The sequence below is a fragment of the Dendronalium sp. ChiSLP03b genome (genome assembly GCF_034531165.2).
Taxonomy (GTDB): domain Bacteria; phylum Cyanobacteriota; class Cyanobacteriia; order Cyanobacteriales; family Nostocaceae; genus Dendronalium; species Dendronalium minutum.
On record NZ_JAVRBR020000044.1, the window covers coordinates 1 to 42,220 of the forward strand.

The 42,220-nt window shown below is 41.3% G+C and carries 32 protein-coding genes, 1 tRNA gene and 2 pseudogenes; 19 read left to right on the top strand and 16 right to left on the bottom strand.

The genetic code is table 11. The features are described 5' to 3' along the window. From RMY31_RS10985 to RMY31_RS11030, 10 genes and pseudogenes are all read left to right on the top strand, one after another. A pseudogene (locus RMY31_RS10985) lies at positions 1–141 on the top strand (photosystem II D2 protein (photosystem q(a) protein)); the annotation flags it as partial. Positions 142–722: 581 nt separating this feature from the next. Beyond that, the gene (locus RMY31_RS10990; RefSeq protein ID WP_322657651.1) at positions 723–1,004 is read left to right on the top strand and encodes a 4a-hydroxytetrahydrobiopterin dehydratase; all 282 of its coding nucleotides are present in this window, start codon (positions 723–725) and stop codon (positions 1,002–1,004) included. 368 nt (positions 1,005–1,372) lie between these two features. Next, positions 1,373–3,145 carry an iron uptake porin gene (locus RMY31_RS10995; protein WP_322657652.1) on the top strand — a complete coding sequence of 591 codons (1,773 nt, stop codon included), beginning with the start codon at positions 1,373–1,375 and terminating at the stop codon, positions 3,143–3,145. Positions 3,146–3,477: 332 nt separating this feature from the next. Next, positions 3,478–3,702 (top strand): hypothetical protein, encoded by a 225-nt coding sequence (locus RMY31_RS11000; RefSeq protein ID WP_409877836.1) that lies wholly within the window; start codon positions 3,478–3,480, stop codon positions 3,700–3,702. Between the two features lie 94 nt (positions 3,703–3,796). After that, positions 3,797–4,234: an Rrf2 family transcriptional regulator gene (locus RMY31_RS11005; protein ID WP_322657653.1), complete on the top strand. Its 438-nt coding sequence runs from the start codon at positions 3,797–3,799 to the stop codon at positions 4,232–4,234. 100 nt (positions 4,235–4,334) lie between these two features. Then, positions 4,335–5,297, top strand: a complete 963-nt coding sequence (cysK, locus tag RMY31_RS11010; RefSeq protein ID WP_322657654.1) for a cysteine synthase A — start codon at positions 4,335–4,337, stop codon at positions 5,295–5,297. Between the two features lie 16 nt (positions 5,298–5,313). Beyond that, positions 5,314–6,021 carry a J domain-containing protein gene (locus RMY31_RS11015; RefSeq protein WP_322657655.1) on the top strand — a complete coding sequence of 236 codons (708 nt, stop codon included), beginning with the start codon at positions 5,314–5,316 and terminating at the stop codon, positions 6,019–6,021. 244 nt (positions 6,022–6,265) lie between these two features. Continuing rightward, a complete protein-coding gene (gene gatB, locus RMY31_RS11020; RefSeq protein ID WP_322657758.1) occupies positions 6,266–7,741 on the top strand; it encodes an Asp-tRNA(Asn)/Glu-tRNA(Gln) amidotransferase subunit GatB in 1,476 nt (491 codons plus the stop codon). Positions 7,742–9,168: 1,427 nt separating this feature from the next. Beyond that, the gene (locus tag RMY31_RS11025) at positions 9,169–10,257 is read left to right on the top strand and encodes a response regulator (protein ID WP_322657656.1); all 1,089 of its coding nucleotides are present in this window, start codon (positions 9,169–9,171) and stop codon (positions 10,255–10,257) included. Positions 10,258–10,357: 100 nt separating this feature from the next. Further along, a pseudogene (locus tag RMY31_RS11030) lies at positions 10,358–10,689 on the top strand (PleD family two-component system response regulator). Here RMY31_RS11030 and RMY31_RS11035 read toward each other — a convergent pair. Next, a complete protein-coding gene (locus tag RMY31_RS11035; RefSeq protein WP_322657657.1) occupies positions 10,648–11,247 on the bottom strand; it encodes a hypothetical protein in 600 nt (199 codons plus the stop codon). The pseudogene RMY31_RS11030 and the gene RMY31_RS11035 overlap by 42 nt on opposite strands. Before the next feature lie 131 nt (positions 11,248–11,378). Further along, a complete protein-coding gene (locus tag RMY31_RS11040) occupies positions 11,379–12,575 on the bottom strand; it encodes an FAD-dependent oxidoreductase (protein ID WP_322657658.1) in 1,197 nt (398 codons plus the stop codon). Positions 12,576–12,781: 206 nt separating this feature from the next. Here RMY31_RS11040 and RMY31_RS11045 point away from each other — a divergent pair, with 206 nt between their 5' ends. After that, positions 12,782–13,051, top strand: coding sequence for a hypothetical protein (locus RMY31_RS11045; RefSeq protein WP_322657659.1), 270 nt, complete (start codon positions 12,782–12,784; stop codon positions 13,049–13,051). Positions 13,052–13,116: 65 nt separating this feature from the next. Here the strand turns inward: RMY31_RS11045 and cobA are convergent, their stop codons facing one another. The 3 genes from cobA to RMY31_RS11060 all read right to left on the bottom strand — a co-directional run bounded on the left by cobA (position 13,117) and on the right by RMY31_RS11060 (position 15,292). Beyond that, positions 13,117–13,896: a uroporphyrinogen-III C-methyltransferase gene (gene cobA, locus RMY31_RS11050; protein ID WP_322657660.1), complete on the bottom strand. Its 780-nt coding sequence runs from the start codon at positions 13,894–13,896 to the stop codon at positions 13,117–13,119. Continuing rightward, entirely contained in the window at positions 13,893–14,651 is a 759-nt protein-coding gene (locus RMY31_RS11055) for a sirohydrochlorin chelatase (RefSeq protein WP_322657661.1), read from the bottom strand. The genes cobA and RMY31_RS11055 overlap by 4 nt, the downstream gene beginning before the upstream one ends. A gap of 260 nt (positions 14,652–14,911) precedes the next feature. Then, a complete protein-coding gene (locus RMY31_RS11060) occupies positions 14,912–15,292 on the bottom strand; it encodes a DUF4359 domain-containing protein (RefSeq protein WP_322657662.1) in 381 nt (126 codons plus the stop codon). 124 nt (positions 15,293–15,416) lie between these two features. On the opposite strand from RMY31_RS11060, the gene RMY31_RS11065 reads away from it, so the two are divergent. Next, a tRNA-His gene (locus RMY31_RS11065) sits at positions 15,417–15,489 on the top strand. Between the two features lie 173 nt (positions 15,490–15,662). On the opposite strand, the gene RMY31_RS11070 is transcribed toward RMY31_RS11065, so the two are convergent. Both RMY31_RS11070 and RMY31_RS11075 read right to left on the bottom strand, forming a co-directional pair. Continuing rightward, entirely contained in the window at positions 15,663–20,825 is a 5,163-nt protein-coding gene (locus tag RMY31_RS11070) for an eIF2A-related protein (protein ID WP_322657663.1), read from the bottom strand. Positions 20,826–21,588: 763 nt separating this feature from the next. Next, entirely contained in the window at positions 21,589–21,909 is a 321-nt protein-coding gene (locus RMY31_RS11075; protein WP_322657664.1) for a multidrug efflux SMR transporter, read from the bottom strand. A gap of 497 nt (positions 21,910–22,406) precedes the next feature. Here RMY31_RS11075 and RMY31_RS11080 point away from each other — a divergent pair, with 497 nt between their 5' ends. Continuing rightward, a complete protein-coding gene (locus RMY31_RS11080) occupies positions 22,407–22,856 on the top strand; it encodes an Hsp20/alpha crystallin family protein (protein ID WP_322657665.1) in 450 nt (149 codons plus the stop codon). 256 nt (positions 22,857–23,112) lie between these two features. Here RMY31_RS11080 and RMY31_RS11085 read toward each other — a convergent pair whose 3' ends face one another. From RMY31_RS11085 to RMY31_RS11095, 3 genes are all read right to left on the bottom strand, one after another. Beyond that, on the bottom strand, positions 23,113–23,412 hold the full coding sequence (locus tag RMY31_RS11085; protein ID WP_322657666.1) for a 2Fe-2S iron-sulfur cluster-binding protein: 300 nt from the start codon (positions 23,410–23,412) through the stop codon (positions 23,113–23,115). Positions 23,413–23,571: 159 nt separating this feature from the next. Next, a complete protein-coding gene (locus RMY31_RS11090; protein ID WP_322657667.1) occupies positions 23,572–23,934 on the bottom strand; it encodes a SemiSWEET transporter in 363 nt (120 codons plus the stop codon). Positions 23,935–24,467: 533 nt separating this feature from the next. Further along, on the bottom strand, positions 24,468–25,322 hold the full coding sequence (locus tag RMY31_RS11095; RefSeq protein WP_322657668.1) for a uroporphyrinogen-III synthase: 855 nt from the start codon (positions 25,320–25,322) through the stop codon (positions 24,468–24,470). A gap of 410 nt (positions 25,323–25,732) precedes the next feature. Here RMY31_RS11095 and RMY31_RS11100 point away from each other — a divergent pair, with 410 nt between their 5' ends. Continuing rightward, positions 25,733–26,416, top strand: coding sequence for an HAD family phosphatase (locus RMY31_RS11100; protein ID WP_322657669.1), 684 nt, complete (start codon positions 25,733–25,735; stop codon positions 26,414–26,416). A gap of 95 nt (positions 26,417–26,511) precedes the next feature. Here RMY31_RS11100 and RMY31_RS11105 read toward each other — a convergent pair whose 3' ends face one another. Beyond that, complete coding sequence (locus RMY31_RS11105; protein WP_322657670.1) at positions 26,512–27,801, bottom strand: dihydroorotase; 1,290 nt, start codon at positions 27,799–27,801, stop codon at positions 26,512–26,514. Between RMY31_RS11105 and RMY31_RS11110 the strand changes: the two genes are divergently transcribed. Next, positions 27,784–28,026 (top strand): hypothetical protein, encoded by a 243-nt coding sequence (locus tag RMY31_RS11110; protein WP_409877837.1) that lies wholly within the window; start codon positions 27,784–27,786, stop codon positions 28,024–28,026. The genes RMY31_RS11105 and RMY31_RS11110 overlap by 18 nt on opposite strands. A 25-nt stretch (positions 28,027–28,051) precedes the next feature. Here the strand turns inward: RMY31_RS11110 and RMY31_RS11115 are convergent, their stop codons facing one another. From RMY31_RS11115 to RMY31_RS11125, 3 genes are all read right to left on the bottom strand, one after another. Next, positions 28,052–29,404, bottom strand: a complete 1,353-nt coding sequence (locus RMY31_RS11115; RefSeq protein WP_322657671.1) for a histidine phosphatase family protein — start codon at positions 29,402–29,404, stop codon at positions 28,052–28,054. Positions 29,405–29,552: 148 nt separating this feature from the next. Then, positions 29,553–29,912 (bottom strand): hypothetical protein, encoded by a 360-nt coding sequence (locus RMY31_RS11120; protein WP_322657672.1) that lies wholly within the window; start codon positions 29,910–29,912, stop codon positions 29,553–29,555. A gap of 618 nt (positions 29,913–30,530) precedes the next feature. Then, positions 30,531–31,922 carry a cytochrome P450 gene (locus RMY31_RS11125; RefSeq protein WP_322657673.1) on the bottom strand — a complete coding sequence of 464 codons (1,392 nt, stop codon included), beginning with the start codon at positions 31,920–31,922 and terminating at the stop codon, positions 30,531–30,533. 234 nt (positions 31,923–32,156) lie between these two features. Here RMY31_RS11125 and RMY31_RS11130 point away from each other — a divergent pair, with 234 nt between their 5' ends. Continuing rightward, entirely contained in the window at positions 32,157–32,789 is a 633-nt protein-coding gene (locus RMY31_RS11130; RefSeq protein ID WP_322657674.1) for a ParA family protein, read from the top strand. Then, positions 32,789–33,361, top strand: coding sequence for a hypothetical protein (locus RMY31_RS11135; protein ID WP_409877838.1), 573 nt, complete (start codon positions 32,789–32,791; stop codon positions 33,359–33,361). The genes RMY31_RS11130 and RMY31_RS11135 overlap by 1 nt, the downstream gene beginning before the upstream one ends. 281 nt (positions 33,362–33,642) lie before the next feature. Here RMY31_RS11135 and RMY31_RS11140 read toward each other — a convergent pair whose 3' ends face one another. Continuing rightward, complete coding sequence (locus RMY31_RS11140; RefSeq protein WP_322657677.1) at positions 33,643–34,659, bottom strand: acyltransferase family protein; 1,017 nt, start codon at positions 34,657–34,659, stop codon at positions 33,643–33,645. 392 nt (positions 34,660–35,051) lie between these two features. On the opposite strand from RMY31_RS11140, the gene RMY31_RS11145 reads away from it, so the two are divergent. Further along, positions 35,052–36,356, top strand: coding sequence for a P-loop NTPase fold protein (locus tag RMY31_RS11145; RefSeq protein WP_322657678.1), 1,305 nt, complete (start codon positions 35,052–35,054; stop codon positions 36,354–36,356). Beyond that, positions 36,353–40,954 carry a hypothetical protein gene (locus RMY31_RS11150; protein WP_409877839.1) on the top strand — a complete coding sequence of 1,534 codons (4,602 nt, stop codon included), beginning with the start codon at positions 36,353–36,355 and terminating at the stop codon, positions 40,952–40,954. Before RMY31_RS11145 ends, RMY31_RS11150 begins: the two co-directional genes overlap by 4 nt. A 43-nt stretch (positions 40,955–40,997) precedes the next feature. Here RMY31_RS11150 and RMY31_RS11155 read toward each other — a convergent pair whose 3' ends face one another. Further along, the gene (locus RMY31_RS11155; protein WP_322657759.1) at positions 40,998–41,885 is read right to left on the bottom strand and encodes an alpha/beta hydrolase; all 888 of its coding nucleotides are present in this window, start codon (positions 41,883–41,885) and stop codon (positions 40,998–41,000) included. Between the last annotated feature and the right edge of the window lie 335 nt (positions 41,886–42,220).

Consider the following 42,220-nt stretch of genomic DNA (forward strand, 5'->3'; position numbering starts at 1 on the left):
GAAGACCCAGAATTTGAAACCTTCTATACCAAAAACATTTTGCTGAACGAGGGTATCCGCGCTTGGATGGCTCCTCAAGACCAGCCTCACGAACAATTTGTATTCCCTGAAGAGGTACTACCACGTGGTAACGCTCTCTAAGTTTGATGACTTTGAAAAGATAATACCGTGTAGTAAAGCCCTCTAAGGCATGATGGATGTTAATTCATCATCTACTATTCTCCAGTTATCCTCCGCGTTTTGGCGGAGGATTTTCTATTTTTAGTTAATAACTCTAAAATACTAAATAAAGTTGTGTTATATTGGTTAAAGGTGAAAAACCCAGAGCATTTTGCTCTGCCCTTTTGAGACTAAGACCGCTTAGGCAATAAGGAGGTGATGCCCATGATTGAAAGTAGTAAATGCGTGGGTCATCAGGTTGTAGTTAGCCGGCTGTGTGCCGGGGCTGTTCTCTAAAGGTTAGCCTTAGTTATCGTTGAGATACTGAGTTAGCTCAAATATCTAGGCTGAACATCGGAGTTCCTTCCGGCAGTCTGGTTACAACCTGAAGACCCAACTAGACCGCTCTAGTTTTGATCGACCGATCAAAACTAGAGCGGATAGTTTTTATGGGTAACTTTTGAACAAAGCAGGGGAAAAGCTTCGCTTTGCTCTAAAGGATAAGGGTAAAAGGAATTAAGCAAAGTTCTTTCCCAGTCCTCACTTTCCAAGGATTTTTTAATATGGCGCAACGATTGACTGATGCGGAAATTCAAGAACAGGCAGGTGGTCTTTCAGATTGGACAGTTGAAGAATCTAAGTTGCAGACTACTCGCACATTTAAAGACTTTATTGCAGCAATTGAATTTGTCAATAAATTGGTAGAACCTGCTGAGTCAGCAGGACATCATCCAGATATAGAGATTTCTTATAACAAAGTGAAAATTTCACTTACTACCCATGACGCAGGTGGGTTGACACAAAAGGATTTTGATGTCGCAGCAGTGCTTTCCCAAATCAACTAAACGATATTACTGTACCAAACCCTAGGAACTATGTTTCAGAACCTGGGAAATGGGGACTAATGAGTATGTGAAACCTTACTAGCGCCTCATATATATTAGGCGATTAGATGTGACAGTTAATTAGGCGATCGCTTTGATGTTGCCATCTGGTTTAAATGCTTTATAATGATATGCTATAAAGCTATGTTTTTGCATAAGATAATCCCATCAATTTTTAACATTAAGTTAATCGGTTATTAGCTTTGCAAAAACTAAAATTGTAGTAGTGGCAACTATGCCTCATCAATAGATTTCATTCAGATGTCGTATTTTTGAGAGTAGTGCAGCGAAAACAATTATCTATACAAGGTGTGAGGAGAAAAGGAAAAATGTCTAATCTATTGTGGAAAGCCCTAGTGGTTAGCCCAGCAGTTTTGGGAGCAACGTTGTTAGTTTCGACAACAGCAATTGCCGCTCCAAATGCCACTACAGAAGTATCAACCGTAGTGCCAACTGTTGAAAATCCAGCTGTAACAGAAGTTGCTCAAACACCAGAAATCTTAGCTCAAGCAACTCCAACAGCTAACGATACCAAAGTCCTAGATCAAGTCAACCGCTACAGCAACGAAGGCAACCAAAATACTTCTATATCCCAAGTAACATCAGTTTCCCAGTTTTCCGATGTTCAACCAACCGATTGGGCATTCCAAGCATTGCAGTCCTTGGTTGAACGTTATGGTTGTATTGCTGGTTATCCGAATGGTACTTATCGCGGTAACCGCGCTTTGACCCGTTACGAATTTGCTGCTGGTTTAAACGCCTGTTTGGATCGGGTTAACGAATTGATTGCCACAGCAACAGCTGACTTGGTAACCAAGCAAGATTTAGCAACTTTACAACGGTTGCAAGAAGAATTTTCCGCAGAACTGGCAACCCTACGCGGTCGCGTAGATTCCTTAGAAGCTCGCACTGCTGAATTGGAAGCAAATCAGTTCTCCACTACTACCAAACTAGTTGGTGAAGCTGTTTTTGCAGTCACTGATGCTTTTGGCGATAACACAGGTGATGCCAACAATACAGTCTTCCAAGACAGAGTTCGTCTAGGTTTGCAAACCAGTTTCACTGGTAGAGATGTGTTGACCACTCGGTTGTCAGCGGGTAATGCAACACCATTTGATATCAGAGATGCCGCCAATGGTACTATCCCGAGTTCTGAAGGTTTTCAAACTTTTCAAGTCGATAGTACTGGTAATAACAGCGTCGAGATAGACAAATTGACCTATGAAGCACCCATAGGCCCAGCCCAAGTTTACCTTGCTGCTGCTGGCGGACGGCACAGTCATTATGCTGCTGTGAACAACCCTTACTTCTTTGACAAAACTGACGGTGGTAATGGTGCTTTGTCCAGCTTTTCTTCTGAGAACCCCATCTATCGGATTGGTGGTGGCGCAGGTCTAGCGCTGAATATACCCTTTGGTCAAGGTGGCGGTATCCTGAAACCAAGTTCAATCACTGTTGGTTACTTGGCATCAGAAGCGAACGATCCTGGCATAAGTACAGGACTGTTCAACGGTGACTATGCTGCCCTCGGTCAGTTGAACTTTAGTGTTGGCGATCGCGTAGCTTTAGCTGCAACCTACGTCCACGGATATAATGGTGCAGGTAGTGCTTTGTTCGGTTCAGGTCTGGGTCTAACCAGTGTTGATGAAGGTACTGGTGTCGCCACTCCACTCGGAGTAGTAGGTACCGCACAAGCTAACGTTCTAGATGCTCCAGCTTCCAGCAACTCTTACGGTCTATCAGCAGCATTCAGATTCAGCGAAAAAATTTCACTCAGCGGCTTTGTATCTTACCACGATGTCACCCAGTCTGGTGTAGGTAATGATTTTGAGGCTTGGTCTTACGGTGCTGGTGTAGCCTTAGCTGATATTGGTAAGCAAGGTAACGTATTAGGTGTCTTCGCTGGTGCAGTACCCTATGCTTTGAACCGCCCAGGTTTTGGCGGTGGCGATGTACCTTACCAAATTGAAGGCTTCTACAAATATCGCGTGTCGGATAACGTTTCCATCACCCCTGGCGTTATCTACTTGACTTCTCCTGGTCAAAACAGTGATAACGATGATGCAATTATTGGTACGCTCAGAACAACTTTTACCTTCTAAAGCGTTGCAAAAGCGTTAAAAATTAACTGATAATTTTCAGCTTTATTTCACCCCACCATCAGGTGGGTTTTTTAATTTGGATAGAGGCAATAAACAAACCCCAGTGATGAACCGGAGTATAATAGAAAAAGTTAGGAGTTAGAAGTTAAGAGTTAGGAGGGGCAGAAGACCTTGCGCCCGTACAACAGTTAGGAGTGATGAGTTAAGAATTAAAAGCTTCTAACTTTTAGGATGAGTAACTTTTTCTCAACGAGTTTTTTCATAGAGTTTACAGTATAAAATTGCACACATCTTAAAATCCTAATTTTTAACTTCTAACTTTTAAACGGCAATTGCTATCCTGCGGGTACTCCTTTGGAGAACTCGTTCGGCAAGCCGTTCTCGTACCCCTGCGGGGAAGCAAGCTAGCAAGAGCGGCGACCGAGAAGAGTAAAGTAGCCGCGCAAAGCGCTTCTCCAAGTCGGCATAGCCGACGACAGTCGCTACCCTACGGGAATGCTAAGAGCGAACAATTCGGGAAACCCTTGACGCTCGATGACTCGCTAACGCTGCGCTAACGGCAGTTCCTCATGGGGGAAACCCCCAAGACCGGACTACCTCACCACAGCACTGCGTCCTCTTAGACTCATAAGTTTTAACTTATTACTGCCTATGGAAATATCATGTAAATCTGAATACGCCATTCTTGCCTTACTAGAGATGGCAACTCATTATGAAAGCGGCGAACCGATGCAAATTCGACAAATTGCCGCACAACAAAATATACCCGATCGCTATCTAGAACAGCTACTAGCGACATTGAGGCGCGGGGGTATACTAAAAAGTCAACGTGGATCGAAAGGTGGTTATTTTTTGGCGCGGGAACCTAGGAAAATCAACCTCTTACAAGTTTTAGAATGTTTGGAAGGATCAGATGTGCGGACATGTGAAGAAGAAGTCGATCGCAAAACTTTAGACAGTTCTGTTGTAGATGAAATCTGGCAAGAAGCTTGTCAAACAGCTAATTCAGTGTTGCAAAAATACACGCTTCAGGATCTGTGTGAAAAACGAGATTCCCGGGAACAGTTAGATATCATGTACTACATTTAGTCCCAAGTCCAGGCTCAATAGTCAACAGTATGGAGTTTTTGACCATCGATCGTTGACTCTTAATTCTTGACTAAATAACTCTAATAACTAAGGAATAATTATGCGGATTGCTCGTAACATTACAGAACTTATTGGTCGTACTCCCCTAGTGCAGCTGAACCGCATCCCCCAAGAGGAAGGGTGTGTGGCTCAGATTGTCGTGAAACTGGAAAGTATGAACCCATCGGCATCAGTTAAGGATCGGATTGGGATGAGTATGATTAATGCCGCAGAACAAGAGGGGCTAATTGCTCCTAAAAAGACAGTATTAGTAGAACCCACCTCTGGAAATACGGGAATTGCCCTAGCAATGGCAGCAGCCGCTAAGGGCTATCGTTTAATTTTGACAATGCCAGAGACAATGAGTGGGGAACGACGGGCGATGTTGCGAGCCTATGGAGCTGAACTAGAACTCACACCGGGAATTGAAGGTATGAGTGGGGCAATTCGACGGGCGCAAGAGATAGTGGACAGTACGCCAGGAGCCTATATGTTGCAGCAGTTTCGCAATCCAGCTAATGCTAAAGTCCATCGGGAAACAACGGCAGAAGAAATTTGGGAAGATACTGATGGGCAGGTTGATATAATTGTGGCAGGGGTCGGTACAGGTGGTACGATCACAGGTGTAGCAGAAGTAATCAAAGCACGCAAGCCGAGCTTTCAGGCGATCGCGGTTGAACCGGCCAATAGCCCAGTTTTATCTGGGGGACGACCTGGACCGCACAAAATCCAGGGAATTGGCGCTGGATTTATTCCTCAAGTGCTAAAGGTAAAATTGATAGATGAAGTGATAAGCGTCACCGATGAAGAAGCGATCGCTTACGGTCGGCGTTTGGCAAGAGAAGAAGGGCTGCTATCTGGTATTTCTAGTGGAGCAGCTTTATGTGCCGCCATTCGTGTTGCCCAACGCAAAGAAAACGAGGGACGCTTAATTGTAATGATTCAACCCAGTTTTGGAGAGAGGTATTTGAGTACACCATTGTTCCAAGACTTGGAAACAAAGGTAGCCGCTAGCATCAGCTAACGATAAATTTGGATGAATGGTCGATTCTAAGCAAGATTTTAATCACTACGACACACTCAAAGTCAGTCCCCATGCTAGCCAAGCGGAGATCAAACAAGCTTATCGCCGCTTGGTGAAGTTATTTCACCCTGACAGCAATCAGGATACAGCGGATAAAGAGCAGATTATCCAGATTAATGCAGCATACGAGGTTTTGGGCGACAGTCAAAATCGGCTCAATTACGATCGACAACGGCGGGATGACTCTCGAAAATTAAATAGCGATCGCCGTCAACAGCGTACGGCATCTGTTCAAAAGCATTACCAAGCAACACGGCAAACAGGACGGGATGCAGATGAGCAAATTGAGGAATGGCTGCGCCAAGTTTATCAACCAGTCAATCGCTTGCTTTGTGGCATTCTCTATTCCCTAGAGGAACAAATAGAGCAATTGGCTGCCGATCCCTTTGACGATGAATTATTAGAAGAATTTCAGGAATACTTACAAGCTTGTCGAGATGACCTCAAGCAGGCACAAGTTACTTTTCGTTCTCTGCCGAATCCTCCTAGTCTCGCTAGAACAGCTGCCCACCTCTACTACAGCCTCAGTCAAGTAGGAGATGGATTAGAAGAGTTAGCTTACTTCCCCTTGAACTACGATGAACGTTATTTGCATACAGGGCAAGAAATGTTTCGCATAGCTACAAGATTACACTGCGAGGCGCAAGCTTCGGTTAAGAATTAGTTGTCAGAAGTTATTTTCCTTGTCTTCAAGTCCCCACGTCCCCCTTCAGGTGACGCTCTCTACGAGACGCTGCGCGAACGCAAGCTCGCTAACGTTACGAAGATCGGAAGTTTGGACTCGACGGGAACCGCTAACTAAGATTCGAACTTCCTCACCGCGTCTCCTCATCTCCCCTTGCTCTCCTTTGAGATGAGCAGAACCGCTACAATAGTACCCTAAAGAAGGATTATGCGAAAATAGAGATATTATGACTGCTACTACCGTAAAAACTGAGTATGAAGCGATTATTGGTCTAGAAACCCATTGTCAGCTGAGTACCAATACTAAAATTTTCTCTACCAGTTCTACAGCATTTGGTGCTGACCCCAATACTAATATTGACCCAGTATGTATGGGTTTACCTGGAGTTTTACCTGTACTCAACCAAAAAGTACTGGAGTATGCCGTCAAAGCTGGTTTGGCACTGAATTGCCAAATCGCGAAATATAGCAAATTTGACCGGAAACAGTATTTTTATCCTGACCTACCCAAAAACTACCAAATTTCTCAATATGACTTGCCGATCGCTGAACATGGCTGGTTAGAAATTGAGTTAGTAGATGCTGAAGGTAATCCCATTCGCAAACGCATTGGCATCACCCGTTTGCACATGGAAGAGGATGCAGGCAAACTCGTACACGCAGGCAGCGATCGCCTATCGGGTTCTACCTATTCTTTGGTAGACTACAACCGCGCAGGTGTGCCGTTGGTCGAAATTGTCTCGGAACCCGATTTGCGTTCTGGACAAGAAGCTGCTGAATATGCCGAAGAACTACGCCGCATTGTCCGCTATCTCGGTGTGAGTGATGGCAACATGCAAGAAGGGTCTCTGCGTTGTGATGTCAACATCTCCGTGCGTCCAATAGGACAAAAGGAGTTTGGCACCAAGGTAGAAATTAAAAACATGAACTCGTTTAGCGCCATCCAACGAGCAATTGAGTACGAAATTGAACGGCAAATTGCAGCCATAGAAGCAGGCGATCGTATTGTCCAAGAAACTCGTCTGTGGGAAGAAGGCGCTCAACGCACAAGTAGTATGCGGGTTAAGGAAGGTTCTAGCGATTATCGCTACTTCCCAGAACCAGATTTAGCACCAATTGAGGTGTCAAATCAACAATTAGAGCAGTGGCGCAGCGAACTGCCGGAATTACCAGCCCAAAAACGCCATCATTATGAAAGCGAGTTGGGGCTTTCAGCTTATGATGCGCGAGTATTGACAGAAGATCGTCCAGTAGCCGAGTATTTTGAAGGAGCGATCGCAGCAGGAGCCAATCCAAAAGCAGCTGCCAACTGGATTACTCAAGATATTGCAGCATACCTCAACAAGCAAAAACTCAGTATCACTGAAATTGCTCTGACTCCCACCAATTTAGCTGATATCATTACTCGGATTGAAAAGGGCAAAATTAGTAACGCCCAAGCTAAAGAAAAGCTGCCAGATTTACTGACAGGTATTTCTCCTGAGAAAGCTTTTGCTGGCCAGGAGTTAATTAGCGATCCCAGTGTACTGGAACCGATTATTGATGAAGCGATCGCTGCCAACCCCAAAGAACTAGAAAAATATCGTAATGGCAACACTAACCTTAAAGGTTTCTTTGTGGGACAGGTTTTGAAAAAGACTAACAAACGTGCCGATCCTAAACTGACCAATGAATTGGTAGAGAAGAAACTGAATGCTTAGTTGTGGTTGGAGCATTTGCAGTTGCTTCATCGTCATTAGATAACTCTTATTAGGATGTCAAAAAGTGAAAGGCAAAAGACAGAATCTTTTGCCTTTTTATTTTCTGTTTTTGACTTATGAATTCTAAAATTCTTAATTTGACCAAAATGCGTGAATACTGTATTTACAACTGTGTCATTAGGTAAATTATCTATCCTAGTGATACCAGTATTACGCAGCGATAAAGTCAAATATCAAACCATAGTCCTTGTTTCAATAGTATATAGCCGAATAGGAAGATTTAGAGATTGACAAAAGCTTTGTTTTGAAAATGCGATCGCACTATGTTTATTCTGCTTCTCATCTTGGGAGAAGACTGGCTAACGCTTCGCAATCGTGCCTGCTCTCTGAATCCTGCCATAAATAAGTAGAGTAAAACATGTTTACTGTACATTTTTGCAGTCTCCGGATAACCAAAAAAATAGATAATTATAATAAATTTATGAAATACAAAATAATTATTTTTATATTTCCTTTACCTATGCGTGATAAATTTCGGATATTTTTTCCGGCTTTTTATGAGAAATTCTAGTAATCTGAATATATGTGAGTAAATTAGTTGCTATCTATCATTTAGTTGAAGATAGCTATTTTCTGACCTATGCTATACTTCTTGAATTTTACGGTAAATTCTTGGATGTGGTACTCAAAATAGTGCAGGGTGATTAGTTCTCACCACACAACACCAAAACCATTTTTCAGTGCTTATGAAGAATTTCTTGCTGCTGAGTTGGTCGTTATTGCATTTCACTACACACCTTCTTGGTTTAAATTATCAGCTGACTCACCCTTAGTAAAAATTAGCCATTCTGAGTTCGTAAACAATAATTTCACCCAAGTCTGACACAGAAAATCTCTACAACCTTCCACTTAGACAAAACCTGAAAGCTGATAATTCCTTAGTTTAAAAATATACAAATTTATTCAAATGAGGCTTCACTCAACAAGGTGTATGCAGAGCTTACATTCTAAATCCTCATTGGCTATAATTTCAGGTTGCAAAACACGGATACTAGCTCTACTTTTGCTACTGATGGGCTAGAGCCAATGTCTGGTTATAAAACTTGAGTTACGGTTAGATTAGCCAGATTAGCGAAAGATACAGAAAATCCAGCTGAATTTTGAAATACTATTTTCTGATAAGCAGTTGGACTATTTTGCCATTGGCAAGGGTATAGCGGGGTCTACCACAGCAAATTGTAGTTCGATGAACAATAGCTTAGCAGATATTGGGAAATTAGGAGTTAGGGGTGAAGAATCTCTGTACTAACTCAAATGTGACAGCTATATTTATCTGAACACTACTTTTTAAGATATCGCAAGTGAATTCCACAAAGGTATTCACCAATTTAGGTTGCGAATATTAATTTTATCTGAAATTTATACCAATGAAGACACTTCCTATTAGTAGATATAGATTTTTCCAAAAACTCCAGCCTTTATCCCTGTTAAAAAAAATCACTGGTAAATCTGTTACTGGTTGTTTGCAAGTATTTAGCACTTCAGGTTCTTGGTCAATATATATAGAAGAGGGTAAGCTGATTTATGCCTGCTACTCAGAAAAAATGTTTGAGCCGCTTTACAGAAACTTGCAACGCTTGAGTCAGCAAATTTCTACTCTTCCTTGCGGAATTCACGAGCAGTTGCAGGCAATATTTGAAACTGGTATTGAGAATCAGGCAATACCTAATCCAGATTATCTAGCTATTTGCTGGTTAGTTAGTCAAAAATATATTAGCCCTTTGCAAGCAGCGATGCTGATTGAGCAGTTGGCGCTAGAAGTCCTGGAGTCTTTTCTAGACTTAGAAGAGGGGAGTTATGAATTTATTGGGGAAAGCTTTCTGGATGATATGCCAAAGTTCTGTCATCTGAATTTGCGTTTACTAGTCGAACAATGTCAAAAAGGCTCACCGTATACAGAGAATTTTCAGTCATCAGTTCATCGAGAACAGCGAGTGCAATTTTCTCAGCAAACTCAACCCAAAACTGAACTGCCACAGTCGAGAATACATAGTAATCAAGCAGCAGAATACTCTAATCACTTTGTACCCCGGCAAATTAAAACTGCTGACAGTAGCTATCAGCAAAGTTCTCGAACTTCTGTTGATAAGAAAACTTACACAATTTTCTGTATTAATGACAGCCCGACTATATTGAATGTCATCAAGAATTTTTTAGATGAGCAGATATTTTCGGTGATCGGAGTGACAGATTCTTTTAAAGTGTTAATGGAAATTCTCCGTACCAAACCAGACATAATTTTATTAGATGTAGATATGCCCAATTTAGATGGGTATGAACTATGCTCTTTGTTACGTAAACATGCATATTTTAAAAATACACCTGTAATTATGGTGGCAAGAAAAACTAGTCTGATAGATAAAGCCAAAGCTAAATTAGTCAGAGCTTCTGGCTATTTAAATAAGCCTTTTACACAAGGAGATTTACTAAAAATTCTCTTTCAGCACATTGTGTAATTTACATAACAGATAAAATAAATAAATCAAAACAAATTATTTCGGAGATTCAGGATAGAGTATTACACGGTTGGGCACAATTCTGATTATATAAAATTCTATTAATAAATTAGAGTTAATTAGTAATTACCTAGGAAATAAGGTTATAAGATTATTACAGCCGCTACTGCTAGAGAAGCTTTAGAAGAAAAACCAGATGCGATCGTCATTGATGTAGTAATGCCAGGAATGAGTGGCTTTGAGTTGTGTTACTTTCTCAAAAATTATCCAATTTATAAAAAAGTACCAATAGTAATTTGTAGCACTAAAAATCAGGAAAATCACTATTTATGGGCAAGAAAACAAGGTGCTGATGCCTGTATAAATAAGCCATATACTCCGGAAGAGCTACTAAGTGCTATTCAGTCGGTTGAGGTATTCAAGCACCTTTGACTGAACCTCGTTGAGGAATCCTTCTTGAGTCTTTTGAGTATCAAGTTCTTTAACAAACTCAATTTCTGAAAGAATCTCCTGGCATTGGTCTATGGTTGCTCCATTTATCCCATACAAAATTCCGATTGGATATTCATGAATGCAATACTGAAGCCAGCGAATTTGAATACTCAGTAAGACCTTATGCAATCCAGCATTACTTGGATCGAGCAAGTAGCATTCTTTAAGTAGTTCATAGTCAGTTTTAAAGTTAATTTGCTCGTGGAGATGCTTCACTTTGTAGAAATTTTGGGCTGTGCGAGCAAGCCACAGAACTGACCAAGGATCGTGCTTCTCATAACCACTGAGGAGAGCAGGAAACACAACTCCTTCGTAAAGTTCATAGCGAATTTTATAGTCATATTCGTATTCTTCAGCTTCTAGAAATTCACGAGTCCATTTTTCTTTTTCTGCAATGGAAGCAAACGAAGCAATAAACTGCTGAAGAGGTTGTTTTGCCTCAGAGTGAAGACCAACGGTTTTAAAATGTAAGTACTGTTTATAGTATTCAAGTTCCATATTCTTAAGTTTGTAAGAATAACAAAACTACTTGATATAGCTTAGTTTATTTGGACAAGTTTGACACCAATTATGCAACTGGACAACACCCAGACAATGCGATCGCACTTATGCCAAATTTAGTAAATATGTCACACAGTTAACTGGACTTTTTTTATGCCTTGGCGCATTTCATGTTGTCGTTTTAACCAAGACTGTTGAATTTGCTTACGAAGCAGGGGAGCAAGTTGAGCCAAAAGCGATCGCAGCAGTGGATTTTTTCGTAGTAGTTCGCCTTGTGCGGCTTCTGCTAACTGGAGTTTTTGGGCGCGGATAATTTCTGGTTCGCGTTCCGCTTGAATTTGCGCTAATGCCCTGTCAATTTGCTGGTGTTCGGCTGATGCTTGTAACAACGGTACTAGATGATTAGCAGCAACGATCGCATCGCGCAATGCTACATTGATTCCTTGGGCGCGGACGGGAGACATTGGGTGTGCAGCGTCACCCAGAAGCATTACCCCTGGTGCGTGCCAGCGCGGACAACAACCAACTATAACAGAAAGCCGAATGGGAGACTCGATGGTGTCTGCATAATTACGGAAATGCTCTGCTAGCCAAGAGGGCGAGTGTGATGCCAAAATTTCTCCCCAGTCTGCTTGCTTGGAGTCAGTTTTTTCGTTTGCGGACATCACCCAAGCCAGGTGTAGTTTTCCTTCTTCTACTCCATGAAAGATGCTAAAGACGCGATCGCCATGCAAAATAGTACGAAACACATTATCTGCTGCAAATTTGGGGCTGGCGGCAAGCTTAAACCAGAGAATATCTATATCTTTGGGCTGACGTACCAATTCTAATTTTGCACGTTGTCGCACAACTGAGTTGCGACCATCTGCCCCAATCGTGAGGTTAGCAGAAAGTTTTTGCCCATCGCTTAGTACTACACCAGTCACACGTTGGTTACTCCAACATAAATCTTTGATAGGAACGCCTTGGATGAATTCAAACCCATCATTGGTTTGAGCTTGCGAAATCAGTGCTTTGAGTAGCGGTGGTTGTGAAACTAGCGTACAGGGTCGCTTTGACCCCATTGGCTCCTCAACGCGAAACAATTGCTTTTCTCCTAGAATGAATTCCCACGCGTTCAGTTGTCGATGGGGAATATGCTCCAACAATGCAGATAATCCCATTTGTTCCAGGGCATCTAACCCACTAGGCATTAATCCTTCACCGCGAAATACACGATGAAAGTCTTTTGCTGCTTCAATTAACGTCACAGCAATACCGCGTTGTACAAGTAGTAGGGCAAGTGCAGCACCTGTTGGGCCTGCGCCTACAATTACAATCTGCATTACCCCATACCTCCTAAGTTGTACATCACAATCGTCTGAAAGGATCGGTAGATAGTAGCTTCAATCCTCCTGCTGGCTTGCGTTGTGAGACGGTTTACACCCCTGCGATCGCTTAAAATGAAACATAGACAGCAGCAAACTAAATGACTCAGACACCTCAACCGCCCTAACCTCTGGAAAATAGAGTAGCAAATCTGGAGCGTAATATGACTGACCTCCGAGCAGCAGCAGAAGCGCTTTTGCAAACTGCTCAAATTCATCATCGAAATTTTGAGACAGTAAGTACTGAACTACAATCGCTTCGCCAGCGTCAACTTGAAAGCGATCGACGGTTTGAAATCATGCTAGCCGAACTGAGACAAATAAAAATTGAGAGTGATGCTCGCTTTAACAGCTTGCAAAGCGAGATCCAGGGTTTACAAACTGAGAACCAGCGCATCCTCGATCGCCTTTTTAATCAGCAAAATGGTGAGTAAGCTAACTACTAAAGACAGTCATTTTTAACTTTAGTTTTGCTATTGGACAAGCTTGGCATCAATCATTAAACTGGACGACACTCAGACAAAATACTGTGCATATTCACTACTTGCCCAATGACTGCGATCGCAGGTGCGCCAAATCCCGTCTTTTCTACTTGCTCGACGATTGTCCCTAACTCACCAATCAATTCTTCTTGGTCGGGTCGCGTACCCCAACGCACCAGAGCAATCGGTGTTTCTAAGCTCAACCCAGCCGTACCTAACTGTTCGACAATGTAAGGTAGGTTGTGGATTCCCATATATATCACAATCGTTTCCGAACCGTGGGCGATCGCTTGCCAATTCACTGTCGGTCTATATTTACCTGCTGCCTCATGCCCTGTGACAAAAGTGACAGATGAACTATACAATCGATGCGTTAAGGGAATACCCGCATAGGCTGCCGCCGCAATTCCCGATGTAATCCCAGGTACGACTTCTACAGCTACCCCAGTTTCTACTAATTCTGCCATCTCTTCGCCACCGCGACCAAAGATAAACGGGTCGCCACCTTTAAGTCGCACAACTATGGCATTATCTTGAGCTTTTTCCATCAATAGAGAAGTTGTTTCTTCCTGCAATAGCGAGTGCCTCCCCATCCGCTTACCAGCGTTAATTTTTTCTGCTTGGGGATTAATCATCGCTAGAATTGCCGGACTGACTAAGGCATCATAAATTACGACATCTGCACATTCCAACAAGCTTTTGCCCTTGAGAGTCATTAGCCCTGGATCTCCTGGCCCCGCACCTACCAAATAAACCTTGCCCAAATACTTTTGCCCCTCTTTTTCTGTGCAGTTCATTTATACATTAAATCCTCAATCAAATCCGCTAATTCTGCACTTGCTCCCAAAGGTTGAGCCATTTGGAAAGTTACAGCAGGGAATTGTAATTTTAGCTTTTCTATTGCCTGTGCGATCGCATCGGTTATGCCACCTGCGAATAAAAAGTATGGCAAAATTGCAATTTCTCTATTGCCAGCAGTAACTAACTGTTCTACCTGCGATTCTAAACTCGGTGATACAGACCAATAAGCAGCCACTGCTCGCAGATTTGCTGCTATTGTTTCTATTGGTTGTTGTGAGCCAGGGCGACGACTACCATGAGTTAATACAATCCATGCTTGTGGTTTGCTGGCAGCTATTTGCTTTGCCAGCAATGTCTCTAAACCGGGGTGACTGCCTAAGTATGGTTGTAAGTCAATTATGACATCTTGACCAAGAATCTTTTGTGCCAGGGCGATTTCAGCAGGAATGTCTGTCATCACATGCACTCCCGGTAGCAGAAACAGTGGCAGTATCTTCAGGCGGTCGCAGCCTGATGCAAAAGCACTCTGAGCGAATTGTCTAATCTGCTCGTGCAAAGGCTCAGGACGCATTTCTAGAAAAGCTATACCTACCATTTCGTGCTTTGGAGAGGATACAACACCAATGGCAGGTGTGGGTTTTTGTAAGTTTTTTTGCAGTTTGTTTTGTACTAGCCCCGCCAATTGCTGCATAGCAATTTCTGGGCGTGGGTCACGACTTCCGTGGGAGACTAGCAAATACGCAGATGACATGAGCAAAAGTGTAACCTTCGGTTACTATTTTGCAGCGTCTAGGCTAGATCGACAACAAAATTGTAGCGACATTATCAGTTTGTCAGGACGCGATCGCTTCATTAAAAGAAACGCAAAAACTAGGTGACACAAAGAGGTTTTGCTATGGTCAATATTCAGCTTGGAGTACCTAAAGATGTTTCCGACACACAATCCAAGTAAGCACACCCTTAAAAAAGGGTAAAATGCCCCTGCCATAAGTATTATTCAGCCTTCTTACCTTATTGCTGTTCGGCAGTGTAAGTATAAAAGTTATTGAATGCACCCACCGTTTCAAATCTATAGGAAGGTAACCAGGAACTCAGTTCTAAATCTGTGCGGTAAACACTAAAAACAATGAAGTCTTGCCTTTGCGTAGTTGCTGCTAGAATGTCCTTGATTTCTGGGTTGGCCGAATCTACGAGTTTGTCACACTTGGAATTAAGTAAATTTTCTATGAATCTTGATGTTTTTTTACAAACATCCTGTTTTAAGTATTGTGTCAGCCTCTGCACCGCGTACTCTTCATAGTCAGTCTGACTAGGATTAGTCTTCGCCATTGTCACACTAAATACAGCTACTCCTGCTGCTCCCACATATGTCATAATAGTCAAGGCTTTCATATTTCCTAACTGTGATATGCTATTGTTGTTCGGACTGCAAAGACTCTAAATTAACTGAGTCCGTTCCTTGAACAAAAACTCTTGATTGCCACCCCGAAAAATTGTATAATCAAGATATTGAATGGCGAGCGTAGCCAAGTGGTTAAGGCAGTGGTTTGTGGTACCACCATTCGTGGGTTCGAGTCCCATCGTTCGCCCTGTTAAATCTACAGCAATATATTATATTTTCTAGGGGACAAGTTGTTTCCTAAAATACCAGCAAATCAAGTTTAGTAGAATTTGCTGTCCATATCTCATTCTAATAAGCAGACATTCTATAAGATTAAATTATCAAAATATAGATGTATATAAGCAAATTTACCTGAAAAATTTAGCCACCAAAACAAAGTTGATATTCCTCTGGAGTGATATTAGGGTTGGTTGTTAAATAATCATGCAGGCGATCGCAGGCTTGGGTCAATAATTGATCCAGATCCAATGTTTGCAGTTCAATTTTTTCCAGGTTCCACAGTTTGACTGTGGCATCCTGACCACCCGAAGCCAATATTTTGCCGTTGGGACTAAAACTAACGCTTTTCACACCGCCGTTATGTCCTTGGAAGGTTTTAAGCAAGACACCATTGGCAACACTCCAGAGTTTGATGGTATCGTCATCGCTGGCTGAGGCAAGCATTTTGTTGTCAGGTGAGAAACTCACGTTGGCAACTAAATCGCTATGGCCTTGTAGGGTTTTGAGCAGAGAACCGTCGAGACTCCAGAGTTTAAGAGTTTTATCCTGACTGGCTGAAGCTATAGTTTTGCCGTCGGCAGCGAAGCTAATATCCCAGACACTAGCGCTATGACCTTGCAAGGTTTTGAGCAGGCGACCGTCGAGACTCCAGAGTTTAATGGTTTTATCTGCACTGGCAGAAGCAATCGTTTTGCCATCTGGGCTAAATTTGACCTTAGTTACCCAACCGCTATGTCCTTGCAGGGTTTTGAGCAAGCGACCGTCGAGACTCCAGAGTTTGATGGTTTTGTCTGCACTGCCAGAGGCGAGAATCTGGTTATTAGGACTGAAACTCATACTCATTACCCAATTACTACGATCTGCAAAGGTGTGGAGCAAATTACCTTCTAGTTTACGAATCTGGATAGTTTGGTCTGCACTTGCCAAGGCAACTGTTTTGCCATCGGCAGCAAAGCTGATGCTAGTGACATCATTAATCGGGGAAGGTAATGTTTTGAGCAACTGACCGTCCAAGCTCCAGAATTTCATAGTGTTATCGGTACTGAGTGAGGCAACAGCATTGCCATTAGAGATGAAGCTGACATGATTCACACTACCTTTGTGCCCATAAAAAGTTTTTGGCAGCGTTCTGTCTAGATTCCAAAGTCTGATGGTGTTGTCATCACTAGCTGAGGCGATTGTTTTACCATCTGGACTAAAACTGACACTATTTACTTCATGGTTATGCCCTTGGAGTGTACCCAGCAAGTTACCCGCACGAGTCCAGAGTTTAATAGTTTTATCAGCGCTAGCAGTAGCAATTGTATTACCGTCATTGGAGAAAACTACTTTCCAAATGCGATCTTTATGTTCTTCGAGAGTTCTCAGCAAAGTACCGCTACGACTCCATAGTTTAACAGTGCAATCGGCACTAGCGGAGGCAATTGTTTGTCCATCTGGGCTAAAACTTACACCCAAGACCTCTCTATCATGAGCTGGTATGCTTGTAAGCAGGCGACCATCCAAACTCCAGAGTTTAACTTTACCGTCATCACTGCCGGAGGCAATGAGATCGCCTTGCGGTGAGAAACTCACACTGTTTACACCTCGGCTGTGTCCGCTGAGAATTGCGAGTAACTTGCCGTTACGACTCCAAAGTCTAATTGTATTGTCATTACTACCAGAGGCAATTATCTTACCGTTAGGTGAGAAAGTGACGCTATTCACCCCATCAATATGTCCTGTAAAAATATTGAGTAGCTTGCCATCACGACTCCAGAGTTTGATGGTATTGTCAGTACTGGCAGAGGCAAGAATCTGACTATCTGGTGAGAAACTCACACTATTCACTGCATCGCTATGTCCTGTGAGAGTGGTGAGTAACTTGCCATCAGGACTCCAGAGTTTGATAGTATTGTCAGTGCCAGCAGAAGCAAGTATTTCTCCATCAGGTGAGAAACTGACGCTAGTAACCCAAGAATTATGCAGCAACCGATTGCGTTCTTGGGTTCCATAAACTGTCTCTTGGAGGATAGTTGTTGCTTGAGTTTGGATATTGACTGGAATCCCAGGAGTTATCTTCTGTAATTTCCTACCTGCTTGGACGCTGGTTAGTAATGCTTCTAGCTGTTTATTGGAGAAAAGAAAGTTTTCCGATAGAGAATTTAGCGCCTGTAACTCTTGCAGTTGGGCTTTTTGGGTTTGCTGGTAAGCCAAAACAGCTAAACCAAAAGCAGTCAGTCCCAGAATACTAATAATTGCTACAGTTCTTTGAGCTTGTCTGAGTCTACTTTCTTCTTTTTGTTTTTGTTGTCGTCTTTCTTGTAAACAAGCTTCAATAAAATTTTGGACATCGACAGATAATTCATCAACGTAATTAATATAAATTTCTTCCGCTGCTGCCAGCCGAACGCCGCGCAATAAGAAATCAGGTTCTTCATCGCTTTGTTTCCACAAAGCTGCTGCTTGCTCAATTTGACGATGCGATCGCAATCTGGCACGATTTTCTTCTAGCCACCAGCGTAATGTTGACCAGTGTCGAATTAGTATTTCGTGGGCTACTTCTATAGTTACCGCCTGAGATGGGTAGAAAGATTTGCTCTCCTGCTTCTCTGCTCCTCTGCTCCCCTGCTCCCCTGCTCCTCTGCTCCCCTGCATCCCGTACTCTTCGAGATTGACAACAACAAGCTTGGCAGCAATTAACGCTTGTAATGTGCTTTCTACCAATTCCGCTGGATATTTTTTGACAATTAACTCAGATTTCAGTACTCTGCGTCGCGTATCTTCTGTACCTTCACCCAACTGCGTCAGTGATAAGAAAATCCAGCGGGCACACTCTTGAGCTTCTGGATCTAAACTATCGTAAACTTCTTGTGCCTTAAGTTCCAGCGCTCTTTTAATTCCACCTAAGTGCTGTTGGTACGCTTGTAATGTGATTTCACCATTTTCGCGGTATTCCCACAACTGCTCTAAGACAAATTCCAATAATGGCAAATCACCAGGGGAGTAGTGTAATTCCTGTACCAATACTTCCACCAGTTCAGCATCTACTGTTAAGCCAACTTGTTCGGCGGGTTTAATAATGATGCGACGATATTCTTCTTCTGTTAAGCAGGGAGGTAGCAGTACACTCGATTGCTGCAACAGATTCGCTAATGTTGGTACTTCCAAACAAGGGGCGATAAAGTCTGCCCGCAAAGTAATAATTAATTTAAATTTGTCTGGTGCATACTCCAGCGCCCCCAAGACAATTTCTAAAAAAAGCTGTCTATCTTCACTAGCTGCCAGGGTGAATAATTCCTCAAACTGGTCTACTACCAAAACTACCATTGGTTCTGGTCGCTTCAGCACCCAGCGAGCAAATCCTTCTACACCCTGGTACAACATCCCTTCTAGTTGCATTTGGTGGTAAGCTTTTTCTCGCTCAGTACCGCTATCTACCAAGCGACGTGATAAAGATTCCAAAGGATTTACACCAGGGCGAAAGCTTCTCATCCACCATTCTTGGCTACCGGGTAGCTGTTTCCCATGTCGGAGTTGGGACATTAAACCCGCCTGGACTACCGAAGATTTTCCACTGCCAGAAGCTCCCACCACAGCAATAAATGACTTTACAGCCAAGTTGTAAATCAGTTGTTGAGTTATAGTTTCTCTACCGTAGAAATACTGAGCGTCTTCTTCGCCAAAAGCTCGCAATCCCTGGTAAGGGCAAATTCCTAAATCAATTGCTGCTGTGTGTGGAATGCGTCTATTGCCAGTGCTGGCAGGTATCACTTCAATTACACCTTGTGTGCCAGATAACCATATGTGCATTGGAAAGGCATTTGCACAAAACAATTGCAATTGTGTAATCCAAGCTGCTGCTGACAAACTAGATTGTTCTTGGGCTGCTTGCAAGGTAGAATATAACGCTTGGGCGAATTGTTCGGGGTTTTCTTGAGGGGAAGTCGCAGCAATTATACATTGTCCTTGGTCTGAGCCAAGTTGCAAATCTTCTACCCAATCTTTTAGGGATGCAAGGTTTTGCGTCCCGACGATGCAATCTAAGATGATGATTTGTTGTGTGTAAGAAGAATGTCGTAGCTGTCGTCTTAACCAAGAACGACTTAACTGAATATCTTCTGTTAGTACTAACGCAGCTTCTTCTGCTTCAACTTCAAGTCGCCCGCGCAGATATAAAAGTACTGTGGCGAAATCGTGCTGTTGAATGGGGGTGCAAGGACTTGGGCTTTGAGTGTTTAGACACTGTTGAATTACTGTACGTAAATCTTTGGCAGTGTTATTGTGCCTAGGCCAATACTCTAACTCAAAACCACCAATAGTGCTTAATAGTTTGCTAAAAGCCAAGATAGTCTGATTGGTAGCCAGTCCCTCAATAATTAGTGCTTGTCGCGGGTGGGTTGATTCCACAACCTCTGGTTTGAATCCGAGAATAACTTCTCCCACACCTTCTACAATTCGTTTGGGAGTTTGTTGCGGATATTCTGAATAAAGCTTGGTGTCGCCTCTTGTTTTGTTTTGCTGATTAATCAGCCGTAATTGTTGGTTAGTCTGCTCGATATATTGCCGCGTCTGATGATAAACATAACGGTAAAGCCTATCAGCATCAATCATGCCTTGTGCATCAGCTGCTTCACCCTGCAACCCGCGCATCAAATAATAAGTAAATACTCCATGTCCCAGTTCGGGAAATTCCCAAGATTGTTGATTTGTATCACAAGAAAGTAAGGCATAAAATCCTTTGCTTTGTTTTGCCCGTTGGCGGAATAATTCCACTATCTGAGGTGTGGGGTTGGGCAAAGATTTTATTGTTGTGTCACTTCTGGCTCCTCGGAATGTCATGTCACCGCTATGACAAGCATCCAACCAGACTAATTGCGTTTGTGCTTCACTATTTCCTAAAAGCTGCAAAAGCTCTTGTAACCTTAAACTTGTATTCAGTAAGTTATCTGTTTGAGTATCTGCCAGACATAAAACTGCTTGCTGTGAATTTGGCTCCAGCATCCCGTGTCCGGAGAAATAAAATAAAATCGTGTCCTGTGGTTGAGCAGTAGCAGCAATTCGGTGGAGACTTGCAAGCACATTGGAGAATGTTGGCAGATGAGAGGCAAAATCGTGGTGAACCCATTTTTGGATTTGGGGAAATCTTTGAGTAGCATCTGCTAGAGCTGCTGCTAAACCCTGACAATCAACAGCTGAGTATAAGAGCGAAGGTAGTCTCGCATCTTGGTATTGGTTAACACCTACCAGCAACAGCCAAAGTTTTGTTTCTCCTATTTCTAGGACATGAGTTGAGTTACTGGTAGCAACACCGAGTGGAGACATACCGATTTTGGATTAGGAATTGGTAAGAGAATAATACTGAGATTTCTGGCACTATAACTTGCTTCTGTTTTCTGAATTCTTTAACACGGGATGAAATTAACGTAAATTCAACACATTTAGTATTCACTTGTTCCCTAGCACTTCTGTTTGTAGAGAAGAGGGGACTAAAAGCTTGATTTTGACCTCATTCTCTTTCTGCCTTCAGTGTATTTAACAGTATTTCGTTCATATCGATACTTTATATTATAGTAATTTCAATGTTACTTTTCATTTACACCAGGTAGACACCCACGGGCAAAAGCCCACAATGAGGAAATAAAAGTTTCTTTCCCCTAGACCCCTATATCCCTTTTTCTCCACTCCCCACTCCCTATTCTATTGTGAGGATTATGGCATTTTTATAAACTCATATAAAAAACAGCCAATTTGGCTACATCCATTGGATTGTCTCTGCTAAAGTGTTAACAGTAAATGAATTGCGGGCTTGATTGTCCAAGGTTTATTACATTTGTAAGAGCATTTTAAGTGGTTTTCATTTCGTGAGTTCTACTTATTATACTCTGCTAATATATTGCTACTTTTCTTGTGGTAGCAATAGTCATAACTCCTCCTTCCCTCAAAAGTAACGACTAGTATAAGTCCTTGTTGGTTTACTTACTTTATTACCTCGCCTATTCTGATATAGACGAGGTATTTTTTATTTGAAATATTTGAGGCGATCGCTATTCTCAGTCTTCGTCTTATTATTGCTAATAAACTTAGTTTATTCTCCTGAATTTAAACCAATCACCCCTATGATAATTAAAGTAATGGATATAAATTTCATCACTGTCATAGATTCACGAAAGCAAATAATACCAATGCTAGCAATTAAAGTAGTTCCTAGTCCTGACCAAACAGAATAAGCAACACTGATTTCAAGTCTTTTGAGAGAAAGAGTTAAGAAACTAAAACAAATTCCATAAAATACAAATATTAATATTGAAGGAATTATTTTAGTGAACCCTTCTGATAATTTCATACAAGTTGTGCCGGAGACTTCAAAGATGATTGCTAATACGAGATAAATCCAACTGGTTAACATATATGTTATGGATACTTGATGATGAGGTAGTGCCAGCAATGAGATTTAATTATATCTGCTAAGCGAAATGTATTACAGCAACTTTCAGGTATTCAGACTACAGCTGAGGCGATGATTAGGGAGTAGTGTAGTTCAAGGACTTGAAAATAACTGTCAATCAAAATCTACTGTTAATAAGGTAACCATTTCTGCTATTTTCACAACAATCTTAAGAATTAGAAGTTAGAAGTGTTAAATTCTTTTTTCTTATCTTCCAATTTCTAGTCTCTAATCCCCAGCTCATAATTATTTTCAAGTTGGCTTTTGTCGAGTTTACCGAACTGTAGAGATGTGAGTTACCGTACATCATATTTACTTACATTTTTGTTCGACAATCATCATAAAACAAGTGAAAAAACCGAATTTACATCACTTTGATTTGTGAATATCATGAAAACAAATCAAAGATTAAAAGTCTGAATCGCTGGAAACAAATACTACTTATACGAGGTAGATATATGACACTAGTACGTTGGAACCCTTGGCAAGACATTAATACATTACAACGCCAAATTACTCGTGTATTTGATGAAGATATGCTGACACCTACATTTGTTGAAACAAATTTATCCAGAATTCCTGCTGCTGAGTTACAAGAAACCGAAAATGCAATTCATCTCAAGCTAGAACTTCCAGGAATTGAAGCCAAAGACCTGGATGTACAAGTTACCGAAAAAGCTGTTTACGTTAGTGCTGAACGGAAATCTGAAACTAAAACTGAAGATAAAGGCATTATCAAGAGCGAATTTCAATATGGTAAATTCGAGCGCGTAATTCCTTTACCTACTCGAATTCAAAATACCAACGTTACTGCTGATTACAAAGATGGCATCTTGCATCTGACACTGCCTAAAGCCGAAGAAGAAAAGAACAAAGTTGTCAAAGTCAATCTAGCATCAGTTGCCTAACTCTCGCTTTTATCTACCAGTAATCCGTTAAGCTAAATAAAAAGCACTGCCCCAAATAAAAGGGGAGTGCTTTTTATTATTGTCAACAAAAAGGGTTTGGAAAATCAAGGCTTGATGTTGGGTTTCACTTAGTTCAAACGCCACTTTGCTCAAGTCGAGCTACTGCTTTGCGGAGGACACTGCCTTCCCGTTGTGGCAAGTGGCTCCCCAACCTACCAGTGATTAAATTACATACCCTTTTTGTGGTGAGCTGTACTTAGTTCAGCGCATCCTCCCGATGGGTTTCGATCTCGCAGTCAGAAGTAGCGTAGGCATAGCAGGTTAGAACATTTCCCGCAGCAATTTGGTCGTCGTCTAAAAAGTTCTGGTCTGACTGGTCAACTGTACCTTTTTTGAGTATGCCGTTACAGCTAGAGCAAGAACCAGACCGACAAGAGTAGGGTAAGTCTAAACCAGCTTCTTCAGCAGCATCCAGGATGTACTCATCGTCAGGAACTTCAATTGTTTCATCTATTCCTTCGGCTTCGTTAAATAATCTAACCTTGTAAGTTGCCATTTAACATTCCTTATGTAAACATAAACTCCATATTCGATACTATGGGTTTACGTGCTGCCGATCTAGAGCTGACTACAATAAAACTGGAGTAACCAAGATTTGTGTTGAGATGCATAGCAAGAGATACAAGACATGCTTGCTAGCAGCACCTCAATTGATTTATGGGGTTTCCCTTGTGCTTTCAGAAGGCAACGTGTTGTTTTGGTCAAGAGAATTGTAGCGACCGTCGTTTTCCTGTATTTTGACTTCTTCATCTGTACCAGACTGGTATCTAATCTTTAGCACCAAAATTACAGAGGCCAAAATTAAGGTCACGACGTTAGCAGCAAGGATAGGCAGATCGTGAATAGAAACGCCATAAACTAACCATAAAATAATACCTATACATAGGATAATTAACATACTCCAAGAAAGGTCGTCAGCTGATTTTGACTTCCAAGTTTTGATGAGTTGAGGCAGATATGCAATTGTAGTCAGTACTCCTGCTACAAGCCCTAGAGTAGTTGTAAAGTCAATTTCCATTTTTGTTCGCCACCTCAAATTTTTCAGATCGGTAGTACCGTGTGGGCAGAGACATACAGCAGTTTGCGACTGGATGCAATACAACCAGGGCCACATTCGCCACCGTATCTCACTTAGTTGAAAAGTGCTGTATTTGATTGAACGATTGAACATTACCACACTCTCATTACCCGCTAATTCTCTCCAAAGGTGTCTTTTGTTGCACCGTGTGCAGTAATTCTAAAAACTAATTTTTGGAGTTGGCATAAAAAATTTTGGTCTTCCTAGCTAAGTAGGTAGACATAATTAAATGTAAGATGTCATTGCGTTCGCGTAGCGTCTCGTAGAGAGGAAGAACGATGTAGGCAGAGCCTTCTCGCAGAGTAGCAATCGCAAAGACTGGGATTGCTTCGTTCCTCGCAATGACAGAGCATATTATATTTTTTTAAGTCTATCTACTTACAGCAACACAGACTATCATCAAGTTCTAATATTGAATTAGCGCCATGTTCAGTCATCAAAAGCCCATTAACACTTCATGCGAATGGGCTTTTTTATTTTGAAGTCAGAGTATAAAATTCCGCGATCGCTTCAGTAAATCCTTCAAATGAACTATAATCCTTTGACACGATAGAGACATTTACACCCAACTTGCGGGCATTGGCAGTTGTATAGGGGCCAAAACAAGCAATAATACAATGTTTATAATCGCTTTGTGAGTTGACCATTCTCAAAAAACTTTCAACTTCCGCCGTACTGCTAAAGGCAATTATATCTATCATTCCTTGACGAATCAGGTTTAATTCAACTGGATAAATATTTTTGTCTAAACACCGTGTAACATAGGTGGGTACGCGAGTCACTTTCATACCTAATTTCTGCAAATCTGAAACTAACTTGGGTACAACATTAGGCTCAGGTATACCCACAACTTCTGGAGCAGGTATCAACACTGTTTGGTCGTAAATTTGAGGTATTTTTGCGAATTCTGAAACAATTCCTGCTGGACTAGATTCTGTCGGGATTAAATCTACCTGACCAGAAAAAGATAATAAGCTTTCTGAGTCTTTTCCCAAAGCACACAATTGACAATTGTGTAGCATAGATGTGGGAATACCCAAATCATGCAGACGATGAAAAAATGCAATAATTCCGTTTCTACTTGTGAAGACAATCCAGTTAAATTTATCTATTCCGCTAAGGGCAGTATCTAACTCAATGTAGTTCGAGAGATAGCAGGTCTCAATAGTGGGCAAAAGAATTGGTAGACCACCTTTTTGGATAATTTGTTCAGCGAACCTAGAAGCATAGTTTCTCGGTGCTGTCACTAAAATTCTCTTGCCGTATAGAGGTAATTTACTAGATGAAGTTAGCAGGTTTATTTCTATTTCTTTCAAATTGCTTTTCATTGAAATTGATCTAAATAGTTGTTAATAGTTATTAGTCCAAAAAAGCAAAATATAACCAAGTAAAAACAAAGACAATCAGGAGCATCCCAATTTTGCAAATTTACCAAGATGATAGATTGTCATTCCGCTCGCAATGACAAAATAGTTATTTACACATTTGGGATGTTCTCAAGACAATCACCTTTCCTTGTTTTGACTTTTAATTTTTAACTTTGAACTTGAACCGAAGCGATAGTCATCAGGAGCCAGTGCGTTGCTTTAGTTCCCAAAGTTGTGGGCGGAACGCTTTGCCGCAGGGTAGTAACTAGCGTTCATTAGTCAGCAGTTAGTAATCAAAATTAGTATCAGATTGCCATCACGGGCATAATTACATAGTTAGAATGTTGTCAAGCTTTAATAAAGGACTGAGTGTGTCACCAAGTATTCGAGCCGCAATTTTTGATATGGATGGTTTGCTTTTTGACACGGAAAGCATTGCTCGCTGGGCTTGGAAGGAAGCTCTAGCAAGTCATGGCTATGCGATGAGCGATGAGTTATACAACGAGTTTATCGGTCGAGATTTGTCATGGCGGGAAAAAATCTTAAAAAAAAGATATGGAGAAAACTTTCCGTTTGAGTCTGTAACAGCACAACGTATTAAAATCGGCGATGAGCGAGAAATGCGAGAAGGTTTGCCAACCAAAGCAGGTGTCTTAGATTTGCTCAATAGGCTAAACAACCTGGAGGTAATTATTGGATTAGCAACCGGGACATCTCGAGCCAGAACAGTTCGACGCTTAACCAACGCTGCTATTCACCAATACTTCACAACAATTGTAACGAGCGAAGATGTTGCTCTTGGCAAGCCTGCCCCAGATATTTTTTTAGAGGTTAGTCGCAGAATTAATGTTGTGCCTTGGCAATGTGTGGTATTTGAAGACTCATCTGTGGGCGTTAAAGCAGCTTTGACGGCTGGGATGTGTACTATTATGGTTCCTGATATAGAACAGCCATCTCCGGAAATCACAAGTTTGGCTTACCGAGTGTTGAAATCCTTAGAGCAAGTAAGCGATTTAATAGAGGAACTATTTGGCGAAACAATCAAAAAAGGCTGATATCAATTTGAGATTTTGGAGCCACTGCCTTGCAGAGCCAGCGCTATGATTTTTCTAATTTTGACATATTTATATTTATGTCGTTATTGAGACAACTAACACCAAGTTTGTACAACACGTCCTTGCAATTCTTGTCCTAGCCAAGGTGTATTACTTGAAAGTGTATGCAGATTTTTCCTCTCAACTTTCCAGGTTTGCTGCGGATCGAATAAAGTCAATTCTGCTTTTTGATGAGAACTAATGGCGCTCATTTTCTGCCCTAAACACTGCGCTGGTCGAGTACTCAATGCACGCCATAATTCTAAAGCTGTAAATTCTCTAGTTTCTACGAGATACTGCCACAGCAGAGGTAATGCTAACTCTAAACCAATTGTCCCCGGTGGTGCTTCGGCAAAGGCTTGGACTTTTTCTTCGTAGGTGTAGGGTGCGTGATCGATGGCGATCGCATCCACAACCCCCGCACGCACCCCTTGACGCAAAGCCACTACATCACTGGGATTGCCTAAAGGTGGGTCTAAATGCAAGCTAGTGTGGTAACTTTTTATCGCTCTGGTATCTAGTAAAAGATGCATCCAAGTGGTGCTGGCAGTAATGGGTAAACCAGCAGCCTTGGCTGATGCTATCAGTTCCACACTGCGAGCTGTGGAGACACGCATGATATGCACTGGTGTACTTGTGGCGGCTACCAATTCTAATAAAGCTGCGATCGCAGTTGTTTCCGCACTGGCGGGTATTGTTGGCAAACCGAAACGCAGTGCATCAGGCCCTTCCCGCATGACTCCATTGGATGCGAGTTGGCGATCGCAAGGCCAAAATGCTACTGGTTTACCCAATGGCTGGAGATATTCCAACACCCGTTGCACTAAAGCCAAATTTTCCAAAGGCTTACCATCAGTAAAACCAACAATTCCAGCAGCAGCTAAATCTGCCAATTCTGTCATCTGTTTTCCAGCAACATCCAAGGTAATAGCACCCCAAATATTAAGCAGGGGAGAAGAAGTATACAAACTCTCCTCTGTCCCTCTGCTCCTCTGCCCCTCTGCCTTCCTCTTCTGCAACTGTGCCACAAGAGCAGGATTATCAATTGGTGGCGATGTATCAGGTAAAATACTAACTCTGGTAAAGCCGCCAGCAGCAGCAGCTTGCAACAGAGACGACAAGGTTTCCCGTTCTTCAAATCCTGGTTCGCCGGAGTGGCTATACAAATCCACTAAGCCAGGCCCTAGAACTAATCCTCGACAATCTCGGATTTGAGTGTCGGAGCCGATATCAGAAATTTGTGCAGCTACAGCTTGGATTTCACCATCAGCAATTAGCACATCAGATAGTTGGTTAGTTCCAGAAATTGGATCGATTGCCCGTACTTGTTGCAGCAGTTCAGTCATAAAAATTTTGAGTTAGGAGTAGAGACGCGATTAATCGCGTCTGTGCAAGAGTTAGGAGTAGAGACGCGATCGATCGCGTCTGTGCAAGAGTTAGGAGTTATAAGTTATTTACTCCTCACTCCTGAATTTATTCCTCACTTCTCACTCCTAACTTTTGTACATTTGTACATTGCTCTTGAATTTATTCCTCACTCCTCATTTTTTTACCATGCTCCTGATTCCTGACTTTATTGCTCACTCCTAACTTTATTTACAAAGCTCCAGCCGCCGTTTTATCCAGTACGCCTCCACCCAAGTGAGTAGTGATGTTCATTGCTTGTAGTACTGGTAAACCATTTATTCCTGTGGGATAGTCGATGACACTGACTGCACCATTACCTTGGCGGAAATTCCAGAAATTTTCTGTTGGTAAACCCAGAATATGACACAGCAAAGTTTTATTAGTAGCATCATGAGCCACTATTAAACCGGTTTTGAGTTGATTATCTAATGCTGTTTGCACAATCTTTTGCCAAGCTGCGACGCTACGCTCCCACACTTGCTGTAAATTTTCTCCTTCGGGCATTTGTACTGCTGCTGGCTCTGTTCGCCAGCGCTGCAACTCTCCCGGAAACTCTTGTTCTATTTCTTTTTCTAATTTTCCTTCCCAGAGTCCGTGGCTGATTTCTCTTAAACCATCTTGTAATTCCAACTTTATACTAGGATGGTGACGCAGAATAATTTCTGCTGTTTCTTTAGGACGTAGCATTGAGCTACTAACAGCAAAGTCAATTATCACATTTTGAAGAAATTCACCTGCTTTTTGCGCCTGATGTTTGCCATTCTCGTTAAGAGGAACATCAATTTGTCCTTGAAATCGGGTTTGACGATTCCACTCAGTTTCTCCGTGACGCACTAGTAACAATCTTACTCCTTGATGTTCGGGTCGCAATGTGGGCATTGCTTCTCCCATGTGTTGCGTCTGATTCATTGACTCAAGCTGAACTGCTTCTCCTAATCCTCCTGCAAAATTCAATACAGTCAGTCCACAATTAGATTGCTGTAGGCAATGATAGCGACTGGGAGGAATGCCCAGTGCCGTGCTGATGAGAGCGCGATTAATACCGTTATGCCCAACTATGAGAATGGTTTCGTTTTGATGTTGAGGCAAAATTTCTTGCCAAAAATGCCGCGCTTGCTCGTACAAAGCGAGTACAGGAAAATGTTCTCTGGTTTCCTCTGCATCATTTAGCAACATCCGCAGTTCGTGAGGACGTTCATGCCAAATGCGATAGTCTTCAGCAAACTTCTGCTTGACATCAGCCGTGAGCATTTCTTCCCACAAAGGGAGGTCAATTTCCAGCAGCTTATCGGAAGTTTGAACTACGGCAGTCTTTGCTGGATGAATTGCCAGCTCCCTGTGAACGATCTCTGCTGTCTGTCTGGCTCGCTGGAGAGGACTGCTGTAAATCGCATTAAATGAAATATTACTGAGGGCTTTGCCTACTTTACTGGCATCGTTATGACCTTTTTCCGTTAAAACTGACACATCAGTGCGTCCTTGGATACGCCGCTCGGTGTTGTAGCTGCTTTGTCCGTGGCGCACAATGATGACACGAGCCATCCGTTTTGCCCTCCTCTATCTAAAGGACTAATTTTACTGCAAACTGTTTGCAGAATTATCTATTAGATAGATTTAGCATTTGCGTCAAGAGCGAAATCAGGATTCAGGAGTCAGGAGTCAGTAGTTTTATTTCCCTCTGCTCCCCTGCTTACTCCTTCCCCAGATCTAACTGCACTTGGACTCCATCATTGCCGTTCGCAGACTGAGACGCTGGCTGTAATAAAATCGGAGTCTCTGGTAACGATATTGTCTGGTTTAAGCGAAGCCTACCTGGAGTCGTATTTTTCTGTTCGTTATTGCTAGGGATGCTTGCTGAATTTTTGTTATCAAAAAATTTTGTGAAGTCGTCCTGGGCTGTTCTATTACCAACACCTTCTAAAGCATCACCAGTTAATTTATAGCTTTGTGTATTTAAGTTGGTTATTTCTGGTGATTGGGCACGAACCGGGCTTCCTAAGGTTGCAAAAGCTGCCATAATTGTCAAGGCGGTAACAATTTTAGCGTTCATTAGTTTTATCCCAATTCTTTATTGTTATTTGTTGTGATTCTCTAAACAAATTATTTTTGCGACTTAATACTATCTGTGGCATAGTATTAGCTATCTTTCAGACACAATGGTATTTGAGGAAATTAGCATTGTCAATAATTTCTTTTCTCTGCTACACAGAATAAACAGACAAAATACTAATATATAAATGTTGCAAATTATTCTAAAACATAACATTTTTTAGATAAATATTAAAGATGAATTATTCTAATTGGCAGAGTAGTTATCTTAATGATTACATAATGTTAAAATAGATAATCAAAAAGATAATATTTATACAATTTGGTGTTGATATAGAAATCTGTATTAAGTTATGAAATGTTGACAGTGAAAGTAGGTTGAGAATTATTAAATTATTCTCGAATCAATAGTAGATTGCAGTAGTAGCGATCGCCTATCCCAGTTAATCTTGATTGAAGAGTGCGACTTGGCTGTTATGCGGATAAGCTAGAAGCGATCGCTGTTCATGTAGATTAATATAATTGAGACCAGCAATCGCCTTTACAACACCATCATTCAACCTCAAAACACAAAACTTCGAGCTTGGAACACGAAACTTTGAGATTCAGAACTTAAATTTTATTGCTCTGAGATAACCCTAACAGAAATATTTACCCGCTTTACCTGCGGTCTTGCCACCATCTGCAACCCGGCTGGTGCGGCTAAAGTTAAACCACGGCGCACCGGACGCACCTGACGCTGATCAATCAAAGATATTTGAAACTGCAACAAAATTGTTGCCAAAGCAATTTTCATTTCATACTGAGCAAATGCTAAACCAATACAGCGACGATTCCCGCCACCAAAAGGTAAATATTCATATGGAGAAAATTGCCTTTCTAAAAAGCGTTCTGGTCTGAACTGCTGGGGCTGGGGGTAAACTGCTTCACGGTGGTGGGCTAAATAAATACTGGGGATTATTGCTGTTCCTTTTGGCAGTTGATAGCCCATAATTTCAATTGGTGATTTTACAATCCTAAAGAAACCACTGATGACAATTGGATATATCCGCAACGTTTCTTGGCAAACTGCTGTTAAATAGGGCAGTTTAGCAACACTACTCGGATCTGGGTTAACACCAAGGGTATCCAATTCCCGCAGCAATTTATCACGCACTTCTGGTAACTGGTCAAGCCAGTAAAAAGCCCATGTCAACGCAGAAGCCGTAGTTTCATGCCCTGCAACCAACATTGTCATTAATTCATCGCGCAACTCTGCATCTGACATTGGCTCCCCGTCATCATAACGAGCGGAGATTAATAAACTGAGAATATCTTGGCGATGTTGCTCAGATTCAGCCCGACGTTCTTGAATCAAAGCATAAATCAGTTGGTCGATTTGTTGTAATAAGCGCGTAATTCGCCCCCAAGGACTCCATGCACCCAAATCCTTTTGCATGAAACTAAAAAAGAAGATGCTGGACATGAGGGGGGAACTCATGAAATCTAGCAAGGAAGTGAGCAATTGCCGCAGTTCTTGAAAAAACGGTCCCTCATCCACACCAAATACCACCCGTAAGATAACGCGCAAGGTGATTTCTTGCATGGATGTTCTGATTTTGAAGGGCTTGCCAATATTCCACTCATTGCTTACCTGCTGAGTTATTTCCCGGATAGTTTGACCGTAAGCCCGCATCCTTTCGCCATGAAAGGGAGGCGTTAATAATTGACGTTGGCGCTGGTGGCGATCGCCATTTAGTAAAATCAGGGAATTATCACCAAGCAAAAATCGTAAAATGCTGTTTCCTTCGCCAGTCTCGAAGTGGTTGGAATCGGCAGTAAAAATCTCTTCCAGCGCTTGGGGATGACTGAAGTACACCATATGCACATCCCTGCTCCCCCAGACAGTAAAATTGTCACCATAGACTTTGGCGAAATCCTCCACGTACTGCACTGGCTGAGTAATAAACTTGAAAAGCCGCAGCAGACGAGGTACTTTTGGCCCATCGGGCAAGCTGTTAGTTACTGTCATAAACTTTTGTCCGAGTTGATGGCTGATGAATTTTATTTTTACGAGTTTTTTTGGTTCTGACACCAAATTGGCAAAGTAACTATGATTGAAATCACAAGCAGCAGTATCAAAAACTACCTATAGCTAGCCTTGTATTACTTATATTAATTACGAATTACGAATTACGAATTATGAATTAGTACTAGGGGACGCACAAAGCGGTATATTCATGTATGCCAGCATCGGAAGCAAGCAGTGCCGAAAATTATCGCTATTCTCAACGGTAAAGGAGGAGTCGGCAAAACGACCACCGCAGTCAATCTGGCTGCACAGTTTAGTCAGCAAAAAAAAGTGCTTCTGGTTGATGCAGATATTCAAGGTTCTGCCAGTTGGTGGGTCGGGCGGAATCAGAATGACATGGGATTCGATCTATCTCAAGAAACAGATCCGCAACTTTTAGGTGATTTACGAAAAATAAAAGGTTACGATTTAGTAGTGGTGGATACACCCCCGGCGCTGCAATCTGAAGCATTAGCCACAGTCGTAGCGATCGCAGATTATCTAGTTTTGCCTACACCCCCAGCAGCAATGGATTTAGCTGTCCTCGTTGAGACAGTCAAAACAGCAGTGGTTCCTGTGAAAATCCCTCATCGGGTGCTACTCACTAAAGTCGATATGCGGAGTGTAGGCGAAGCAATAGAAGCGCAAAACACTCTCCAGCGGCTGGGAATTCCTGCTTGCAAAGCCTTCATCCGTGCCTATAAAGCTCACGAACGAGCAGCACTAGAGGGTGTAGCGATTACTCAATGGCGAGGAAAGAATGCTCGTGAGGCAGAGTCAGACTACCGCCGCGTGGCTGATGAACTACAGCGTGATTGGAGGAAATAATGGTTAAGAAACGTCTCTCCGACTTATTACAAGAAGAAGCACAAAAATTGACACCAACTGAAAACGAATCTGCGATCGAAGTTGCTGCTGTGGAAGTTGCCGAAAATGCTTCAGCAGCAGACGAAGCGCAAACTCAGGAAACTGAACCAACTTCTAATAGGCGTAGCAATCCCACTAAGGCTGACTTAGAAATTACAATCAAAGAGTTAAAAGAAACTCTAGAACAATCGCAAAAAAAGGAAAAAACTCTCCAGCAGCAAATTTCTGAATTAAAATCGGCTTTATCTGAACAAAAAGCAGCAACACAACGGCTAACAAAAGAACTTGACGAAGCTAAAAAAACTGTATTGCAACTTGCAGAAGCTAATTCCAAGCTAATAGAAGAAAGTAAATCTTCGCAACCAACACAACCAACACAACCAACACAAGTAAACAATTCCTCAATTCAAAAAACAGAAAAATATAACCCACTCAACTATAGAAAATCATATCGGAGAGACGTAAGATTACCAGAAGAACAACCAACCGAGAAAAAAGATGACTTTGCCAACAATACTTGGTTGTATGACTAAAAAAAGCAGAAGTTAGGAGTCAAAACCCTTCGGGTATCTTAAAGGTTAAAGGGCAAAGGTTTGGATCTTCCCTTTTCCCAGGCGAAGCATGCTCCACGGCAGTTGCTCCACTTGGGGAGCCACCCCCGTATGCGGGTCTCCCACGCCAGTCGCTTCAACGGAGGGAACCTCTGCACAGCGCTGGCTCCGCAAGGCAGTGGCGTGAGACCCAAGACCGCACTGCCTCCCCTGCTGTCCTTTTTTCACGCCTTTTGGTGTATGCAATTCATGACAGCTACTTACTAAGTAATAAACTGCTTGAAACGAGTTAATTTTAATAAATAAATTGATAACGTAGTAAAAAATATAACCCAACATCCTTCAATTAGAAAAATTCTATTTAAAGGAATTGCAAAAATGCTTGCAACTACTCCAACTTTATAGTATTTAACTAACAAGAAAAATAAGTACTGCCAGTATTTATGTAATGAAAAGAAACCAAGAGAGTATTTCGATAATTTTTGTATTAACAAATTTTCTTTCATATCTTTTATAGAATAAACATAGCAGAAAATAGTCAATGCTCCACAAACAATAGCAATTCTTCCATAGATACTTGAGTAATAGCCATATGTACGCAAATAGATGTCATGAAGCGAAAATAGTATATAGGCAATCAAGTAGTAAAACTTGAAACCTAATATTTTTTCTGGAAAATTAACTAAGTAAAAAGCTATAGGAACATAAATAACAAAATTTATTAGCCAATGATAAAGAATATCAAAATTTAGTAAGCAACTTGCCTCAAAATAAAATAAAGAAAAAATTACTATTGTTAAAGAAAAAATTCTTAGTAAAGAAGGTGATTTAATTATTTGATATATAAATGCGAAAATAGTTAGACAAATTAGATTAAATAGAAAATAGAAAACTGAATCACCAACAATTGGCAAGCCTGGTTCTAAGCCTATAATCGTTTGCCATGAAAAACTAGGCAATTGTCTTGTAACTATCAAAAAAAATATGTTCTGAATAATTAGCCAAAATAAATAAATTTTAATTAACCTAAAAATTCTTAATTTAAAATAATTTACAGAGGATTTTTGAAAAAATAAATAAAGAGAAACAAGATAAAAAATAGGAACTGCTGTTAAACATAATTGCAGTTCTAAATCTCTCATGATTTTAGCAATAACAAGCACAATCACATGAGTATCATTTTCTACAATAAATTGAATTGGTCGTAAATGCCATATGAAAACAAAAGCAATACTTAATGCTCTTAAGGTATCCAGATTATTATTTCTTTCTATTCTCATAAATACTTCTCCATACACTGCTTTTCTGGCAATTTTTCAAATCTACTCTTAAAAGATGCTATTTACTTGCAAGCAAGATTTGTTGTAACTATAGCCACATAGTTCCCCCAAATCATGTTCCAGTAACATGTTGACTGAAATTAGTTGAAAAGCTTCACAGATAAGCGTTAAAGAGGGATAAGCAGGCGCGGAGGATTTGGGGGCGGGTTTCAAGCGTACTTCATGCAAACGAGAACCGCTATATTTAGTTACCCTATCCAATTTTCATCATCCTAAAGTCATAAAAAAATAAGATAAGCTGCTCTTCAAAAATCTGCTTTGAAAGAGCAGCCATTCATTTAGAGAATTATTAATATAAAGTTGGATATCAGTCTAGGGTTGGGTAATTAGTCATGAACCTAGATATAGGAAGGTTTTTTCATGCATGTAACCCGGGCAAAACTCTAGTGGTCAGCAAAGCGGAGGATCGGCAATATTATATTGATTTCTCCTCAGTGCGTGGTGGCAAGATTATTGAAGAATTGGAAAGAACCATAACGCGTCTGTCACCTAACGATCCTACCTGCCAACTCTTTACAGGACATATTGGATGTGGCAAGTCCACTGAGTTATTGCGCTTAAAGGCAGAGTTAGAAAAGCAGAGATTTCATGTGGTTTATTTTGAGTCTAGCCATAATCTAGATATGGCAGATGTTGACGTTACAGACATTTTAATGAGCGTAGCGCAGGAAGTGAGTCAAAGTTTAGAAGCAACAAAAATACACCTTAAACCGGGATATTTTCAAAATCTGTTTGCTGAAATTGCAGATTTTTTACAAACACCTATCGAACTTGGGGTAAAAGGCGAATTGTCTGTAGGTATTGCCAAGATTACTGCCAAAACTAAAGATAGTCCTAAACTTCGCAGTCAGTTACGGCAATATTTAGAACCACGTACCAGTGGCATTTTAAAATTAATCAACACAGAACTGCTCAATCCAGCCAAAGAACAACTAAAACTGCAAGGCAAAAAAGGACTGGTTGTAATTGTCGATAATCTCGACCGAGTAGATAATTCTTTGAAACCTTCAGGTTATTATCAGCCAGAATATCTATTTGTAGAACGTGGAGAACAGTTAAACCAGCTGAATTGTCACCTAGTTTATACAATTCCCCTAGTCTTAATTTTTTCCAATGCTTTAGGAAGACTAACAAATCGATTTGGTGTAGACCCCAAAGTATTGCCAATGGTTCCCATAAACTTACGGGATGGTTCTGAATGCCAGGAAGGAATTAAACTGTTGCAACAAATGGTAATGGTGAGGGCTTTTCCTGGTATCAACTGGGAAGAAAGCCGTCATTTAATTACTCAAGTTTTTGACAGTCCGGGGACTTTAGAGCGATTGTGTCGAGTTAGTGGTGGTCATATGCGTAACTTGTTAATGCTGTTATTTCGCAGTCTACAAAAAGAAGATCCACCACTGTCGCATAAATGTCTAGAAGGTGTAATTAAACAACGCCGTAATGAGCTAACTTTAGCTATTACCCCTGAAGAATGGCAATTACTGCGTGAGGTGAGTCAAAACAAAATATTTCGAGGTCAAGAAAAATACGAAATTTTGCTCCGCAGTATGTTCGTATTTGAATATCGGGATGACGATGGTTCTTGGTTTGATATCAATCCGATTTTGAGAGAAGCAAGAGAATTTATGTTATGAATAAACGGCATCAACCAGAAGATGTGACCGTTGAAAATGAACAATCTTTGCAAACTCTGGTTCGGGCAATTAGACTGTCTCAAGGTCAATTTTCGCTGATTTTGTTGCGTTGTAACTATGCAAGTTTGCAAGAACGCATCGTGCAACGGCTGCGAGAATTATCCCCAATTACGATCCGAGAAATTCACTTACCCGCTTCCGTCAAAACTCTCTATACAAGCATCCTGACAGAACTGGGAGATGAACAACCAAATGCATTGATGGTTTTTGGGTTGGATGTGGTGGAAGAAATCGATACGGTTCTTACCGCAGCAAACCAAGTACGGGAAGAGTTTAGCAAACAATTACCCTTTCCTTTACTGCTGTGGGTTAATGACCAAGTTCTGCAAAAATTTATCAGATTAGCGACTGACTTGGAGAATTGGGCAACTATCATTGAGTTTGTGCTAGTTACTGATGATTTAGTCAATTTCCTACAGCAAAAAACTGATGAAACTTTTGCTGATGATGCCAATCTAAATCCACAAATTTTCCGAGAACTAGAAACTGCTCACAAAGATTTGCAAAGTTGTGGACAAGTGTTAGCTCCATCATTGCAAGCCAGTTTAGAGTTTGTGCTGGGGTTGAAGGAATACTTACACGACCAGATAGATCCTACTTTAGAATACTATCAGTCAAGTTTGACTTTTTGGCAAGAAAATCATTATTTAGAACGACAAGGAATATTACTACTTAATATTGCGCTAGCCTATTACCGCAAGGCTGAACAAAATTGGCTAGAAAACCGCTGTTATTGGGAAGAAAGTAGGCATTATCTTCAGAAATCTATTGATATATTTGAACAAGCACACCGTTTAGATTTAGTTGCTCAGTATATTAGTAAACTGGGTGAAGTTTTGCGATTCTTAAAAGCATGGGATGAATTGCATAGCCTTGCCCAGAATTCTTTGAAACTACACCAAAATTATGGTACTCCGCTGCAAATAGCTCAAGATTACGGCTTTTTAGCAGAGGTAATGCTACAGCGATCGCACTATCTAGAAGCAAATAAACTTGCTCAAAAAGCATTAGTGATTTTAGCTCAAACTCCCAATTTACAACCATATGAATGGGGTTTATATAGATTAATTTTAGCTATGTCAGAACAGGGTCTAGGTCAAGTTTCACAAGCTATTTTGAATTTAAAAATAGCAAGGAAAGAAAGTAATCCTCAATACAATCCGCAACTGTATATCTCTATTTTAGAAAAATTGCGATCGCTTTACTTTGAGCAAGGTCAATATCAAAAAGCTTTTAAAATTAAGCAAGAACAAATCCGCATCGAACATCAGTATGGTTTTCGAGCTTTCATTGGCGCAACTTATTTAAATCCACAGAAACAGGCAATTAACCCCGCACTCACGCAAGTGAATCAACACGATACAATTGCCCAAGAAATTGCTGTTTCAGGTCGGCACCAAGATGTCAAGCGGTTGATGACAAGAATTAGCGGTACTGAACATAAATTAATTGTGATTCATGGTCAATCAGGAGTAGGAAAAAGTTCGATTTTAAATGCAGGTTTAATACCTGCGCTGCAAAAGCAAGCAATTGGGGAGCGAGATGCTTTACCTGTGACTCCACTGCGAGTTTATACAGATTGGGTGGGGATATTGGGTCAGTCTTTAGCAGATGCTTTTGAGCAAGTAAGAGGCGATAAATTGCCTGTCAATCTTGATTCCGAAGCAGCTATTATCGAACAATTGCGAAAAAATGCCGATCGCAATCTATTAACTGTTTTATCCTTTGACCAATTTGAAGAGTTCTTCTTCGTTTATACAAACAAAAGCCACAGGCGGCAATTTTATGAATTTTTGCGCGTCTGCTTAAATATTCCTTTTGTCAAAGTTATTTTATCTTTAAGAGAAGATTATTTACATTATTTATTGGAGTGCGATCGCCTAGCAAATTTCAGTGTAACTAATAATAATATTCTCGATAAAAACATTCGTTATGAATTGGGCAACTTCTCACCAGAAGATGCCAAAGTAGTGATTGAAGTTTTAAATAAAAAAACTCACTCTCACTTAGAGCCAGCGTTGATTAATAAATTAGTAGATGATTTAGCAGGCGAATCTGGGGAAGTACGCCCTATTGAATTGCAAATTGTAGGAATGCAATTACAAACTGCTAAAATTACAACTCTCCAGGAATATCGCCAGTTTGGCACTAAAGAAAAACTTGTCGAGCAATTTTTGGAAGCAGCAATCAAAGACTGTGGAACTCAGAATGAACGCGCTGCCAGATTAGTTTTATATTTACTCACAGATGAAACTGGTACTCGTCCTCAAAAAACTCGCGCTGAGTTGGCAGCAAATTTAGCAGCAGAAACTGACAAAATAGATTTAGTGTTAGAGATTTTTGTGAACTCAGGGCTAGTATTGCTGTTGCCAGAAATTCCTGCTGACCGTTATCAACTGGTTCATGATTATCTAGTGTCGTTTATCCGCCAACAACAGGGATTTGAACTATTAGCAGAACTGAAGAAAGAGCAAGAGCAACGAAGGCAGGCCCAACAATTAAATTATATTCTCAAGCGGGTGCTAATTGTTTCATCAATTTTGGGAGTATTAGGGTTACTTGGGCTGCCGATTGTAGTGGAAGTGGGAAAGCAACGAGCAGACAAAATTCAAGTCGGTCAAAGTGATGCACTCACTCACCAAGCAGATCTATTTTTTCAGGAAGGAAAAGAGTTTGATGCCCTAATCGTCAGTTTAAAGGCGGGAATACCACTAAAATGGTTGACTTATGTAGAAGATGATACTCGGTTACGAGTAGAAGGGGCGCTGCAACAAGCAATTGATTGGGTGAAAGAGCGCGATCGCTTAGAGGGACATAGCGGTCGGATTCATAGCCTCAGTTTCAGCCCCAACGGTAAAACCTTGGCCTCTAGTAGTGCTGACAAGACTATCAAACTCTGGGATGTCGCCACAGCAAGGGAAATACGCACCCTCACAGGGCATAAGGGTCGGGTTAATAGCGTCAGTTTCAGCCGCAATGGTCAAATCTTGGCTTCCAGTAGTGTTGACAAGACTATCAAACTCTGGGATGTTGCCACACAAAAGGAAATACGCACCCTCACAGGGCATAAGGGTCGGGTTAATAGCGTTAGTTTCAGCCCGGATGGCAAAACCTTAGCTTCCAGTAGTGCTGACAAGACTATTAAACTTTGGGATGTTGCCACGGGAAAAGAAAAACACACTTTTAAGGGACATAGCGATTATGTGATGAGCGTCGATTTCAGCCCAGATGGCAAAACCTTAGCTTCTGGCAGTTTTGACAATACCGTAAAACTCTGGGATGCTGCCACGAGAAAGGAAATACACACTCTTAAGGGACATAGCGATTATGTGATGTGCGTTAATTTCAGCCCAGATAGCAAAACCTTGGTTTCCAGCAGCTATGACAAGACCGTAAAACTCTGGGATGTCGTCACAGGAAAGGAAATAAACAGCTTCAAGGGGCATAACGGTTATGTGAGGAGCGTTAAGTTCAGCTCGGATGGCAAAATCTTAGCTTCTGGCAGTGATGACAAGACTATCAAACTCTGGGATGTCTTTACAGCAAAGAAAATACCTATCCTTAGAGGGCATAGTAATAAGGTCTATAGTGTCAGTTTCAGTCCCAATAGCAAAACCTTGGCTTCCAGCAGTTTTGACAAGACGATCAAACTCTGGGATGTTGCTACGGAAAAGGAAATACGCACCCTTAGGGGGCATAGCGGTAAGGTCTACAGCATTAGTTTTAGCCCTAACGGTAATACCTTGGCTTCTGGCAGTTTCGACAAGACCATCAAACTTTGGGATGTTGCTACGGGAAAGGAAATACGCACCCTTAAAGATCGTAGTGGTGAAGTCTATAGCGTCAGTTTCAGCCCCAATGGCAAAACTTTAGCTTCTAGCAGTGTTGACAACACCATCAAACTCTGGGATGTAACCACAGGAAAAGAAATACGTCCCTTCAAGGGGCATAGCGATTATATTAAGAGCGTCAGTTTCAGCCCTGATGGTAAAAGCTTGGCTTCTGGCAGCTTTGACCAGACTATCAAACTTTGGGATGTTGCGACGGGAAAGGAATTACGCACCCTTGAAGAGCATAGTGGTGAGGTATATAGCGTCATTTTCAGCCCAGATGGCAAAACTTTAGCTTCCAGTAGTGCTGACAACACGGTTAAACTCTGGAATGTCACCACAGGAAAGGAAAAACATACTCTTAAGGGACATAGCAATTATGTGATGAGCGTCAGTTTCAGTCCCGACGGCAAAACTTTAGCTTCCAGTAGTGCTGACAACACCGTTAAAGTCTGGGATGTCACCACAGGAAAGGAAATACGCACTCTTAAGGGGCATAGCGATTATGTGATGAGCGTCAATTTCAGCCCCGACGGCAAAACTTTAGCTTCCGGCAGTTTTGACCGCACAGTAATTCTGCAAAAAGATTGGAATCAGAATCTAGATGAACTACTAAGGCGCGGCTGCAAATTGGCAAGTAATTATCTGCATTACAATCTTAATGTGGATAAAAGCGATCGCGACCTCTGCGATCGTGTCAATAGTTAAGAATTACAATAGGATATTTTTTGATTTGTCAGTTACTTTGTAATTAACCTCGAAATTCAAGAATATATTGAGCAGTGATTTGTGGTTGTTCTAAATGAGGAAGATGGCCGCAATCTTCAATCCAGATGAGTTGACTATGGAGAATTGCTCTTTTAAATCTTTTGGCATCTTCCGTGCCCAAAATTTTATCAGAATCACCCCATAAAATCAGAGTTGATTGCCTAATTTCTGAGAGTTTTTTAAACCTAAAAGCACTGTAACCACCACTTTTAGTAAAAGCAATCACAGCTTGACTCCAACTTTGCGTTTGTAGATGTAATGCCGCACAATTGAGAGCATCAACAGAGACAAGACTGGGATTTTTGTAAGCAGCACGAGAAACGCGATCGCGTACTTTAGGATTACGCAAAAACTCAGTAGCTAAATAATCCAAAGGAGGAAACATCAATCTGCTTAACGGCGAACCTCCCCGCAAACCAGCACTGTCAATTAACACCAGTTTCTGCACTACTTCTGGATAAGTGAGGGTGAAATCAATCGCCGTAGCACCCCCCATTGATGCACCGACTAAAATTACAGGTTGGTTAATTAGAGTTTTCCAGAAATAATACAAATGAATTTTAATCGCAGTAGGGCTAAATTGTATCCCTGCTAGTCTATCTGTAAACCCAAAACCCAGCAAATCCACTGCCCAGGTTTCATTATCTGCTGCTAGCAGTGGCAAAAGGCGACGAAATTCTAATACCGAACTGTCAAAGCCGTGAATCAATAAAATGGGTGTACCGCCACTCCCCAGACGCGCATAGGTGGTGGTAATCGGTTGATTAGTAAGAGGAGTTGCGATCGCTTGAGATTGAAGACTTTGAGCTAAAGCAATCGACTCAGATTCTGTTAGTTGACTAACTGCGGCAGGTAAAAAGCTGGGAAACATAAGTTTTAGTTTATCGCGATCGCCCACTCATGCATACTACATACCGAGTTTCGCTAGCAACTCAATTGAAATCACTGCCACTTTCACCCGTAGCTTTTCCTGAGATTTTTAGGAGTAATTTAGTTTCTTCCGAATTTTGGGTAATTTAAGCAATAATCGAGGTTTTTATGGCAAATCGACTTATTGGTTCTAGTCTATCTTTCTTTTGTCACTCTCGGAAAACAATAATCGAAGCAAGATTCTGAAACTTTGATTGAGTCAAGCTTTGAGCCTTTATTTTCTAACAGTAACTAAAATTTATAGCCAAAACTTAGAAATTAAAGCCTCGAAAGGCT

Bases quoted from the DNA above. Each gene is read 5' to 3' on its own strand.
- RMY31_RS10990 (WP_322657651.1), top strand. From the start codon at position 723: ATGGCGCAACGATTGACTGATGCGGAAATTCAAGAACAGGCAGGTGGT.
- RMY31_RS10995 (WP_322657652.1), top strand. From the start codon at position 1,373: ATGTCTAATCTATTGTGGAAAGCCCTAGTGGTTAGCCCAGCAGTTTTG.
- RMY31_RS11005 (WP_322657653.1), top strand. From the start codon at position 3,797: ATGGAAATATCATGTAAATCTGAATACGCCATTCTTGCCTTACTAGAG.
- cysK (WP_322657654.1), top strand. From the start codon at position 4,335: ATGCGGATTGCTCGTAACATTACAGAACTTATTGGTCGTACTCCCCTA.
- RMY31_RS11015 (WP_322657655.1), top strand. From the start codon at position 5,314: ATGGTCGATTCTAAGCAAGATTTTAATCACTACGACACACTCAAAGTC.
- RMY31_RS11025 (WP_322657656.1), top strand. From the start codon at position 9,169: ATGAAGACACTTCCTATTAGTAGATATAGATTTTTCCAAAAACTCCAG.
- RMY31_RS11035 (WP_322657657.1), bottom strand. From the start codon at position 11,247: ATGGAACTTGAATACTATAAACAGTACTTACATTTTAAAACCGTTGGT.
- RMY31_RS11040 (WP_322657658.1), bottom strand. From the start codon at position 12,575: ATGCAGATTGTAATTGTAGGCGCAGGCCCAACAGGTGCTGCACTTGCC.
- RMY31_RS11045 (WP_322657659.1), top strand. From the start codon at position 12,782: ATGACTGACCTCCGAGCAGCAGCAGAAGCGCTTTTGCAAACTGCTCAA.
- cobA (WP_322657660.1), bottom strand. From the start codon at position 13,896: ATGAACTGCACAGAAAAAGAGGGGCAAAAGTATTTGGGCAAGGTTTAT.
- RMY31_RS11055 (WP_322657661.1), bottom strand. From the start codon at position 14,651: ATGTCATCTGCGTATTTGCTAGTCTCCCACGGAAGTCGTGACCCACGC.
- RMY31_RS11060 (WP_322657662.1), bottom strand. From the start codon at position 15,292: ATGAAAGCCTTGACTATTATGACATATGTGGGAGCAGCAGGAGTAGCT.
- RMY31_RS11070 (WP_322657663.1), bottom strand. From the start codon at position 20,825: ATGTCTCCACTCGGTGTTGCTACCAGTAACTCAACTCATGTCCTAGAA.
- RMY31_RS11075 (WP_322657664.1), bottom strand. From the start codon at position 21,909: ATGTTAACCAGTTGGATTTATCTCGTATTAGCAATCATCTTTGAAGTC.
- RMY31_RS11080 (WP_322657665.1), top strand. From the start codon at position 22,407: ATGACACTAGTACGTTGGAACCCTTGGCAAGACATTAATACATTACAA.
- RMY31_RS11085 (WP_322657666.1), bottom strand. From the start codon at position 23,412: ATGGCAACTTACAAGGTTAGATTATTTAACGAAGCCGAAGGAATAGAT.
- RMY31_RS11090 (WP_322657667.1), bottom strand. From the start codon at position 23,934: ATGGAAATTGACTTTACAACTACTCTAGGGCTTGTAGCAGGAGTACTG.
- RMY31_RS11095 (WP_322657668.1), bottom strand. From the start codon at position 25,322: ATGAAAAGCAATTTGAAAGAAATAGAAATAAACCTGCTAACTTCATCT.
- RMY31_RS11105 (WP_322657670.1), bottom strand. From the start codon at position 27,801: ATGACTGAACTGCTGCAACAAGTACGGGCAATCGATCCAATTTCTGGA.
- RMY31_RS11115 (WP_322657671.1), bottom strand. From the start codon at position 29,404: ATGGCTCGTGTCATCATTGTGCGCCACGGACAAAGCAGCTACAACACC.
- RMY31_RS11120 (WP_322657672.1), bottom strand. From the start codon at position 29,912: ATGAACGCTAAAATTGTTACCGCCTTGACAATTATGGCAGCTTTTGCA.
- RMY31_RS11125 (WP_322657673.1), bottom strand. From the start codon at position 31,922: ATGACAGTAACTAACAGCTTGCCCGATGGGCCAAAAGTACCTCGTCTG.
- RMY31_RS11135 (WP_409877838.1), top strand. From the start codon at position 32,789: ATGGTTAAGAAACGTCTCTCCGACTTATTACAAGAAGAAGCACAAAAA.
- RMY31_RS11140 (WP_322657677.1), bottom strand. From the start codon at position 34,659: ATGAGAATAGAAAGAAATAATAATCTGGATACCTTAAGAGCATTAAGT.
- RMY31_RS11145 (WP_322657678.1), top strand. From the start codon at position 35,052: ATGAACCTAGATATAGGAAGGTTTTTTCATGCATGTAACCCGGGCAAA.
- RMY31_RS11150 (WP_409877839.1), top strand. From the start codon at position 36,353: ATGAATAAACGGCATCAACCAGAAGATGTGACCGTTGAAAATGAACAA.
- RMY31_RS11155 (WP_322657759.1), bottom strand. From the start codon at position 41,885: ATGTTTCCCAGCTTTTTACCTGCCGCAGTTAGTCAACTAACAGAATCT.